Raw genomic sequence first — 54,972 nt, forward strand, 5'->3', positions numbered from 1 at the left:
GCTGCGAGGCCTGCCTGCGGCGCCTCGCAGCGCTCACCGCCGGCGGCGGGCCGGGCCTGCTGCTGGGCGCGCTCTGGCCAGAGAGGGGGCCGGACGGCGAGGCGGCGCGGGAGGGCGCGGTGCTGATCGATGGCGGCCGCATCCTGGCCCGGCGCGCCACCCACGCGCCGCCCGGCGCAACGCCGGATCCGCCCGTGCCAGCGCCAGGGCTGGCACCCGGTCCGGCGCCGGGGCCGATGGCCTTTCGCGGCCTTCGCCTCGGCGTCCTGACCGGCGCCGATGCCGAGGACCCTGCCGTGGCCGAGACCTTGGCGGAGACCGGCGCCGAACTCCTGCTCCACCTGCGGGCGCGGCCCTTCGACGGCGCGCCACCGGACGGCGCCATCGATCGTGCCGTGGCGCGGGTGGTGGAGACTGGCCTGCCCTGGCTGTCGCTCGGCCTGCTGGGCTCGGCCGAGGGGCTGGTCTTTCCCGGCGGCGCCTTCGCGCTGAACGCCGATCGGCGTCTGGCGGCGCGCCTGCCGGACTTCACGCCGGAGGCCCTGCCGGTCACGCTGGAGACGGAAGCCGGCGGCTGGCGGGCCGGGATGGCGCCGCTGCCGCCGGAGGAGACGGCGATGGACCGGCTCTGGCGGGCGCTGTGCTGCGGCCTGCGGGCGGAGATCCTGGCCGGCGGCCATGACGGCATCACCGTGGCGACGGAGGGCGAGGCCGCCCCGCTGCTGGCCGCCCTGGCGGCGGCCTGCGCTCCGGGCCGGCCAGGGCCGCGCCACCCTGGGCCGCGCTGGCCGCTGCGGCTCCACGGCCTCGACAAGACCGCCATGGCCCTGGAGCTCCGGGCTGTGGGCGGATCAGGGGCGGGGGCGGGGGAGGGCTTCGCGCCCCTGCGGGATCTGTGGCGCGGCGAATGGGCGGCGCTGGCCCGGGCGCGCGGCCTGCCGGCACCGCCCGCCGATGCGGCCCTGGAGGCGGTCCTCGAGGCCCTGCTGCGGGGCGAGAAGGGTGTGGACGCCATCGCCGCCGGGGGATACGACCCCGCCGGGGTGCGGTCGCTGTGGCGGCGGATGCTGGCGGCCGAGGCCGCGCGGCGCCGGGCGCCGCCGGGGCTGCGGCTGAGCGGGCGGGCCTTCGGCCATGACCGGCGGTATCCGCCGGCGCTGCCCGGCCCCGATGAACCGGATGAATGGGCGTGACGGCATGAGCGGCGATTTCGACACCACACTCTTCGCGCCGCAGGGCGGGTTCAGCGTGCATATCCGCGACCTCTCCGGGGCCAATGGCGCCGAGCCGCTGGAGACGGTGCGCGGCTTCCCGAGCCTGGCCCAGGCCAATGCCTTCGCCCGGCGCTATGTGCGCGACAGCATCGAGCGCTGCCGCGCCCCTGACCTGACGCCGGAGGAGGTGCTGGCCGCGTGGTTCGCCTTCGGCGAGGATGCCGAGGTGGTCGGGGCCGGGGACAGCCAGGGCTGGCAGAGCGGCGGCGAGATCCGCGGCTTCGCCGCCGAGCCCTGCCGCGACGCGGAGGAGCGCAACTGGCGCGTGCTCGACCCCCGCCGCCAGGAGGATGAGGACGGCGAGGCGGGAGAGGAGGCGTGAGGCTCCGATTCGCTCCGAGCCCCACGGGCTATCTCCACGTCGGCAATGCCCGCGTCGCGGTGGCCAACTGGCTGCTGGCGCGGCGGCATGGCGGCCGCTTCATCCTGCGCCTTGATGACACCGACATCGGGCGCAGCAAGCCGGAATACGCCACGGCCATCGAGGAGGACCTGCGCTGGCTCGGCCTCGACTGGGACGAGAGCTTCCGCCAGACCGACCGGCTGGAGCGGTACGCGGCGGCGGCCGAGCGGCTGAAGGCGAGCGGCCACCTCTACCCCTGCCTCGAGAGCGAGGAGGAGCTGCGCTTCAAGCGCGAGCAGCGCCAGCGCCAGGGCCGGCCCCCGGTCTACGACCGCGCCGCCCTGAAGATGACGCCGGAGCAGCTGCAGCGCGCCCTCGACAACGGCAAGCAGCCCTACTGGCGCTTCCGGCTGTCGCTCCGCACGGTGGAATGGCAGGACGGGGTGCTGGGCCGGCGGCAGGTCAAGCTGCCCGCCATCTCCGACCCGGTGCTGATCCGCGCCGACGGCTCCTTCCTCTACACCTTCACCTCGGTGGTCGACGATCTGGAGACCGGCATCACAGATATCCTGCGCGGCGAGGACCATGTCACCAACACCGGCGTGCAGATCGATATCCTGGAGGCGCTGGGCGGCCGGGCGCAGGGCAGGCCGGGCGCCCTCCGCTTCGCCCATCTGCCGCTGCTGACCGATGCCGAGGGCGGCCAGCTCTCGAAGCGGCTCGGCTCCATGGGCCTGCGCCAGTTGCGGCGGGACGGCATCGAGCCCGCCGCGCTGGTGGGCTATCTGGCGAGCCTCGGCTCCTCACGCGATCCGGTCGCCGCCGCGCCGGCGGAACTGGCGGGCGACTTCGATCTGAGCCGCTTCTCGCGCAGCGCCGCCCGCTTCGATCCCGCCCAGCTCCTGGCGCTGAACCGCCGCCACCTGCACGGGCTGGACTTCGCCGCGGTGCGCGACCGCCTGCCCGAGGGCGCCGACGAGGCCTTCTGGCTGGCGGTGCGCGGCAATCTCGACCTGCTGGCCGAGGCGCGCGACTGGTGGGCCGTGGCGCGCGAGCCGATCGAGGTGCCGGCGCAGCCGGAGGAGGCGGAGTTCCTGCGCGCCGCCCTGGCCTGCATGCCCCCCGGTCCCTGGGACGAGACGAGCTGGGGCCACTGGACCCGTGCCCTGGGCGCCGCGACGGGCCGCAAGGGCAAGGCACTGTTCCTGCCGCTGCGCCGGGCCCTGACCGGCGAGGAGCACGGGCCGGAGCTGCGGCTCTTCCTGCCGGTGATCGGGCCGGAGCGCGCGGCCGAGCGGCTCCGGGCGGCCGCGTGATCGCCGTCATCGGCGCCTCCGGCCGCTCGGGGGCCGCGCTCTGCAAGGCGCTGGCGGCGCGCGGGCTGGAGTATGTTCCGGTGGTGCGCGATCCGGCGCGCTGGGCGGCGCTGGGCCTGGGCGGGACGCCGCGCGTCGCCCGGCTGGAGGATGCCGGCGCGCTGCGCGCCGCGCTGGCTGGTGTCGGGCGGGTGGCGAGCTGCGCGCATGCGCGCTGGACCCCGGCCATCCTGGCGGCGGCGCCGCCCGCGGCGCAGCTCGTGCTGATGGGCTCCACCCGCCGCTTCTCGCGCTGGCCGGACGCACATGGGGACGGCGTGCGGGCCGGCGAGGCCGCCTTTCTGGCCGGGGCGCATCGCGGCGTGATGCTGCACCCGACGATGATCTACGGCGCCCAGGGCGAGAACAACGTGCAGCGGCTGGCCGCGCTGCTGCGCCGCCTGCCGGTGGCGCCCCTGCCGGGGGGTGGCCGCGCCCTGGTGCAGCCGATCCATCAGGGCGATGTCACCGCCAGCCTGCTCGCCGCCCTGCTGCGCGACTGGCAGGGGCGGCAGGCCCTGGTCGTGGCCGGGCCGGAGCCGCTGGCCTATCGCGACTTCCTGGCCGCGGTGGCGGCGGCCGCCGGGCTGCGCATGCGGCCGGTCCTGCCGGTGCCGGCGGCGCCGCTGCGCCTCCTGGCGCGCCTGAGCGCGCGGCTGCCCGGCCTGCCGGAGATCGGCCCCGACGAGATCCGCCGGCTGACCGAGGACAAGGCCTTCGACATCGGCCCGATGCGGCGGGAGCTTGGCGTCTCGCCGCGGTCCCTGACGGCCGGCCTGTCCGAGACCTTCGGGGCGGCCTGACCGGACTGCTTTTCTAGCCGGGCGCCGCGTCCCGCCAGCGGGCGGCGGCGGCGTCGTCGCCGGCACGGGCCTCGACCCAGCGTTCCCGGCCATCGGCGAATTCCTCGCGCTTCCAGAAGGGGGCGCGGGTCTTCAGCCAGTCGATGAGGAAGGCGCAGGCCTCCAGCGCGGCGGCGCGATGCGCGCTGGCCGCCAGCACCAGCACGATCGGCTCGCCCGGCAGGATGCGCCCGACGCGGTGCACCACCGTGCAGCCGGTCAGTGGCCAGCGTGCCTCGGCCTCGGCGGCGATGGCGGCGAGCGCCCGCTCGGTCATGCCGGGATAGTGCTCCAGCACCAGCGCGGCGATGCCGTCATCGGCGCGGCAGAGGCCGAGGAAGCTCGCGATGCCGCCGACGTCCGCCCGGCCGGCCGAGAGGGCGGCGCTCTCCCGGCCCAGGTCGATCGCCGCCTCCTGCACGCGGATTGTCGGCATGGCTCAGCCGCCCGTCACGGGGGGGAAGAAGGCGACCTCGTCCCCCGCCGCGACCGGCTGCCCCCGCCCGCAGAACTCCTGGTTCACCGCCGCGCGGATCTGATCCGCCTGCGCGAAGGCGGCGGCGTGACCGGGGCTGCGCCCGGCGAGCCAGCGCATGAGCCCCTCCACGTCCCGCACCTCGGCCGGGGGCTCCAGCCGCTCCTCGGCCAGGCCGACCTTCTGCCGCACCCAGGCGAAATACAGGATCTGCATGGTCAGCGCGGCGTCGGAACCTGGGTGATGCTGCCATCGGCGCCGAGCAGGGTGGTGGTGCCGCCCTGCTGAGTCGCGATCCCCGAGCCGCCGCCAGGCAGGTTGTAGGTACGGTAGGCCGGCCCGCCGCCGCTGGTCACGGCCGGGCCGTTCGGCGTCTGGATCACCTGCCCGTCATAACGCGGCACGGGCGCGGCGGCGGGCGGCGGGGGCGGCGCCATCAGCGTCATCGGTGCCTGCTGGTCCACCATGCGGCGGCCCACCGTGGTGCCGGGCTCCAGCAGCGCGGGGGGCGTGGAGGAGCCCCGGCGCGGCGGCGCGGCCCGCGGCACCGTCGCGGAATCGGCCGCGTCGGGCCGGAAGGGGGTGTCGGGCGTCGCCAGCGTGGTGCGCTCCGGCTCGCCCTCCGGCCAGACATTTCCGGCCACCGGCAGCAGCGGGTCCATCGCGACATCGACGCCGAGGATGCGCTGCGCCGTCAGGCTGTCCGAAGGCACCACCACCTGCTCGCCGGTCAGGATCTGGGCGCAGCCGCCCAGGCCGAGCAGCAGGGCCAGTCCGAGGGGGCGCACCCTTCCGGAACTCCCCGCCGCGATGCGTGTCGGCTGGCTCATGACGGCTGCTCCTGGCTCGTTCTCATGCTGACGAAGATGCGGTGGCGGGCGCCCTGGCTCAAGGCCGGGAGAGTTCCTTCGTGCCCGCGACCGGCTGGTCCGGGCGGGTGAGCCGGGCCGTGTCCTGCGCCTCCGCATGGCGCAGCCCGGCGCGCAGGTAGTCCCAGCCGGTCACCAGGGTCAGGATCGCCGCCAGCCAGAGCAGCGCCTCGCCGATGGCGCTCACCGGAAGGAGGCCCAGGCCGATCACCGAGGCACCCGTATCGCCGGCCAGCAGCACGCCCAGGGCGGTCATCTGCACGCCGGTCTTCCACTTGGCCAGGCGCGTCACCGGCAGGCCGACGGCCAGGCCGGCGAGATACTCCCGCAGGCCCGAGACCAGGATCTCGCGCAGCATGATGACGATGGCCGGCAGCAGCCCGAGCAGCGACAGGCGCGACAGGCCGGCCAGCAGCATCAGGGCGGCAGCGACCAGGAGCTTGTCGGCGATCGGGTCCAGCATGCGGCCGAAGGCCGAGATCAGCTGCCGCTCGCGCGCGATCTTGCCGTCGAAATAATCGGTGATGGCGGCGATGGAGAAGACGGCGCAGGCGCCGAGATCCGCCCAGGGCGCCTGGAGCGCGGCCAGCAGCACCAGCAGCGGCACCGCGGCGATGCGGGAGAGTGTCAGCAGGTTGGGCAGGTCGGTCGGCAATTCAGTGTCTTCCCGGTGGGGCCGCGCGGGGCTTTCCCAAACTAGCCGTCATGGCGCCAGGGTGGAAATGCTCATGGATGCGGGCGGCCATGGCCGGGCCGACGCCCGGGCAGTTGCGCAGGTCCTCAAGACCCGCCTGGCGCACGCCGCGGGCCGAGCCGAAATGGTTCAGCAGGCGCCGCTTCAGGGCGGTCCCGATGCCGGGGATCTCGTCCAGCTCGCTGCGGCTGATCGCCTTGGAGCGGCCGGCGCGGTGGGTGGTGATGGCGAAGCGGTGCGCCTCGTCGCGCAGCCTCTGCAGGTAGTAGAGCACCGGATCGCGCGGCGGCAGCTGCAGGGGCGCCGCGCCGGCCCGGTGGAACCATTCCCGCCCGGCGTCCCGGTCCGGCCCCTTGGCCACGGCCACCAGCGGCAGGTCGCCCAGGCCGAGCTCGGCCATCACCTCGCTGGCCGCCGAGAGCTGCCCGGCGCCGCCATCGATCAGCACCAGGTCCGGCCAGCCTTCCCCCGTCCGCTCCGGATCCTCCTTCAGGGCGCGGCCGAATCGGCGCTCGAAGACCTCCCGCATCATGGCGAAGTCGTCGCCGCCGCCACTGGCCATCCGGTCGCCGCCGCCGGCGGCGCGGGTCTCGGCCGCCGCGCCCGGCACCTCGGCCAGGATCGGCGGCGGAATGCGCGGCCGGGCCGTGCCCTGGATGGCGTACTTGCGGTACGCGCTCTTCAGGAAGCCCTCGGGCCCGGCCACCACCATCACGCCATAGGCATGGCTGCCCTGGATATGGCTGTTGTCGTAGATCTCGATGCGGCGGGGCGTCTCCGGCAGGTCGAAGAGGCGGGCCACGCCCTCCAGCAGGGCGGCCTGGGCGGTGCCTTCCGCCAGGCGGCGCTCGAGCGCCTCGCGCGCGTTGGTCGCGGCATGCTCGACCGCGGCGCGCTTCTCGCCCCGCTGCGGCCGGTGCAGCTCGACCTTCCGCCCGGCCTTCAGGCTCAGCGCCTCGGCGATCAGCGCCGCATCGGCCACCTCGTGCGAGAGCAGCACCAGCGGCGGCGGCGGCAGGTCGTCATAGAGCTGGGCGAGGAAGGCCGAGAGCACCTCGGCCCCCTCGGCATCGTCCCGGGCATGGGCGGGGAAGAAGGCGCGGTTGCCGTTGTTGCGGCCGCCCCGGAAGAAGAACACCTGGACGCAGGACTGGCCAGCGATCTGGTGCAGCGCCACCACATCGGCATCGCCGACGCCCTCCAGGTTGATGCTGTTCTGCCCCTGCACATGGGTGAGGCCGCGGATCCGGTCGCGAATCGCCGCGGCGCGCTCGAACTCCAGGGCTTCCGCGGCCTGCTCCATCTCGGCGGCCAGCCGCTTCTGGATCGACGGCGTCTCGCCGGAGAGGAACTTGCGGGCATCGCGCACCAGGCCGGCATAGTCCTCGGCCCCGATGCGCCCGGTGCAGGGCGCGGAGCAGCGCTTGATCTGGTAGAGCAGGCAAGGCCGGTCGCGGCTCTCGAACACCGTGTCGCGGCAGGAGCGCAGGAGGAACACCTTCTCCAGCGCGGTGATGGTCTGGTTCACCGCCCAGGCGCTGGCGAAGGGCCCCCAGTAGCTGGCGCCCTTGCGCTTCTCGCCGCGATGCTTGGCGATCTGCGGAAACGGGTGGTCCTCGGTCAGCACCAGCCAGGGATAGGACTTGTCGTCCCGCAGGACGATATTGAAGCGCGGCCTCAGCCGCTTGATCAGGTTGGCTTCCAGCAGCAGCGCCTCGGCCTCGCTGCCCGTGGTGATGATCTCCATCCGCCGCGTGGCATGCACCATGCGGCGCAGCCGCTCCGGCAGCCGGGCAATCTGCGTATAGGCGGTGACGCGCTTCCTCAGGCTGCGCGCCTTGCCCACATAAAGGGCATCTCCCTTGCCATCGAGCATGCGGTAGACGCCCGGGACGAGCGGCATGGTGGCCAGGGCGGCCTCGATCACCGCCAGCCCCTCCATCACCGGCCCCTCGGCGGACAGGCCGGCGGACGGGGAGGGATCGGGCACGGCCTCGGGCGCGGCGGGCGGGTCGCTCGGCTGCTGCATCGGTGGGGTCAAGCACGCCGCAGGATGCGGCTCAAGGGGTGGGGGCGGCGGGGCAGTTTCCCACAAATCCTGTGGATAACCTTGTGGATGGCTGGTGGGTGACCATAGCTAAATGGCTGTCATCTGCGGGTCACATGACGTTGCCTAAGCTTTGGGCAAAAAGATAAGTCGCTGTTTTTTCTTGGCAAGAGGGAAAATTTATCGTTTAGGCCCGGTCAAGCATATTCTTGCTGTTGACGGCACGAGGAGGGTGGACTGTGGCTTCGGCGCGGTGGACGAAATTTTGTCCGCGCTCACGCCCGAGGCAAAAAACGATCCTTTTCGCGAGCTTCGGCGGTGACGTTGCGGCGGATGGGGAGCGGTTTGTCCACCGCTCCTGGGGAAAAGCCTGTGGACGATGGGGTGCCAAACGAAAACTTCGCTGACCGTCACACCGTTCTTCCCGATTGCCGCGCCGATGGGCAGGTGGCCGGCCGGGCCTTGCGGGGGTCAGCGCCGCAGCCGCTCCACCGTCACGCCCACGCCGCCGACATCGGCGATGATGTCCGGCTTCTCCACCGTCACCCGGACGGCCCGCACCCGCTCCACCTCCAGCACCGCCAGGGCGATCCGCTCGGCCAGGGTTTCCGCCAGCCGGACATGGCCGGAGAGCGCGATGCGGCGCGCGGTATTGGCCACCGCCTCGTAGTCGACCACGCGCTCCAGCCGGTCGGCGCCCTGGCCATGCGGCGCGGCGTCGTCCTCCGCCAGCAGTTCGATGTCGATCAGCACCCGCTGCGGCTCGCGCTCCTCCGGATGGATGCCGAGCCGGGCCGCGACGGCGAGGCGCCGGACGAAGACACGGCGCAGCCCGCGCGCGGCGTCGGGGTGGTAGCTCATTCGGACTGCCCCGCGCCGCGGGCGGGCGACCATTGCAGGTGCTGCCCGCCATCGAGGGCGATCATCTGCCCGGTCATGGCCGGCAGGGCGAGGATGGCGAGCACGGCGCGCGCCACCTCCTCTGGCCCGGTACCACGGCCGAGCGGCGTGCTGGCGCATTGCGCCGCGAACTGCTCCGGGCTCTGGCGCGGGCTGGGCAGGGCCGGGCCGGGGCCGATGCCGTTCACCCGGAGGCGCGGCGCCAGCGCCAGCGCCAGGCTTTGCGTCAGCGCCCAGAGCCCCGCCTTGGACAGGCTGTAGCTGACGAAATGCGGCGTCAGGGACCAGACCCGCTGGTCCAGCAGGTTGATCGCGACCCCCTCGGCCGTGTCGGGGAGGGCGCGGGCCAGGGCCTGGATCAGCACGAAGGGCGCGCGCAGATTGGGCTCCAGGTGGCGGTCCCAGCTCTCCCGCGTGGCGTCGTGCCATTCGTCGCGCTCGAAGACCGAGGCGTTGTTGACCAGCACGCCGACCGGGCCGAGCGCGGCGGCGGCGGCCGGCAGCAGCGCCGCCACCTCCGCCTCGCGCGACAGTTCCGCGGTCAGGACCACGGCGCAGCGGCCCAGCGCCCGCACCGCCTCGGCCACCGCCTCGGCCTCCGGTGCAGGGGCACGGGTCTGCAACGCGACATCGAAGCCGGCGCCGGCGAGCGCCAGGACGATGCCCCGACCGATCCGGCGCGCGCCGCCGGTGACCAGGGCCACCCGCGGGATGCTCTCTGGAATCTGCATGAGGCACAGATGGCGGGGACAGCGGGCGGCGTCCAGCCTATATCCTGCTGTCGTCGCTCCGGACTGGACGGCAGCAGGAGTTCCGCATGCCCGCACCCCTCATCGCCCGCTGGACGGACTGGCACGGCCAGGGTGTGGAGCATCTGGTGCTGCGGCAGAGCTCGGGCCTGCGCCTGGTGCAGTCGGTGGTGATCGGGCCCGGCACGGCGGCCTGGCAATACGCCCTGGTCTGCGACCTCGGCTGGCGGACGTGCTCCGCCCGGCTGCACCGCATCGGGCAGGATCTGGCGGTCGAACTGCGCGCCGACGGGCTGGGCCGCTGGACGGACGGTGTCGGCCGGCCCCTGCCCGAACTGCAGGGCGTGCTCGACCTCGAGATCGGCGTAACACCCTTCACCACCACGCTCGCGCTCCATCGGCTGGGCCTGCGGAGCGGCGAGACGGCGAGCCTGGCCATGGTGCAGCTCGACGCGGACCGCCTGGTCTTCCGCCGCGTGGAACGCCGCCTGGCCTGCCTCGACCGCGGACGTCGCTACCGCCTCGACACGCCGGAGGAGACGGAGTTCGAGGTGGAAGACAATCTGCTGGTGACCGCCTGGCCGGGGCGCTTCCGGCGCCTGGTGCCGCAGCCGGCCTGACCCGCTCGGCCTGCCGGGGTGGCCGCCGGCGAGAATTGCCATCTCCTCCCGCCGCCCCATCTCTGCGTCATGGAACGTCCCTGCATCAAGGTTTGTGATTTCGACGAGCAGAGCGGTTGGTGCCGCGGCTGCGGCATGACCAAGCCGGAGCGCAAGGCGTGGAAGCGGGTTCCCGCCTATCGCGAGGCGATCCTGACCGGCCTCCCGGCCCGGCTGTCGGCCATGGAGATGGCCGGACATGTCGTCGGAGAGGCCGCGAAACGGAGGAAATCGGATAAGGCTTAGAGGGGCGGGGCCGGGCCGGATTCGCTCAGGTCTTTCGAAGCCGTCAGGGAAGAGGGAAGCCAGGGTGTCGCCAGGACAAGATCACCTTTCCTTCCTCCAGGGTGGCGGCGAGATGGGCGGGCGCATCCGCGCGAAGGACTGGACCGCCACGCCGCTGGGCCCGCCCGAGGCCTGGCCGCCGACACTCCGCACCCTGCTGGTCGTGATGCTCGGCACGCCGCAGCCGATGTTCGTGTCCTGGGGGCCGGATCGCATCATCATCTACAATGACGGCTATGCGCCGATGCTCGGCCTGAAGCAGGGCTGGGCGCTCGGGCGGCGGTTCGAGGAGGTCTGGCACGACATCATCGCCGATGTCGGCCCGATCATGGACCGCGCCTATGCGGGGGAGGCCAGCTACGCCGACGATCTGCGGCTGACGATGCACCGCAACGGCTTTCCCGAGGAAGCCTACTTCGTCTTCTCCTACATCCCCATCCGCGACGATTCCGGTCAGGTCGCGGGGATGCTCTGCACCTGCCTCGAAACCACGCGGCGCGTGATGGCGGAGCGCCGCCAGGCCTTTCTCTCGGAGCTGAGCAACCGCCTGCAGCAGGACCAGGATGTCGAGGTCGTCATTTTCGGCCTGGCGGAGAGGATGGGACAGGCCCTCTCGGCCGACAGGATCGGCGCCGCGAGCCTCGACCGTGATGGCTGGATCCGTATCGAGCGCGAATGGAGCGCCCACCGGTCCAGCGGGCTGGGGGAGCACCGCATCGGCACGGGTGGCACCCGCCTGCTGGAGACGCTGCGGGGCCAGGACATGCTGGCGGTCGGGGAGGTGGAGACGGACGCCCTCATGGCCGAGGTCGCTCCGCAACTGCTGCGGAACGGCGTGCGCGCGGCCCTGTTCTTCCTCCTGGCCCCCGAGGGGCGCCCGCCGGCCATCCTCTATGCCGCCAGCGGGCGCGCGCGCCGTTGGGAGGAGGCCGACCTGGCCCTGTTCCGCGAGGTCGGCCGGCGGGTGCGGGGCGTCGAGGAGCGCCGGCAGGCGGCGGCCCGCCTGCGCGAGAGCGAGGAGCGGTTCCGGGAGGTGGCGGACAGCGCGCCGGTGCTGATCTGGGCGATGGACGCCGGCGGCGGCATGACCTTCCTCAACCGCCGCTTCGAGATCACCTTCGGCCTGCCGGTCGCCGAGCTGCGGGAGCAGGACTGGCTGGCGCGGCTCCATCCGGAGGACCGGGAGCGCGTGCGGAAGAGTTTCGGGCGGGCATGGCAGGCGCGCCGGCATTACCGCCAGGAAGTCCGCGTGACGGATGGCGCCGGGCGGGTCCGCTGGTTCGATTGCCAGGCGCTGCCCCGCCACCAGGGCGAGGCCTTTCTCGGCTACCTCGGCACGGCGGCGGACATCACCGAGGCACGCCTCGCCGCGGACGAGCTGGAGCGGCGCATCGCCGATCGCACCGCCGAGCTGCGCCGCGCGGAGGAGGCTCTGCGGCAGTCCCAGAAGATGGAGGCGATCGGTCAGCTCACCGGCGGTATCGCCCATGATTTCAACAATCTGTTGCAGGGTATTCAGGGATCGCTTGAGCTAGCGCAGCGGCAGCTCCGCAGCGACCGCCATGTGGAGCGTTTCCTGGAAGGGGCGATCGCCTCGGCGCGGCGGGCCTCCTCCCTCACGCACCGGCTGCTGGCCTTCGCCCGCCGGCAGCCCATCGATCCCCGGCCGGTCCAGGCCAATGACCTCCTGGCCTCCATGGCGGACATGCTGCGCCGGACCATCGGAGAGGGCATCCGGCTGGAGCTCGACCTGGCGCCGGACCTCTGGCTCACGCGGTGCGACGTGAACCAGCTTGAGAACGCCATCCTCAACCTGGCGATCAACGCGCGGGACGCCATGCCGGACGGGGGCGTGCTGCGCCTGGCGACGCGATGCCGGCCGGGCGGCGGGACGCACGGCGAGAGCATCGTCATCGGTGTCTCCGACACCGGCCGCGGCATGCCGCCCGAGGTGCTGGAGCACGCTTTCGAACCCTTCTTCACCACCAAGGAGCCCGGCCGTGGCACCGGCCTCGGCCTGTCGATGATCTACGGCTTCGCCCGCCAGTCGGGCGGCGCCGCCCACATCGAATCGAGCCCCGGCCAGGGCACCACGGTCCATCTCCTGCTGCCCCGCCATCACGGCGTGCTGCCGCCGGCGGCGGCCGAGGCGGAGGCCGTGCCCGGCGGCAGGGGCGAGGTGGTCGCCGTGGTGGAGGACGAGCCGGTGGTGCGGGCGCTGGTGCTCGAGGTGCTGGCCGATCTGGGCTACGAGGCCCGGGTGGCGGAGGATGGCCCCGGCGGGCTGCGGCTTCTGCGCGAGGCGAGGAGGATCGACCTCCTGATCACCGATATCGGCCTGCCGGGCCTCCAGGGCCGGCGGCTCGCCGCGGAGGCGCGGCGCCAGCGCCCGGGCCTGCCCGTCCTGCTGATGACCGGCTATGCCGAGGTCGCCGCCAGCGCCGACGGCTTCCTCGAGCCGGGCATGGAGATGCTCACCAAGCCCTTCGCCATCGCCGCGCTGGCGCGCCGCGTGCAGGCCATGCTGGCGGGCGGCCGCCCCGATCGGCCGCCACCGGAGGGCCCGCGCCCGCTCAGCCCAGCGCCGCCTTTCGCACCTCCTCCCGGATCTCCCCCATCAGCCGGGCCTTGAGCGCGCCGAATTCCGGTGCCGTCTTCACCGTCCAGTCGCGGGGATAGGGCAGGGGGACCGCCACCTCCGCCTTCACCCGGCCCGGCCGGGCCGACATCACCAGGACGCGGTTGGCGAGGAAGATGGCCTCGTCGATGTCATGCGTCACGAACAGCACGGTCTTGCGGGCCTCGGGCCGGTCGCTGCCCCAGACCTCCAGCAGAAGCTCCTGCATCAACTCGCGCGTCTGGTGATCGAGCGCGCCGAAGGGCTCGTCGAGCAGCAGGATCTCGGGATCGTTGGCCAGCGCCCGCGCCAGGGCGGTGCGCTGCTGCATGCCGCCGGAGAGCTGGCGTGGCCAGTGGTTCTCGAAGCCCCGCAGGCCGGTCCGGGCGATGAAGCGGGCGGCGGTCTCGCGCATCTCGGCCTCGGGCAGCTTCCGCTCGCGCAGGCCGAAGCGGATGTTCTGCTCCACCGTCAACCAGGGGAAGAGCGTGTAGGACTGGAAGACCATGCCGCGGTCGGGCCCTGGCCCGCTGACCCTGCGGCCATTGAGCGTGACGCTGCCCCCCGTCGGCCGGTCGAGCCCGGCCACGATCCGCAGCAGGGTGGACTTGCCGCAGCCCGAGGGCCCCAGGATGGAGACGAACTCGCCGGGCGCGACGTCGAGGTCGGTCGGCTGCAGAGCCAGGGTCGGCGCGTTGCCGCCCTGGCCGGGAAAGGTGCGGGTCAGGCCGCGGACCGAGAGCGCCATCACAGCGCCGCCCAGCGGAACAGGCGCCGGTTCAGCGCCTTGAAGAGGAAGTCGGTGACCAGCCCGATCAGGCCGATGACGACGATGCCGAAGATCATCTGGCCGGTATCGAGCAGGCGTTGGCTGTCCATGATCATGTGGCCGATGCCGCTCTGCGCCCCGATCAGCTCGGCGACGATGACATAGGTCCAGGCCCAGCCGAGCACCAGGCGGAGCGCCTCCATGACCTGCGGGGCGGCGGCGGGGATGATGACCCGGCGCAGGATGCCGCTGCCCTTCGTGCCGAGGGTATAGGCCGCCTCCACCAGGTCGCGCCGCGTGCCGCCGGCGATGACGGCCACCATGATGACGATCTGGAAGACGCTGCCGAGGAAGATGACCGAGAGCTTCTGCGCCTCGCCCACCCCGGCCCAGAGGATGAGGAGCGGGATGAAGGCCGAGGCCGGAAGGTAGCGGGCGAAGGAGATGAAGGGCTCGAAGAAGGCCTCGACCGGCTTGTAGGCGCCCATCAGCAGCCCGAGCGGCACCGCGAGCAGGGCCGCGAGCAGAAAGCCCCCCACCACGCGCCAGACGGTCATGCCGATGTCGCCGGCGAAGTTGTACTCGGTGAACAGCGTCCAGCCGGCGGCCAGCGCCTGCCCGGGCGAGGCCAGGAAGAGCGGCTGCACATAGCCGCCATAGGTGACGAGGCCCCAGAGGCCGAGGAACAGGAGGAAGAAGCCCAGGCCCAGCGCGGCGCGCAGGGGGGCGGAGACGGGTTTGAGCGGTTCCAAGCGGCCTCGCGGAGGATGGGGTCGGGCGGGACGGGGAGGGGGGCCGGCCGGCGGCCCCGCCATGGCCTCAGCCGAGGAAGCGCGTGTCGAGCAGCTTCGCCAGGTCCGGCGACTGGCGCACCACGCCCGCCTCCTTCTGCACCTCCAGCGCCTTGGTCATGAACTTCGGCAACTCGTCGGCGACATAGGCGCGGTTCTTCGCCGCGTCCTGCCATTCGATGAACTGCGCGCTGGCCCTGAAGGCCTCGGCGCTCTGGTTCACGCGCTTGCCCATGATCTCGTGCGATGTCGCGGGTTCGCGCGCGATCATCGCCAGCGCGTCGTACCAGCTCTTGATCACCGCCTTCACCGCCGGCTCGTTCTTCGCCACGAAGTCGGGCGTGAAGGCGAGGGTATCGACGACGCAGGGATAGTCGTTCGTGGTGGCAAGGATGCGGCCCTTGTCCTCGCCCATGCCGCGAACCTGCGAAAGGTAGGGCTCATAGGTCGAACAGGCGTCGAACTGCCCGGCGACGAAGGCCTGCGCGGCCGGCTGCGGCGCCAGCGTCGCGGCCTGCACCTCCTTCACCGACATGCCGTTCTCGCGCAGCATATAGGCGAGCACGAAATAGGGCGTGGTGCCGGGGCCATCGACCGCGACGGTCCTGCCCTTGAGCCCCGCCCAGCCGCCGATGGAGGGCCGCACCGCGATGCCGTCGCCCCCTCTCGACCGGTCGAGCACCAGCACCTGCACCAGCGGCATGGTGCTGCCCCAGAGGATCATGGTGTCGACCGTGGTGACGACGCAGTTCAGCGCGCCGGCGGCCAGGGCCAGGTTGCGCTCGCGCTGCGGCACGAAGCGGGTCTCCACCTCGACGCCATTCGCCCGGAACAGCCCGGCCTGCTCGGCGAGGGTCAGCGGCGCGAAGCCGGTCCAGCCCGACATGCCGATGGTGATCCTGGGCATGGCCTGCGCACGCAGGACAGCGGGAAGGGCGAGCGCGCCGGCGGCGGCGCCCAGGAACAGGCGGCGTTGCATGGATCTTTTCTCCTCAGGGCCTGGCGGCCTCTCCCGGGTGGCAGCCTAGAGCAGATCCCGCCCGGATGGAATCGCCGGCTCAGGCGGGGGCGTTCGCCGGGCCAATGCGCTGGAGAAGAGGCCGGAAGGCGCCGCGCCGCCCAGTAGCGCGAGCCTCCGGAAAATCTTCCGGCTGTCAGCGATTCCTTCATGGGTGAGGAACAGAATAGGCACATCCAGAATGGAGCGCTCAGCCATGGTTCAGAATGAACCCCGCATCACCCGCCTCACCGTCCTCGATCCGCGCCAGGCCGGATGGTCCCAGGCGGTGATCGCCGCCGCCGCCGACACCATGGTGCAGGTGCTGGACAGCCGGCGCGACGGCCTGCGCCAGGTCCTGGAGCTGGCGGCGGAGCTGGCGCCGCTCGAGATCATCGACCTGCCCGAGCATGGCGGCGCCGGCCGCATCGTCCTGGGCACCTCCATCCTGGACGCCCAGAGCCTCGGCGGCCAGGAGGACCTTCTGGAAGAGCTGGGCCGCTGCCTGACGCCGGACGGCACGCTGCGGATCGGCGGCAGCAACGCCGGCGGCAGCGTCGGCGCGCGGCTGATGGCGATGCTCGCCCGTGCCCTGGGCCGCGATGTGCGCGCGCCCGGAGCGCGCCGCGCCCAACCGGGCATGCCCATCGCCTGGGCCGGGCCCGGCCTGCCCGGCAGCCCGCGTGCCCTCCTGCATTGAAGAAATGTCCACGGCTCCGGCGTCGGAAGTCCTGGGACGCCTGCGCGAAGCGTTGTCCTCCGGGGGATGGGGCGGATGCCGCTGACCCCCTCCGACGCGGTGCTGTGTCTGCTGGCCGGCAGCCCCTCGCCCTCCTAGGGGCGGCCCAGCCCGCAGGAGACGTGGCCGCGCACGCGTAACCCGTGTCCCCGCGCCTGGGCCGCCACCGGCCCGAGGCGCCGCAGGATCTTCTCGACCGAGCAGTTGATGTTCCCCTGCGAGAGGCCTTCTGGCGCCGGACCGGCAGCCGAGCCGGCGGCATCCATCAGGGCGACACGAAGCCGCCCGTCTCGATGCCCGTCGGCCCGACCTCCACCACGCCCACCGGCGGGGGCCCGCTCACGAGGCCGCCTCCGCGGCGAAGGTCACCAGCTCGGTCCCTTCCTCCACCATCTCCTCGGCCTGATGGCGCACGCTTTCCACGCAGCCATCCATGGGCGCGCGCAGCGTCAGCTCCATCTTCATGGCCTCGATCACCACCAGAGGCGCGTTCTTCGCCACGACGTCGCCGGGCCGCACCAGCACGCGGGCAATACGCCCAGGCACGGGAGCCCGGACCCGGTCGTTGCCCGCCGTCTCCGTTCGTGGCGGCGCCAGCGGGTCCACAACCTCCAGCACATGGTTGCGACCCTTCAGCACCACCGTCAGCGTTGCGCCCTGCCGCACCACCCGCAGGCGGCGCGCCACGCCATCCAGCAGCAGAACCGATTCGCCTTGCTCCTCCGCGAGCTCGGCTGTCACCGGCCCGCCGGGCAGATCCAGCCGATAGCGCCCCGCGGCCATGGGGCGGGCGCGGATGGCAACCCGCTCGTCGTCAGCCTGCCGGATGTGCAGGTCCTGGTAGCCCTCCCCGTTCATCCGCCACGCATCGGCCTGCGCCCAGGGGGACCACGGGTCGCCGTCGCCGGCCCGCGACGCTGCCTGCTGATCCTTCAATGCCGTGAGAGCCGCGGCCGCCCAGACGATGGCATCGTCAGTCCGGGCCGCCGCCACGGGCATGAGCGCGGCCGCGTGGCGCGCGATGAAGCCGGTGTCCAGTTCCGCGGCCGCGAATGCCCCATGCCCGGCGATGGCGCGGAGCAGTTCCAGGTTCGTCTGCAGGCCGACCACCTCGTACTCCGCCAGCGCGGCGGCCAGACGCCGGACGGCGGCGGGGCGGTCCTCGCCCCGGACCACCAGCTTGGCGATCATGGGATCGTAGTTGGGCGTGATGCTGTCACCCTGGCGCACGCCGGTGTCCACCCGGACCTCGCCCGGCACTTCCGTGGGCTGACGCAGGTGGGCCAGGGTGCCCACGGCGGGCATGAAGTCCCGCGCGGGGTCCTCGGCGTAGACGCGCGCCTCGATCGCGTGCCCGTGCAGCCGGAGACCGTCCTCCCGCACCGGCAGGGGCTCGCCGCACGCCACGCGGAGCTGCCATTCCACCAGGTCCAGCCCGGTCACCATCTCCGTCACCGGATGCTCGACCTGCAGCCGGGTGTTCATCTCCATGAAGAAGAAGGCGTCGCCCTCGGCGATGAACTCCACCGTGCCCGCGCCGACATAGCCGACGGCCCGTGCCGCGGCGACGGCGGCCTCGCCCATCGCCCGGCGCCGCATCGGGTCCATGCCGGGGGCGGGGGCCTCCTCGATCACCTTCTGGTGCCGCCGCTGGATGGAGCAGTCCCGCTCGAACAGCGAGAGCGTGTTGCCCTGCGTGTCGGCGAAGACCTGGATCTCGATGTGCCTGGGACGCGTCAGGTACTTCTCGATCAGCACGCGGTCGTCGCCGAAGGAGGCCAGCGCCTCGCGCTTCGCGCCCTCGATGGCGGCCTCCAGCTCGCCTGCCGCCGGGACAATCCGCATGCCCTTGCCGCCGCCCCCCGCTGAAGCCTTGATCAGCACAGGATAGCCGATCCGCGCCGCCTCCCGCGCCAGCAGCGGCAGATCCTGCGCCTCCCCATGATAGCCCGGCACCAGCGGCACGCCGGAGCGCTCCATGAGCGCCTTGGATTCCGCCTTCGAGCCCATGGCGCGGATGGCCGATGCGGGCGGGCCGATGAACACCACGCCCGCCTCGCCGCAGGCCGCCGCGAAGTCGGCATTCTCCGACAGGAAGCCGTAGCCCGGGTGGATCGCCTCGGCGCCCGATCGGCGCGCGACCTCCAGGATGTGCTCGCCCACCAGGTAGCTCTGGCGCGCGGGCGCGGGTCCGATGGGCCAGGCTTCGTCGGCCAGCCGGACGTGCCGGGCCCCGGCATCGGCCTCGGAATAGACCGCCACGGTCGCCACGCCGAGGCGCCGGGCCGTGGCGATCACCCGGCAGGCGATCTCGCCGCGGTTGGCGATCAGGATCTTGCGGAACATGGGCTTTCCCTCCCTCAGCCCTGCCGCCAGGCGGGCGGGCGCTTGCCAAGAAAGGCGGCAATGCCTTCCCGCCCCTCGGCGGAGGCCCGGCGCGAGGCGATGCGCCGGCCTGTTTCCTCCCCCAGCGCCGCATCCACCGGCCGTCCCCCGCACAGGAAGACGAGGTCCTTGGCGTCGGCCTGCGCGCCCGGGGCGCCCTGGAGCAGGACGATGCTGCTCATCGGCCCGCCCTCACATCCGGAACACGCCGAAGCGCGTCGGCTCGATCGGCGCATTCAGGCTGGCGGAGAGGCCGAGCGCGAGGACACGCCGCGTGTCCGCCGGGTCGATCACCCCGTCATCCCAGAGGCGGGCGCTGGCATAGTAGGGGTGCCCCTGCCGCTCGTACTGCTCGCGGATCGGCGCCTTGAAGGCTTCCTCCTCCTCGGCCGACCAGGTGCCGCCGCGGCCCTCGATGCCGTCGCGACGCACGGTGGCCAGCACGGCGGCGGCCTGCTCGCCACCCATCACGCCGATGCGGGCGTTGGGCCACATCCACAGGAAGCGCGGCGAATAGGCACGGCCGCACATGCCGTAGTTCCCGGCGCCGAAGGAGCCGCCGATGATGATCGTGAACTTCGGCACGGCGGAGGTGGCCACCGCCGTCACCATCTTGGCGCCGTCCTTGGCGATGCCGCCCGCCTCGTACTTCCGGCCCACCATGAAGCCGGTGATGTTCTGCAGGAACACCAGCGGGATGCCGCGCTGGGAACACAGCTCGATGAAATGCGCGCCCTTCTGCGCGGATTCCGAGAACAGGATGCCGTTGTTGGCGACAATGCCGACAGGATAGCCCCAGATGTGGGCGAAGCCGCAGACCAGCGTCGGGCCGTAGAGCCGCTTGAACTCGTCGAACGCGCTGCCGTCCACCAGGCGGGCGATCACCTCTCTGACATCATAGGGTGTGCGCGCGTTGGCGGGCACGACGGAATACAGCTCCTCGGGCGCGTAGCGTGGCGGCTCGGGCTGGCGCAGCGTCAACGCGGGACGCTTCACCGTGTTCAGCCCCGCCACCACCCGCCGCGCGATGCCGAGCGCGTGCGCGTCGTTCTCCGCGAAATGGTCGGTGACGCCGGAGATGCGGCTGTGCACCTCGGCGCCGCCCAGTTCCTCGGCGCTCACCACCTCGCCCGTGGCCGCCTTCACCAGGGGCGGCCCGGCCAGGAAGATGGTGCCCTGGTTGCGCACGATGATGCTCTCGTCGCACATCGCGGGCACGTAGGCGCCGCCCGCGGTGCAGGAGCCCATCACCACCGCCACCTGCGCGATGCCCTGCGCCGACATATTGGCCTGGTTGAAGAAGATGCGCCCGAAATGGTCGCGGCCGGGGAACACCTCGTCCTGGTTCGGCAGGTTGGCGCCGCCGCTGTCCACCAGGTAGATGCAGGGCAGCCGGTTCTGCTGCGCGATCTCCTGCGCCCGCAGGTGCTTCTGCACCGTCAGCGGGAAATAGGTGCCGCCCTTCACCGTGGCGTCGTTGGCCACGATCATGCATTCCCGCCCCGCCACGCGGCCGATGCCGGTGATGATCCCGGCCGACGGCACCTCGCCGCCATACATCCCGTGCGCGGCGAACTGCCCGACTTCCAGGAACGGCGAGAGGGGATCGATCAGCGCGCGGATACGGTCCCGTGGCAGCAGCTTGCCGCGCGATACGTGCCGTTCACGCGACACCTGCCCGCCGCCGAGGCGAACCCGCTCCGCCTGCGCGCGAAGGTCCTCCACCAGCGAGCGCATGTGGCGCGCGTTCGCGGCGCATTCCGGCGAGCGCGCGTCCAGCTCCGTCTGCAGCACCGCCATCAGCTCCTCCCCGCCGTCATCGGCACCGTGAGCGGCCCTGTTCTTCCATGCCGCCTTCGTCGCGCGCTGCCCTGTGCGGTCACTTCCCGGTCCCCCTGTCGATGGCGCCCCGTTCGCGCAGCGCCCGGATTGCCTCCTCAGAGTAGTTCAACTCGTGCTGGAGGATGTCCGCCATGTGCTGGCCCAGCAGCGGCGGCGCGGCCAGCGGCGCCTGCGGGCTGCCGGGGAACTTGATGGACGTCATGCGCCTCCAGGATGGCCTGCCATTCCGCGACCCTGCGCGTGCGGGTGCGGGCGCCGAGGCCGAGGCGCTCCATCACGCCCGGGCGGAAGTTCTCGATCAGCAGTCAGGTCCAGCACCCGAAGCCCCGCGAGCGGGCCTCCCCATGCGACGGCCTCGTCCCCGGCCGTGGCGCCCTGCTGCATCGGTTGATCCACGACGGCTCCCTCCCACACCGGCCTACTGCGCGGTCAGCCCCAGATTCCGCACGATCGGCTCCCAGATGGCATAGTCCCGCCGCATCAGCGCCACCAGGCCGGCGGGTGTCCGGCGCGGCCGGCGCTCCGCCTCGCCAGGTTCCACCAAGCCAACTCCCATCGGGACTGTCACTGGAGTGTAGGCTTCGGCCGCGCATGATCTGCCGGAAGAATCGCCGAGGGCCCACCCATGGACACATCTGCTCGCTCCACCACCGGACCCGACGGGGAGGGAGAAGCTACGGCGCGGAGCTCCTTTCTCGAGATCCTGCTGGTCTTTCTTCGTCTCGGGCTGACCTCGTTCGGCGGGCCGATCGCCCACATCGGGTACTTCCGCGAGGAGTTCGTCACCCGGCGCCGCTGGATCGACGAGACGGGGTATGCCGATCTCGTGGCCCTTGGACAGTTCCTGCCCGGCCCGGCCAGCAGCCAGGTCGGCTTCGCGCTCGGTGTGCTGCGCGGCGGCCTGCCGGGAGGCGCGGCGGCATGGCTCGGCTTCACCATGCCCTCCGCGCTCGTGATGCTGCTGGCCGCCTACGGTGTCGATGCCCTGACCGGCGGCGCGGGCGCGGGCGTCGTGCATGGCCTGAAGCTGGTGGCCGTCGCCGTGGTGGCGCAGGCGGTCTGGGGCATGGCAAGTGGCCTCTGCCCGGACCGACCCCGCGCCACCCTGGCCATCCTGGCCACCATCGCCCTGCTTCTCCTTCCTTCGGCAGTGACCCAGCTGGGCGTCCTCCTGGTCGGTGCCGTCATCGGCCTGGCCTTGTACCGCCACGTGGCGGCGGCGGGATCCGACGTCAACCTGCCCTTCCGGGTGCCGCGCGCCGCCGCGCTTTCCGCCCTTGCGCTGTTCCCTGTTCTGCTGGTCGGCCTGCCGCTTCTGGCGGTGGCAACCGGGTCGCATGCCGTGGCGACGGTGGACGCCTTCTATCGTGCCGGCTCCCTGGTCTTCGGGGGTGGCCATGTGGTGTTGCCGCTGCTGGAGCGGGCCATGGTGCCGGCCGGCTGGATCTCGGCGGATGGCTTCCTGGCAGGCTACGGCGTCACCCAGGCCGTGCCCGGCCCGCTCTTCACCTTTGCGGCTTTCCTCGGCGCGGCGCAGGCCCTTTGGCCCAATGGCGTGCCGGGCAGCCTCCTTGCGCTCCTGGCGGTGTTCCTGCCCGGGATCCTGCTGATGTACGGCATGCTGCCCTTCTGGGATGCCCTGCGGGGGCGCCCGGGCGCGCGCGCCGCCCTGATGGGCGTGAACGCCGCCGTGGTCGGCATCCTGGCGGCAGCGCTGTTCGACCCGATCTGGACGTCGACCGTTCGGACTCCGGCGGACTTCGCGGTCGCGCTGACGGCTTTCGCCGCGCTGGTCCTTTGGCAGGTTCCGGCGTGGCTGGTGGTGGTGATGACCGGTATCGCGGGCTGGGCGGTATCCACCCTGCTCGGCGGCGCGTGAGGAGGCTCACCCCGCTGTCGGCAGGCGATCGCAGGCCTTCCGCCGGCTTCTTCGGCCCCGCTGTCTGCCCTCAACCCGCCGCGTCATGCCCGGGAGTGAGATACTCCGTCACCATGGCCACTTCCGCGGCACAGCCCGTGATGACCGCGACGCGCTGGTGCAGGCTCGTCGGCACGATGTCGAGGATGCGGCCGGTGCCGTCGATGGCCGCGCCGCCCGCCTGCTCGATGATCATGCCCAGCGGGTTGGCCTCGTACATCAGCCGCAGCTTGCCCGAACGGCCCGGCTCCCGCGCGTCCCAGGGATAGAGGAAGATGCCGCCGCGGGTCAGGATGCGCTGCACGTCGGCCACCATGGACCCGGTCCAGCGCATATTGAAATCCACGCCGCGCGGCCCGTCCTTCCCGGCGAGGCAATCCGCGACGTAGCGCTGCACGCCCGGCGCCCAGTGCCGCTGGTTGGACATGTTGACGGCGAACTCCCGGTACCCGGCGGGGATGGTGATGTTCGGCTGCGTCAGCACCCAGGAGCCGACCTCGCGGTCTAGGGTGAAGCCGAACACGCCCTTGCCGAAGGTCAGCACCAGCGTGGTCTGCGGGCCGTAGATGGCATAGCCCGCCGCCGCCTGCTGCCGCCCCGCCTGGAGAAAGTCGGCCTCCGTGACGGCACGCCCGGATGCCTCCTCCGGCGCCTTCAGCACCGAGAAGATGGTGCCGACGCTCAGATTGACGTCGATGTTGCTGGAGCCGTCGATCGGGTCATAGACCAGCAGGTACTCGCCCTTGGGGTAGCGGTGCGGGATGGGGTGGATGGCCTCCATCTCCTCGGAGGCCAGGGCGGCCAGGTTGCCGCCCCACTCGTTGGCGTCCAGCAGGATGTCGTTGGCGATGACGTCCAGCTTCTTCTGCACCTCGCCCTGGACGTTCTCCTGGCCGAGGCTGCCGAGCACGCCGCCGAGCTCGCCCTTGTTGATGGTGTGGCTGATCGCCTTGCAGGCGCGGGCGACCACCTCGATCAGCAGGCGAAGCTGCGGCGGCAGGTCGCCGCCCTCCCGTTGCTGCTCGATCAGGAAGCGGGAGAGGGTGACGCGCTGCATCCGGTCGGTTCCTTCAGGCATTGGCGTAGCGACGGCCCTGGGCCGCAAGGGCGAGCACCACCGCGCCCAGGACACCGGACAGGACCGACCCGGCGATGACGCCGATCTTCACGGCGTCCTGCATCCCGGGTTGGTCCGGGAAGGCCAGCAGGCCGATGAACAGGCTCATGGTGAAGCCTATGCCGCAAAGCAGCGCCGTGCCGTAGAGTTGCAGCATCGTCGCGCCCGCCGGGGCCGCGGCCAGCCCGGCGCGCAGGGCCAGCCAGGTGCCGCCGAAGACGCCGAGCTGCTTGCCCAGGAACAGACCGGCGGCCACGCCGATGGACACCGACCCCATCGCCACCTCCGGCGCCACGCCGCCGAAGGACACGCCCGCATTGGCGAAGCCGAAGATGGGCAGGACGATGAAGGCCACCGGCAGGTGCAGTGCGTGCTCCAGCCGGTGCAGCGGCGAGATGGTCGTGTCGTCCGGCATGCCCTTGCGGTTCCGCAGCGGGATGACCAGCGCCAGCACCACGCCCGCCAGGGTGGCATGCACGCCCGACTTCAGCACCAGCATCCAGAGCAAGACGCCGAGCGCCAGGTAGGGCCAGAGGCGCGTCACCCCCGCCCGGTTCAGGCCGATGAGCAGGGCCACCACCCCGGCCGAGCCGCCCAGCATCGGGAGCGACAGCTCGGCGGTGTAGAACACGGCGATGATCAGGACGGCGCAGAGGTCGTCGAGGATGGCCAGCGCGGCCAGGAACACCTTGAGGGAGGCGGGCACGCGCGGCCCCAGCAGGGACAGCACGCCAAGCGCGAAGGCGATGTCCGTGGCCGCGGGCACGGCCCAGCCCCGCAGGGCTTCGGCATTGCCGAGGTTGAAGGCGACGTAGACCAGCGCCGGGACCGCCATGCCGCCGAGCGCCGCGATGCCGGGCAGGATACGGCGGCCCCAGGTGGCCAGCTGGCCGTCCAGCATCTCGCGCTTGATCTCCAGCCCGACCATCAGGAAGAACAGCACCATCAAGGCGTCGTTGATCCAGTGCAGCAGGCTGAGCGGGCCGATATAGGCGCGCAGGGCAGCCTGGTAGCCCGGCGCCGCACCGGAATTGGCAACCAGCAGGGCGAGGGCCGAGGCGAACATCAGCACCAGCCCACCGGAGGCGCTGTGGTCGAGGAAGGAGCGGAACAGGGAGGGCTTGCGCCCCGTTGCCTGAATGGTGTCGGCTTCTGGCACGGTGGGGACCTCGTGGTGCTCGGCGAAGGCGAATAGCCACACCCGATCCCTGGGAAGAAATCGGAAGTTCTGCCTTCCCTTATAGAAATTCTCTATAAGTCGGCCATGCCCCGCATCCAGCAGCTCCGCTACCTCGTGGCCATCGCCGACACCCTGAGCTTCAGCCGGGCCGCCGAAGCCTGCCACGTCACCCAGCCGACGCTGAGCATGCAGGTGAAGGAAATGGAGGACCGGCTGGGCGCCCGGCTGATCGAGCGCACACGCGCCCGCGTCATCCTGACGCCGGCCGGCGCCGAGATCGCCCGGCGGGCCAGGACGATCCTGGCGGAAGTGGAGGACATCCGGGAGATCGCGCGGCGGGACGATCCCGAGGCGCTCCAGGGCACCCTGCTGTTCGGGGTCGTCCAGACCGTCGGCGCCTATGTTCTCTCGGTCGCGATGCCCACCCTCAAGGCCGGGTTCCCGAACCTGCGCATCGGAGTCCGCGAGGACCGCATGGAGAACCTGCCCGAGAAGCTCTCCGACGGCACCTTCGAGGCCCTGCTCATGGCGGACGAACCTGGCCACGCCGATTTCACCTCGGTGCGGCTCCTGCGGGAACCGCTGCACGTCGTGCTGCCATCGGATCACCGGCTGGCCGGATGCGAGATGATCGACCCGGAGGACCTCGCGGGAGAGACCATCCTGACGATGGAGCGCGGGCATCGCATCCACGACCCCATCGCGGCGCTCTGCGAAAGGGTGGGCGCGATCCATGCGCGCGACTACGCCGGCACGACGCTGGACACGCTGCGCCTGATGGTGGCGACCGGCATGGGCATCACCCTGCTGCCAGCGCTCTACGTCCGGTCCGACGTTCTGCGGGAGAAGCTCGTCGTCGCCCGCCCGCTGTCGTCCGGGGCACCGGTCAGGAACCTCACCATGTCCTGGCGCAGCACCTCTCCCCGGCACAGGACCTACGCCCTGCTGGCCGCCAGCATCAGGGAGTGCATCGCGCCGTGGGGGTTGGAGAAGCAAGGCAACCCGGTCTCGTAGTGTGTCGGCTGGCCACGACAGGCCGCCCTAGCGCGGCTCCTGTCCATGCGGGCCGGGCAATCCGTCCCCCGGCAACTGCTCGGCGGCGGGCGCGGATCCGTCGCCATCGCCGAGCGCCTTCTGCATCAGCACAGTGTCGAGCCAGCGTCCATGCTTCCGCCCCACTGACCGCAACGTGCCGGTCAACTCGAAGCCGAACGCCCTGTGGAGGCGAATTGACGCCTCGTTCGCGCTGTCGCCGATGACGGCCACCATCTGCCGATAGCCGAGCACGGTGCATTCCTCGATCAACGCTCGAAGCAGGCGGCGGCCGATACCGCGGCCCCGGGCCTCCTCCTTGATGTAGACCGAGTTCTCCAGCGTATTCCGGTAGGCCGGCCGAGGTCGGTAGGCGCCTGCATAGGCATAGCCGATCACGCTGCCGTCGGCGCCTTCGGCGACAAGATAGGGAAGGCCGCGCCCCAGGATGGCGGTCCGGCGCTGCCGCATGTCCTCAGCCGACGGTGCCTCCGTCTCGAACGTGGCGGTGCCATGGAGCACGTGGTGCCGGTAGATGGCGGCGATTGCGTCCATGTCGGCCTCCGTGGCGGGCCGGATGGTTACCGCGGCGGGCTGGCCGGCAGGAGCGGCTGTGTTCGGAGCGGTCACGAAAGCCTCATCCTTGTTCGGGGTGGCGATCAACAGCGTCGAAGCGCATGGGGCAACAGTACCAGCACCATCAGGATGTTCAGCCCGGCAGCCGCGCACAGCACGGCCAGCGTGGTGGAGGCGCCGAAGCCGTCCAGCAGCCAGGCTCCCAGAAAGGGCGAGGCGGCCTGCGCGACCAGGGTCGGCATGGCGATGCGTCCCATCAGCACGGCGTAACCTTCCTGGCCGAACAGGGCCAGCGGCACGGTGCCGCGGGCGATGGAGCGGATGCCGCTGCCCATGCCGTACAGGACGATGCCCGCCGCCGCGACCCCCGGCGCGCCGGCCAGCATGCCGAGCCCGACCGCCACCAGCACCGCGGAGACGAGCAGGCTCCAGATCGGGTGCGCCTTCCTGCCGAAGAGCATCTCCAGCAGGCGGGCGCTGACCTGGGCCGGGCCGATCAGCGTGCCCAGGGCAACGGCGGTCCCCAGCGCCAGTCCTTGCGACTGCAGCAGCGTCAGCAGGTGGACGGACAGCACGGTCATGATGACCGCCGCCAGGGTGAACCCCGCCGCCAGCATGAGGAAGGCGTAGCGCTGGCCCGCCCGCACATGGCCCGCCGCCGAGGCGGCCCTGGCGGCCGTGGGTGCCGTGGGTGCCGTGGCGGGCTTGGCGGCTTCGCGCGGCACGCCGAGCAGGTAGAGCGGCAGCACGACCGCGAGGTGGAGGGCGGCATAGGTCAGGCAGGCGCCGCGCCAGCCCAACTGGTCCACCAGCAGGGCGCTGAGCGGCCAGCAGACCGTGCTGGCGAAGCCGCCAAACAGGGTGAGGTGGGTGATGGCCGAGCGCGCCTGCTCGCCGTAAAGCCGCCCCAGCGTCGAGAAGGCCGGGTCGTAGAGCCCGGCGCCCATGCCCAGGCCAAGGACCACCCAGGCCAGCACGAAAACGGGCAGGCCGGGCGCCAGTCCGAGCAGGAGCAGGCCGCCGGAGAGCAGGGCGGCGCTGGCCGCGAGCACAGGGCGGCCGCCGCGCCGGTCGATGAAATGGCCGATGCGCGGCGACACCAGGCCGGACACCAGCATCCCGACCGAGAGGGCGCCCATGATCCAGGTCAGCGGCCAGCCGGTGTCGGCGGCGATCGGCCCCGCCAGCACCGCCAGCAGGTAGTAGGAGGACCCCCAGGCCAGGATCTGGCCGACACCAATGGCCGAGACGACCGCCAGCCGGTTCCGGCGCGCCGCCGCAGGGGAAGGGGAAGCGTCTTCCGGCATCGTCGCCTGGCTCATCCGGCTGCGCCGGCCGGCGTGGTCAGCGGCGCAGCCGCGGCGGAACAGCGGGAAGTCATCTGGCGGTCTCCGCGGGGCTGCCCCGGCGGGCGATGCAGGAAGTCGCGGCGAGGCTCAGCATCGGCAGGTCCCCTTGGCCCGGTCCGTGAAGTCCGGGGAAGGGCGGGCGGCGCGGAGGGCAGGTTCCCTGGACATGGAAGCAGGCTATGCCTTGGGGGCCAGGTATCAAGGCGGCTTTACGCCGAAGCGTTCCCGCCCTGTGCCTTCTCCGGAAAGGGAATGGAGACGATCATATAACGGCGCGCACTTAGATGGACTGCGCACGCCGTAACCCTTTGATCTGCGGCGTGCGCCTCTGCACGTTCCACGGACAGGCGCACGGCTTTCTTCAGACTCGGAGCCACCGAGTGCGCCAATCCCGAGACCAGAAAATCTGCCAACAATGTCAGGGTGTTAATGGCTTGGCGATGGTGAGTTCTTCGAAGCCTGCCGCGCGCGGCAAGTTGTGGTGCCGGACGAGGTAGGAACGCGAGCAGCTGAAGCCGAAGCATCCACTATGCGGCTAGATACGGGAGTTACCCCGCCTCGCCGGAGGCCGCGATGGCGTGCCGCGAGCAACCTGAGTCTCGGTGTCTGAGTGCCTTATCCAAGCTAAGGCTCAAGGGCTCCGCGCGTCCAACTCTCGCGCCGCGCGCCTGTAGTCCTTCACTGCCTGCTTGATCGCCCACCCGCCACCGTTGGGCAGCGGCGTCGCCCAGCGCACGATGCCCTTGGTCACCTTTTGCGTCGCCGTGGTGACGTCCGTGAGATGGAGCCTCCGCATGTTGTCGAGTTCGGCGTGAAATCCCGCGGGCCAGTTCCGGACCGCTGCCAAAGAGCGGGCCAGCGCCTCATGCGGCGGCACCTCGACGTCGCCCATGTTCTCGAAGCCGAAGAAATACCGCCGCGGGCGCGTCGCGGCCGCGTCGAGCCCAAGGCGGACCAGGAACTCGATAACTTGGGCGTGCGCCATGTTACGGAACGGCGGCAGGGCCAGGACGCCGGTCCCCTCCTCGGTGAACTGAGGATCGCCCAACAATCCCTGGACGCAGGCCGTGGCGTTCGCCTGCTCAGGCGTGACCGGCGCCGCCGGGGCTTTCGTCAGGTCGCCGCCCTTTCGGCAGCCACACCATGCTAAACCGTTGCCTTTCCACTTGATCGGGTTCTCGCACGCATGACACTTGTCCACGAGGGCTTTGCGGTGGACGGGGCATGATGAGATAAAGGACAGGTCCCAGACGGCTAGGTGCCGTCCGCGTTCAGCCAGACACTCGGGGCACACCTTGCGCCCCTCTTGCAACCCGAAGTCCAAAGCGCTGCCGGGAAGCTCGTGGTTCCAGAACAGGACAAAGGGGGAGTGCGGGTCGCCGCGCCAGAGCGGCAGCAAGGATTCAAAGGGAACCGACGCCTCCAAGGCAAGCCTCTCGACAGAGTTGAGAGACGCACGTGACGCGAGTCCCTTGAAGCCCAATCGCTCACCCAGGGCTTTCGGCGTCTCTGTCCGCCGCCGATTGGCGAGACGGAAGATGTAGCTTTGGAGGCTTTCGTCCGCGGACGGTGTCAGGCCAAGGCTGTGTGGACGTGGCGCACCCTCTGGCGACAGGTAGCCTGGCGGGAGGCGCGGCTGTGGCGGTAGCGGCATGGCGCCGCACACTACAAGGACAGCACGCCTACAGTCGATCGGCAGGCGAGGGCGAACAGTCCCCTAATCCTACCGCCACACGCTCGACGTCGCCCAACGTAGCCCGACGCAAGCCTTAGGCGACGCAATTCCGATTAGGAAACAAGGATAGGTTTTGGCGTCATTTCGGCTGCTGGCGGCCCATCCCGGGCGCGGTCGCGCGCGGGGTCATCGATGGCTGAGCTGAAGATTGGCGACAGGCTGACGTTGCCCCACCAGTACGCCCTGGACGAGCAGGTCGCCGGGAACCCCATCCGCCAGCTGCTGCACCTGGCCCGGACCGCCACGGTTGCTGCCCGCCGCCTGAACGCCCGGGGTGCGCCAGACGGCTTCACCCTCGACATCGAGGGGGGCGGGTCCACCCTGCTGCTGGACCGGAAGCCCAGGGGTGACGAAGGATTCGAGCAAGCTCTGGTCTGCAGGCCCGGGCGCCTGCCTGCCGACCCGGCGGCGCAGTCCGCGGAGCTCGGCGCAGTTTGGACCAAGGTTAGCAAGGGTGCCTCCGAGTGGCAGGCACCGGGAGCGGCGGCGGAAGCCGCGAGGGTGTCGTGGGCGGATCCTGCAGGGTTTGAGCTGGGACGCCGCCGTCTGGTTCTGCCCTGGTTTCATTGACGATCACGAGGGCCGCAAGCGGAAGTCAGCCTAAGCAGTCGCAGCCTGGTCACGTCGACAGGTATGCCTTCCCTTGATAATGCTTCGCCTCTCCATCGAAGGGGAACTGAGTTGGCGAGTAACGAAGATCCGCGAGCGCGTGGCACAAAGCAAGCGGCGGATGAGGACGGTTCGGCGACGGGCAAGTCTGGCAACGGTGGTTCTGGCGGAGAGGCCGAAAGCGGATCCGGATCTGGATCCGGTGCTGCCTCCGGTCACCTCAATGCAATGGAGCGTTCGAAACTTCGGCGCCAGGTCAGGGAAGCTATTCTTAAAGATCTGCAGGCGATGAAATCGCAGGGCACTGGCGATGACACCCGTAACGCAAAACTGAGCAGCGTTCAGAAGCAGACCTTGCTCAACAGCTCGCGGTGGCCATTCCTCGTTTATCGCCTTGAGCCTCCTGTTCCCTCGGCCTTTGTATTGTTCCTGTACATTCCTGGGGGCGCTCCGCAGCGGATTGGATACTACGCCACGGACAAGGAAGTCGATGCGGCCATCGAGCGGCAATTATCCGAGACATCATCCGAGCCGGAGCACCGTCCCTTCGGTCGATGATCGCCACCATCTGATCGCAGCCGCTCCGTGAAGGCCATCAGTCGCCTCTGAGTGTCACGGGCGAGCGCACTGTGCGCCAACTGCCTGAGGCCTTCGGGCGTCTCGTACCAACTCAGGGCGCCGCGAAGATTGTCCATGGTCCAGAACGGATGCGGTGTTGGCTGATCCTTCGGCAGGAGCTGCCCAGAAGCCTTTGCCGCTTCCAACGCGGCGATGATGTTCTCAAGCCGCTCCTTCGCCTTTGGCGCCCGGATTCTTTTCAGAATCTCCGCGCGGCTCGGATCTGCCAGACCTTCGGCGATGAGCCAGAAGCTACCGCTCTGCACAGCGCCCTCGTAGGCATTGAGAAGGCGAGCTGCGTCGGACGCCCATCTCTGTCGCGGTGCCATCTTCGTGCCTCCAGCTGCATCCATTCGCCTCCCATGATAAGGGAGAGAGGCAGTAAGGGGAGCCCTTTCACCCGCGCCATGGACCTAAATGGCTACTAATCGGCCCTACCGCTCCCATGTCCGAGGGTGGGAAGCCGGGGACGGGGCTGAAGGGCTTCGGGAGCTACGCTGCAATCGTTGCGGCGCATATCGGGCCGGGTTGTGTCGCCTCAAGCACGCCTCCGGCAGGGGGCGACGACTCCAGATCCGCCGATTTCGAATTCCGGTTCGGGGCAAACGGCGTCCGCTACTTCCCCGCAGGCGGCCCACCGGCCTACATCAACATCGGCGGCAGGCGTACGCCGCTCGGCGACTGGCTGGCAGACAATCCCCCCTGGGTCCATTTCGCGAACGGCGCCGTGCTGCTCGATAATGAGCTGTTCTTCCCGCAAGGCATGACGGGGCGCATCCCGTACCCCCGCGAGCGCATCGCCGCCTGGGATTGGACGGGCACCGCCATCCGCAAGGAGTCGCAGAAGGCGCAGAAGCGCCCCGACGCGGTGCAGCACAAGGTGATCCGGCACCTGCTCGCGCAGACGGGGAACGAGGCGTTCGACATCGTCTTCGATGACGACGACGCGGGCGAGGCCGCCGACGTGGTCGCCATCAGGGCCACGCCCGACTGCATCGTCGTGCACCTCTACCACTGCAAGTACTCCGAAGGGGCGAAGCCGGGCGCGAGGCTGGACGACCTCTACGTGGTCTGCGGCCAGGCGCAGAAGTGCGTCCGCTGGCGGGACGACGCCGAGGCACTGTTCCGCCACCTTCTGTCACGCGAGGGCAAGCGCCTGGCGTGGGCGGCCCCGAGCCGGTTCGAGCGGGGCAACTTGGTCGCCCTGCGAAAGCTAGAGAGCATGATCCGCAGCGCCGAGCGGGAGTTCGCCGTCTTCATCGTGCAGCCGGGCCTGTCGCGTGCAGAGGCCGGGGGCGAGCACCTGGAGCTCCTGGCGGCGACGGAGACCTATTTGATGGAGACGTCAGGGATGTTGCTGGGCGTCATAGCCAGTCAGTAGTGCACCAGGCGCCTTGTCTCAGATGGAACCGAGGTGATCCCGGAGTGCCGTGGAGAGTTTCGCCATCCCGAACTTGGGCCCCGCAAGATAATTGACATACTCCGTGGCATTCATGGGTGTCCTCTTGAGGCTGGCACGGTGTGCCCGGAGGCCCGCGAGGGCCTCCGCCTGCTGACTGGCGAGTAGACCGGCGCAGAATGGATCCGGCCTGTGCTTCGCCAGGCGGTAGTGCGCGAGCACGGTTCCATGAAAGTCTTTGATGTTGTGGGTCACGATGCTGCCCGCTTCTGCGTTGACTGCGCTGGCGACGACGTGGGCATCCTTGCGCTGCGCGGCGGTTTTGCACATCGCCTGGATCATAGCCGTCAGGGAAGCGCTGCCTGGTACATTGGCGGCCGGAAAGGCCCTCTCCATCTCCGCGTGCCGATAATCAATCTTGTCCATCGGGATGCTCATGCTCAGGGCCAAGTTCCTCTTCCATTCGAGATGAATTTCGTCGGACCAAACCGGCTCGAACGCTTTTGCCTCGGCGAGGCAGAGCAGGAGATCGGTCAGCTTGCCTTGGAACAGGATGCAGGCATCTAAGACGGCGACTTCCATCTAGCTTCGGACTACCCTCGTTCAGAAGTCGTACTCATCCGTCAGTTGAGCGATGCTGTCGAGTGCTTCCCTCTGAGTTTTAGTGTGGGCCCGTTGGTAAGCCAGCACCTCGGTGCGGGATAGCTTGTTCCGGCTGTGAACCTTGCGCGGATGCAGCAATCCCTTCTCAATCAGCCTCATGACGGAGGGGCGGGACATCTGCAGGATAGCGGCAGCCTCCTGCGGGCTGATTTCATCGGGGAGGGGTGCCTGCTGCTCCGCCTTCGGGAGCCTGGACGCCACTGCACCGGCTCCCGCCGGACCCTTGAAGGTCATGCCCTCTAAGACCTTGAGCAGGACGCGCAGGGTGCCGGAATTCACCTCCACCTTCGCGTTCCCCCGCGCTCGCGCCACGGTCGACCGCAGCGCCCTCACCTCCCGCCTGACGCGGTCAAGTTCCTCCGCACTGGCCTGCATCTCAACCTGGGTCGCCATGGCTACCTCCAATTTCGGCTCCAATCTGGAGGTTATCTGCATTAATTGCAAGGTTTGCAGTAAATGAATGACCGAACGCCTGAGGCGCTAGGCGGGACCAAGGCGGACTGGACCTTGGAACAGGTGTCCTGAGACGCACCCACTCAGGCATCGTACACAGCCCTCCTCCTGAAGAACGCCTGCCGCCCGCCGTCCACGCGACCTCTCCATTGCCACGACACGCCGTAACCTGAAGCCCCGCAGGCGAAAGGGTATGGACATGCCGAGGGTGCTGCTGATCGAGGTTTCCTCGACCGAAGCGTTGCCGCTCGAAGAGTGCTGCGAGGCGGTTCAACTCCCTGCGGACATGGATGATGTCATGGCGGCCGCCCGCAACATGCTCTTGCTGGATGCCTCGCTGCGTCTCGAGCATCCCAAGCGGGTGAGCGATGGCTACGAAGTTCCGCTTGGTGCCCCCGGATGCACCGCTTGGATTGCCGAGGTCGACGGCAGGACCGCAAGGTCGTGGCGCAAATTTTGGGACAGTATTGGGAAACAGCGCCCAGAGACGGGGGGCATCGCGCTCCGCCCAGATGACGAGCGCCAGTCGGAAGCGCTGAGCGAGTTAATGTCTGAAGTCTCGCCTGAGGAAATGCGTTCGTCCCTCCTGGGCTCCTTTTCCCACGCTTCTGGCGGATGATCGTGTTGAGGGAGAGACGCAATGCATGACATCGAGATAGTCACCGTGCGCGCGGAAACCCACCGCGGGCCCCTCGACTTGGCCGTCCGTCGGGTTCGGCAGTCCTTGGGAGATGCGGGCAAACTGGGCTTGATTGAACGCGCGCTTGAGGTCGGCGACTCTGACCTTGCCGTTCGGTACCTGAGGGATTGGGCCACTGTGCTCGAGGCTAGTCCGGATAACAGTATCATGGACCGCGTCCGGCTGGCCTCGATGAAACTACAAAAGCTCCTGACGCACGAGGTCGTCCATGGTCGTTTCAGCCTGCTCGACCGCACCGCCCCGGAAATCGTGAGGTATGAACAGGAAATGCGTTGGAGAGGATTGCAGTCACGGTACAGCCCTCACCTGGAATGCATGCGGGGGGAACCGCGTGCAATTTGTTCAAAGGCCGATGAATAGTTGGCGGCCGCATCTCGAAAGAGAATGCGGCCTTCTTCAGGCTTGCTAACATCGACAATGATGCACGGTTCGTTGGGTGCACCGGCTCCCAGCGAGTAGATTTCCACATCGTAAGGCACGTCCGTTGGATCGATAGCAACTTCGACCGCGAGGTTCTCGGACTGATAGATTTCAAGCGTGGCCTGCTTTTCATCCGCTTAGGAGTCCTGGCCGCCCGCACGGAGGTCCGCAATCTCATCCACCTTCGCGTGGATGTCGGTCTCGAACTGGAATACCGCTTCGTGCGCCTCGTCAAGGGTGCCGCACTTACGTGCCAGAGGGCGGCCAAAGGCAAACGGGATGTATCGCCATCGACCCGAGATCCAGATTACCTGTGCCGAGGCATCCTCGGGAGGTACATTGTCATAGTCGAGCCACCACGGTAGCTGCCGAGAGGCCATGTTCTTCCCCAAGTCGAGCGCGCTTTCTTAATCCTCGGTGTCCGGTGCGACAACAGGCTGCTTTAATCCGGTTCCGGACCCATCCTCCACGAGTCCTTTCCTGAAAAACGCTTGCCGCCCGCCGTCCACCCCCGGCCCCGTCACCGGCAGCACCCCCACAGCCCGCAGGTCTGCCGCCAGCTTCCGCGGCGACGTGCCCCGCTCGCGCGCCAGTTCCGCGCCGGAGACGTACTCCGCCCGGAAGCGGTCGAGCTCGGTGGCCGTGACGGCGCCGCCCTCGCTCCTGAGCAGGCCGCGCCGGATCAGGTGCGCCACCACCTCGCGCTTGAGGCCGAGCAATGCGGCGGTGGCGTAGGCGCTGAACGGACCCCGCTCGAGTGGGGACGCCACCCTGCGCACGTCGGCCCGGTCGAACCGCAGGCGTTTGAACCCTATGGCGGCCTGGTCGTAGGCGGCCACCGGAAGGTGCCCCGCGAGCACCATGCCCACGAACTCGGGCAGCTCGACGCCGCGCCGCTTCAACGCACCAGCCGCCTCCTCGAAGCCGAGGAGTCCTGGCTCGAGGCCGGTGTCAGCCGGGGCGCCCTCCGCCATCCTTCCCGGCAGCCCCTCGATGCTGGCGCGCCGGAACGCCCAGCGGCCCCAGCCATCGGCCGCTGCCCGGTGAACCGCCTCAAGAACGTCTGCCTGCGCCAGCCGCCGCACCCGTGCCCTGGACACCCCTAGGGCGGCGGAGGCTTCGTCCAGTGTCAGCGCGTCGCGCAGGTCGGCCGCCAATCCTTCCACCTTCGCTCGGTCAATCACCGCCGGGATGCCGCGCCCCGTGCCGTCAGGCGTCGGCAGCAGGCCAGCCTCCGCGAGCCGCTTGGTCGTGGGCAAGGATCTGCCCACCATGCGCGCGACCTCCTTCAAGGCGACGCCGTCACCCTGGACGCCCAGCAGCAGCGAGCGGTGCATCCGGCGGCCCAGCACTGGGTCGGCGGCAAGGAATTGGCGGGTCGCCTCGGCCAGGGCGTCGCGGAACGGCCCGGCCTCCAGCATCGACAGCCAGCCGTAGTAGGCGCCCATGGTTTTGGTGGCGCCGAAGCATCCGGCACGGGCGGCCTCCACGGCCCGCGTCGCCGCAAGGAATCCGTGAAGGGGAACAGGCCATTCCTCGACCGCGGCAAGGCCAGCGCCGACGACGCGGGCCACGGCGTCCGGCCCGGACGCGACGAGGGTCTCGATGCGTCTTTCCTTGCGCCAAGCGGTCAGGAACATGCCGGTGACCATGACCAGGCGCACGAGGTCGGCCGGTCCGACGGCCAACAGGGCATGGGGCAACCACGGGATCGTCTCGCCCGTGGCCAGCGCCAGCACGCGGGCGCTTGCCTCTGCCTCGTCGGAGGGGACCGGCATTCCGGCGAGCGCCCGAAGGTCGGTTCCGCAGGCGCAGCGGGTGACGTCGGCCACATTCCACCCCAGCCCCCGACAGCGAGGTCTGTGGCACCTGTCCACGAAGCGCAGGGCGTGGTGGGAGCAGGCGGTCACCAGGGCGCAGTCCCAGGCGGCACGCTGGATGGGCGCCGCGACGAGACAGGCTGGGCAGGCGCGCCGCCGTGAGATGTCGATGAACTCGCGGTGGAGCTCACCGCCAAGGAAACGGTGGTGGGCGAGGCGACCTGTGGGGCGGTAGGTGGCGGCTTCGAGAGCGGCGGGATCGGCGCCGGACAGGGTCGCGAGGCCGCGTATGTCATCCCCAGAGGTGGCGGAGCCAGGCTGGCGCAGGCCGACATGGATGGCGAGGCGGTCGGCGCCGGGGAAGCGGGCGCGGCCCGCGAAGCGCATCATGAAACCAGGGATGCTCTCGCCCGGCACGATGCCCATGCCGAGCGAGAGTGGCTGTATGCCCATGTGCTCAGGGCCGGAAGTTATGGTGGCGGTCGCTGCGGCGGGTACGGCCGCGCAGGCGGGTCTTTTCGGGTCCCGTGTCGATGGTAGGCCCGACTGCCTCGGGGAAGGCGGGGCGCTCCGCCGTCCACACTGCCGACTTGCCGTATGCTTTCACCAGGTGGGCGTAGGTCAGCCTGTCCGCCTTCCCGGCCGCGACGTCGTAGACGGCCTCCGCAGCGGCGGTCTCGATGAGGGTCGCCATGTCGCCAAGATATCCCGATGCGGCACGGCACAGCGGATAGGCCATCTTGGCTCCTGCGAGGCCGGACAGCACGCCGAAGACGTTGTCCCGGAGGAACTCATCCCATTCCATCAACACGTCCTGCAGGAATTCGCGGCTTTCGGCGATGTCCCAGTCCAGCGGCAGGAGTTCGTGCCGGATGCTCGCCCGCCTTCGGAATTCCGCGTCGGCCTCCCTGAGCAGTAGGACGGATGCCGTACCGGCGATGATGAGGGACGGTCCGCCCTTGGCGTTCACGATGTACCGGCAGAGACTCGCGATGCGCTTGATGGCAGCGGTGTCCTTGCCTTCGAGGCACTGGCTGAACTCGTCAGCGACGACGAGCCTGTTCCCCACGTCCCGGCCCACCGCAACGATGTCCTCCTGGATGACGAGGCGCTTCCGGCCCCGACCTACGACGTGATCGATGCTCTGGCCGGTCAGCGCGGCGAACCAGACCTCGGCGACGTCCTTCTCGCTTCCGTTCGGCGCTTTGAAGTACAACACGTCTTTGCGGTCAGCGAATGCGCCATCCGGGCCAGCGATGGCTCGGGGTTGGTCGGGGAACTGGCTGGTGTAGTCCAGGACGAGCTTTGACTTACCGCTGCCTGACCCCCCGACAAGGAGAAGGATGCCAGCCTCGCCAGACGACCCATGGTCGCGGTGGTGGAGGCGACGAATATCTCGCTGGATTTCGTCCGACTTGTCAGTCGGCAGGTAGAGCTCGCGGAACCTGCCCGAGAGCCTGACGAGACGGTCGATTTCGTTCTGGTCCATGGTACTCATTGCCCTTCGTCGCCGCGCATGCGCTTCGCCTGCCGCCGCGGACGTGCCGCGCGGCCCTCGTCGCTTGTGTTCTCCGACTTCTCGGGCGCCGCCTGCGGCTCACTGGCGTCCGGTTGCGGCTGCACGTCGCCGGTGTCGTCGCCGGACGGCTGGTTGCTGTTCATCATCAGGAAGCGGACCAGGGCATTCCGCTTGAGCTTGGACAGCGATTTGCCGCTGGCCAGCAGCCGCGTGGCGTCCTCGAGCAGGGCGGCCTTGAGGGCCCGCAATTCGTCGGTGTCGTAGGTCCGCTCCAGGCGCCTATTGAATTTGAGAGTGATGTCGTGCTGGTGGAGGGTGAGACCGACCATCAGGCGACGATTGAAGGGTTCGACCTTTGCGATCGCACCCGTGAACGGGTTGACGACCCAGGCTTGCGACACATCGTGCTCGTCGAAGAGGACCTGGATTTTCGTGCCTTTGCGGTAGTTCGGGTTGGCGACGATCTGCCGGATGGCCTCGCCGTGCCACGTGAGACCTTGGGTGGTGACCCTTCCGCGCAGCGGCAGGCACATGTGCCGGTGGGTGAGCAGCACAGTCAGGTCGTGCTCGCTGCGGAGTGCCCGGGGCGGGTGCCTGTCCGTGTGCTCCTGCCAGCGGCGAAGGGGCACGTCGTCGATCCCGGTGTGCCACGACTTGGCGTAGACCATGGCGACCCAGGTCCAGAGGCGACGCACGAGGTCGGAGTACCGGATGATGGCATCCGGCTTCTCGGGGTCGTTATCCTCGCGGTGGCTGGGCGGGTTGGGTCCCGCAAGCGGCCGCTCCGCCTGTTCGCGGAAGTTCCGGATGAAGCGCTCGATGCACGCCTTGAGCTGCGGGTTCTCGCCCTCGGCGTAGTCCATGATCATGTCCAGGACCAGGGACGCGTTGCGCACGTGGTCATTATTCGTCGCCGCGGCCTGGTCGAAGAAGAACGACATCGGAACGCCGGTCGGGAACTCGTAGTCGAGGTTCGGTACGAGCTTCTTGAGGAAGCCCTTGGGCGTCATCGTCATCCGCAGGACGCTGAACCCGATGCCGAGGGTCTCGCCCGCGAAATGGACGATCAGCGCGAGCGGCATGCGGGTGAAGTGGTCGTAGGCGATGGAGACCCAGGCGCCGCCCATGTCCAGGCCGCTCCGGTCGTCCAGCACCCTGATCCGCCGCAGGCGGAAGTGATCGACCTCGACACGCTCCAGCGGGAAGGTCGTGACCACACCGTTGCCGATGGTGCGGACCTTGTCGAACTCCTTCTTGCCCTTGCGACGGCGGACGGCGACGTGCTGGTCAACTTCCTCGCGGATATAGCGGGCCACCTGGCTTTCGCTCGGACACCAGAGCTGGTTGTCCGGGTTCGCCGTGTTCCAGTTCGTCACCCGGTCGTTGAGCGCGCTCCAGACCTTCGACTTGCGGTTTTCCTGCCGCGTGAGCCAGACTAGTGTGATGGTCTCGATCAGCCACTGCTCGACCATAGCGGGCATCTTGCGCCCCCGCGGTCCCTGCCTGTCGAAGCGGGGCGCGAGGGCGCGGATGTCCCCGCCTGCCTGCTTCAACGTGTTGAGCCAGCCGTAGAACGTGCTGACGCCCGGGGCTTTCTGCCCGGTCGCCTTCGCGACCTGTTTCAGGAAGGCGAGGAGGGTCGCCTTGGAGACGCGGCCGCTGAGGTCGATGCGCTCGGCGACGGGGAGGTCCGGCATCCTCTCGCGGTAGAAGCGCTCCGGGTCACGGTACGCCTCCACGAAAACGGCGCTCCACTGCACCTTGGCTTTCATCGAGCTCGGCAAGCCGTCGAGCGGGACGCGGAGCACTTCCCGGATGCGCTCCGGCAGGTCCGCGTCAGGTGAATCGACGACCCAGCTCTCGCCGCGCCAGCACTCCTCCTGCCAGGCGATGTTGTTGACGACGGCGGTCTCGTCGGTCTTGACGTTCTCCAGGTGGATCAGGCCGCTCTTGAACAGCTTCACGCGCCAGACGCTGCCCTGGCGGTGGATGTAGGTGCCGCGGACGAGGCGCCGCCGGTCCAGCGGCTCCGGGACGGTCGGCTGGCGCAGGCTGCCGTTCTGCCAGTGCAGGATCCAGGAGGCGAGGCCCCAGGTCAGGACCTCGCCGGTCATCCGGTTGCGCAGGTCGAGGCCGTCGTTGTCGAGGCGCTCCACCATCCACGGGTGGCCGTCCCAACGGACGATCTGGCCCAGTCGGGGCAGGTATCGGTTGCTCATGTGCGCCACCCCTTAGTCCGCCAGGCCAACACGGGGGTGTCCGGTCCGAGCCCGGCCGAGATGTCGGCAACCACGAACCCGTTCGCGACCATGGACAGCAGCTGATGCCAGGTGGCGAGGCCATCCAGCAGCCGGTGCAACTCCCCAAGGGTGGCAGGGGCGTGACGCTCGGCCACGGTCGACACCGAGAAGGGCAGGGAGTCCGGCCACTGCCAGTAGCGGTAATAGAATAGGTCCTTGGCACCGGGCAGCGCGACGTCCTCGGTGACCTCGTCGCGGTTCGAGTGAACGAAGCCAAGACCCTGGCGCTCGCAGGCCGCGCGCATGGCGGCGAGGCGCTTCTTGCGGCGCGTGTCCGGCTTGGCCAGCGGGTGCAGGATTGTCAGCGCGTAGGAGCGCGTCTCCTCATGCACGATGAAGTCGGGGACGAATTTGAAGTCCTTGCCTTCCCAGTGGACTTCGATGGCCTCGGCTGTGGAGGTCCAGCCCAGCACCTCGTGCCGGGCGTCCAAGAGGAACGCGGCGTCGCGATGGTGATAACTCCGCAGGTGCTCGTAACGCCGCTTGCCCTTGGCTGGCGGGTAGTAAGTCGGGACCTGTGTCCGAGCCTTCGGTTGGTCCTGCTCTTCTTCCTCGGGTTCCTCGCCCCCGGCTTCTTTGCTGACAATCTTGCCTTTGGCCTTCCCCTTGGGGGGCTTGGCCGGGAATTTGGGGTTCCAGTTGCCGCGCGTCGGCACTGCCCCCAATGCGAATCGGCGCATCGTGGCTTCCAATCGTTTGAGCGTTCGGGATGCCGCCGGTGGGCGGCGTCAGACGGCGCGAGAACGACGTATCAGGGTGGGGAGCCGGAACTTGGCCCGGAAGCCTGGAAGGAAACCGCGCGCGCCACGCGGCGGCGTGCGCCGCGCCGTCGTCGGCGCAAAGGATTTGTGGTGGTGCATGATGTCCTCAGCGGTGAGGCCAGGAAAGCTGCAGGCGGGCACAGCGACGTGGGTGCCGTGCCGCAAATCCTCAGTCCGTGGCTATTCGCTTCGTGGAGATCATGGCTGCAGAGACGGCTGGCGCCTGGATTGGTTTCGCGCCCCCCTGCCATTTTCATGGACAGCTCTGGCGAGGCGTCCGGGTCGGGGCCGGTCATGGCCGCACCCTCCGGGGGCGGCGACCGGCGCATGGCGGTCGGCAATCCTTCGCGGCCGCCCCGGACGCCGCGACCAGGGCCTCGATCTCGGCGCCCGGCACCGTCTCCTTGGCGACCAGCATGTCCGCCAGACGGCAGATGGCCAGGCCGTGGTGCCGGACCACCGACCGCGTCTCGGCGTAGGCCGCGTCCAGCATCTCGCCGACCCGGCGCGCGACGTCGGGCCGCGCCGCCAGCAGCGCGGGGACACCGGCCGCCTCCGGCAAGCCGCGCCAGACCAGGGCGCCACCGCCCTTGTCGAGGCCGAGCGCGGTCACCGCCGCCGTCGCGAGGCGCGTCGCCGTGGCGAGGTCGCTCTCGGCGCCGCCGCCGCTCCCGGCCGATGCCTCGCCGAGCAGCTCCTCCTCAGCCGCCCGGCCCGCCAGCGCCTCGCGCAGCAATGTTGACAGCGCCGCCCGCGTGACCGTGGTCTGACCATCGGCGGGCTCCGTCCAGAGCACCCGGCCCGCGCGGTCGCCCTGCGCCACGACGGTGGCCGAGATCAGGGCACCCGGCCGTCCCAGCGCCGCCACCACGGCGTGCCCGGCCTCGTGGATGGCCACGCGGCGCAGCACCTCCGGGGCCGGGCGGGGCCCGCCGCCGCGCAACTCCGCCTCCAGGTCCGCCAGGGTCGCCTCCCGCCGGTCGTGCCGCGCCCGCCGCCGCATGCCGCGGACCCAGCGCTCGGCCTCGGCGCCGGTGGACCCGAAGCCCAGCAGCGCGAGGCGCGATAGGTCGGCGCCGGGCAGATCGGTGCCGAGGTGGTGGCGCAGGATGGCGGCCAGCGCCGCCTGGTCCGGCAGCGGCACCCGGATCAGGCGCTCCAGGCGACCCGGACGCAGGATGGCCGGGTCGATGCGGCTGGCGTCGTTGCAGCAGCCCAGGACGACCACGCCCTCGCGTCCGGCGGCGCCGTCCAGTTCCTCGAGGAAGGCGTTGACCACCTGGACCGAGTAGTCGCGGTCGTGGTGGCGGAAGGTGGTGCGGTTGCCGAAGCTGTCGATCTCGTCCACGAGCAGGATGCAGGGCGCCGCCTTGCGCGCGGCCTCGAAGGTCCCGCGCATGGCGCCGAGGGTCGTGCCGAGGTGGCCGTCCTTGGCGCCCTGCCACTGGCCCAGCGAGCCGGTCACCAGCGGCACCCCGCATTGCGCCGCCAGCGCCCTGGCGAAGGTCGTCTTGCCGGTGCCGGTGGGACCGACCAGCACGGCGCCGCGGTCCACGTCGCGCCACGGCAACGCGCCGCGGGCGTAGTCGGTGAGATCGCGCGCGACGTCCTTGCCCCACCGCGCGGCCTCGTCCATCCCGTGCAGGCCGTCGAGCGTCAGCGGGCGGACGGAGAGCCGCTGCGACGCCAGCTCCGCCAGCCGCCGGAGGTAGTCGTCGGCATCCTGGTGGGGCAGCCGGGCCAGCCACAGGTCACCGACGGTGACCAGCCGCGCCACCTCCGGCGGTACGGACGCGGTGACCGGCGCGGCGCCCGTCAACATGGTCGCCGCCTCGGCCAGCGCGGCCGGATCCAGCGGGCCGACGGTCACCGTCGCCGTGGCGGCCCGCAGCAGATCGGATGGCAGGCAGCGGGCGGGCGCCGGGCTGAAGCCGTAGACCGGGCGCCCGCTGGCGACCATGGTGCGGACGGCGCCGTTGCCGTCCTCGGGGCGGTGCCAGCGGTCGGAGCCGTCGCGGCGGAACTCGGCCCAGCTCGGCTCAATCTTGCTGATCCGCCGGTATGGCCGGTCCTGGGCGTCGTCGCCGTCGAACGGTACCTCGTCCGTGCCCTGGATCAGCATGCGCCAGGTCTCGGCGACGGGGACGACCCACTCGGCGTCCGGCACCTCGACCACGAGGACCGCGCCCGGCTCCCGCGCCCTGCCGTGCAGGGTCGGATCGGCCTCGAGCAGGCGCCGGAGCATGGCGTGGGCTGCGGCCTCGGCAGGGTCTTCCAGGCGCACGCGCGATGGCTGGTGGACGGGCGGGGGCGTTGGCTTCCGCGCCTGCGGCGGAACGGGACCGAGGTGGAACGGCTCGTGGCCGATCTCCTCCTCGACGGCTTCGGCCAGCCCTTCGATAGCGAGGTCCAGCGCGTCGCCGGTCAGGGCGGCGGCGCCACCCATGCTGCCGGGCGGCAGGGCAGGTGAGGGGGCGGATGCGGAGGTGCTGGGGATGGGGTTTGGCATGGTGTCACCGCAGGCCCAGGGAGCAGGTCCGGTCGGCGGGCGGCGGCACGACCGGCATGGGCGCGCGCGGGGCGCCGAGGCGATAGAGGCGGTTCAACGTTCGCGCCCAGCCCACGGTCGGCGCGAAGGCCCAAAGGTCTGAGGTCCGGCAGTAGGGGCCGTCCAGCAGCGGATGGCCGGTGACGGCGCCGACAAGGCACATGACCGGGCGCGAGGTCACGGCCCATCCCTCCAGCAGCGGCGCCTCCGACAGCTCCGCCGCCGACGGCATCCCGGCCGCCGCGAGCCGCCGCAGGTCCGCCGCCAGTGCCTCCAGCCTGCTGGCTTCCGCCTCGACGTCGCCGCGCACGGTTCCTCGTTCACCGATGATGAGCATGGTGCCTCCTGTCTCTGATGGGTGGTTGTCGGTGTGTTGGTGGCGGCCCGCGGGAGGGGCCGCCGGGCGCCCTATGCGGGCGCGGGGATGACGACCCAGTGCCCGTTTTCGCGCCCGCCGACGTACCCCGCCGGGCCAGGGGGACCCGGTTCAGTCGCCTCAGGGAAGGGAAGGGCGGTCGTCATACCCAGAACAAAAGCGGAACATCTCGCCCGGCGCAATAGGCATGCGTCGGTGTGATTTGCCAGCAAAGGAGGCATCACCAGCTGCCTTGAGACCGGGTGACAATCCCTCCCGCAAGCCGATCTATCGCCCTGAATCCTTGTGGTTTTCCTTGCAACATTCATGGCGTCGCGGGCCGACACGACGCGTTCGGTGTCGCTGGCTACCGACGGCCATGCCCGAAATCTCGTAGGATCAGATGCCTAGCAGTGGGCGCCGAGTACGCCATTCCAGAGACTGTGCGCCGACCACCGGCCGGGGCGCAGACTCTCAAAACGGCACCAAAAGGCATGTACCTGGGCGCCCATCGTCATTCGGATGCGGCATGTCGCTCCGCGGATCGTGAACAGCGGCTCATCCAGCGAAAACCGCGGTGCGGCAAAACTCCGATCCGGTGGCGCCCCGCGCCTGTGGGCAGCAAGGTTGCACATGGGCTGCCACATGGCCTTCTCATGGCGTCGCCGCAGGGTGCCGCCTCAACCACCCTGTCGGCGCAGGTTCGCGTCCAGCTGAGTGTACCGGGGATCCGTGCTCAGATCCGGATTGGCGTCCAAGACGCGTCTCAGCAGGCGGCGTAGCCCCAGCCCATCCCAGGAGTTCCCCAAGCCATCTGTAATCGCGTCGAGTAGCTTCAGAACGTCATTTGGGAACCGCTCGGGGAGGTCGTTCTCGGCCAAGTTGTGGACAAGGCGGAAGTGCTGGTTGCACCGGACCACCGTGCCCGCGATCAGGTCCACGGCCAGCGGGAAAGCCTCCCCGCTAGCGGCTGCCGCCAGTGCAAGGTTTTCGGAACTGCCCGCGTCGCGCAGGCCGACATCCTTGGGCCAGGCTTCGTCGATCCAGGGGCCAAGTCGGGCTTCCCAGAAAGCCGCTGCCTTCGCCGCGTCATCCGGCATCATGCGGTACAACTGGAACGCGGCGTGGCGGCGTGCCTCCGGATCTGCCGACCGGAGCAGGGATTGGGCTTCCTTTGCCTCGATGAGACCGGGAACCTCGATGCACGCCATCACCAAAAGCGACCAGAGCTGCTCCTTCGAGCGGTGCACCTCGCTGTCGTGATGGCGCAGCGTATCCAGGAGATCGTCCTTGAGCGCCGACAAGACCTTGGGGTGAATGGAACCCCCGGCGATGAAGCCCTTCCACAGGGCCGCGGCCTCGCGGGGTACCGTCCAGCTGAACTTCGGGACCAAGTGCTGCTGCGCCCAGTCCTGCTGTGTCATGAACAGGGCAGTCAGGTGGCGCGCCAGGATCACGCGTCCAAGCAGAAAGCCGTCCCCGCCGCCGGACGTCACCTGACGCAGGCGTAGTTCCGCCTCCGCCGGAATGCCCTGGCCCACTTTCGGTTGGTAGGCAAAGAAGCGGTGCAGGAGCGCCTCGGTCAGGCGCCCCGGCGGCTCGTTGATCGCGGCGTCCAGGGGGCTGGTATCCGGGCCGAGAGAGACAGGTAGCGCGAAGAAGATCGGAGCCAGCCGGTCCCAGAGCTGCCAGAAAAGGTCGGCCGGATCCGCTGCGGTTACTCGCGTGGCTCCCGGAAGCCAGTACCCGATGGCCCAGGCGACTTCCCGGTTCTGGAGGAACGAGTCCGGCGCCTGGAGCAGGAGGGGAGCCATTCGGCGGAACAGGGCGGCCTTGGCACAACCCCGCTTCATCCCGCTGAAGGCAACCAGCGTGGCCTGCCAGGTGTCACCCGGCCAAATCCCCCGGGCCGCGAGCTGCTCGAGCACCCTCGCAGCCGCCTTTGGCCGTGACGGAACCACCTCGCCCCAGAGCGCCATCAGGGATTTTCGCGTGTCGTCGAAGGCGCGGTGCTGGCGGACGGCGGGCTCTTGCAGGAGCGAGACGAGCTCCTCCAGCTTCAGCGCGCGCATCTCCCTCTCCGACACGCCCGCGCGATCAGGCACGCCCAGGCGTTCGAACTCGAACCCGAGCCTCACCGACGACGGCGCTTCCACGGGGCCGTGCGCCGCCTCGTAGGCCGCAAGGAGAGCGGATGCTTCGGGCGGCAGCGGTCTGTCGCCCGCGTCGCGCATCTCGGCCAGCCTCGAGGCGAGCTGCCACGCCCGCCGGTCGGCATCCTCGACATCTGGTGGACCGGCGACAGCCCTCCCGGCCAGCCGGGCGGCGCTTTCCTCGGGCAGTTCCCGCCAGAGCCGCCCCAGGAGGCGCATGCTTTCCGGTTCGTGACGCCTTGACCACAGGATGTCGCCGGACAGCAGGTAGTCGAGACCTGCCGCCAAGCGCGCTTCAGACTGCGTAGGCATCGAGAGCCATCCTCTGAAACAGGACGTAAGGGAGCGCCCGCCAGCGGAGCAGAAGGGCATCCGCCGCCTGGGCGTTCGTTTCCCTCAACGCCTCCATCGAATCCCGCGTCACGTCGATCAACCGCGTCCAGTCCTCGTAACCGCGGGCCTCGGGGCCGGGTCGGACCGGGCGGTACATGACAGGGAGCGGATCGCTGGTTTCGCCCGCCTGCCCCACCAGGGCAAACAGGTCGAGCGCGCGCTTCAGCTGGCTGATCAGGTCATCCGCCACCGCCGCGAGAAAGGCCGTCCGGCCCCGGACTGCCTCGAGCAGGGATTCGAGCATGTCGCCGCAGGCCAGCTCGATGTCGATGGCGACGTGGTCTCCAGCCGTTGGCAGACGGAAGGAGGCGGTTCCTCCAGGAGGCGGCGCACTCGGCTCGAAAAACGGATGGGTGCGCTTGATCCGTGGGATAGGGGCCATCATCCGCGTGAAGTCCTGCCGGGTGACATGGTCGTCCGCCCCGCCCTTGAGGCGCGTCCAGCACGCGTGAACGTCCGCGAGGTCCGCCATGGGCGCGCGGGCCATAGGATGCGCGACCAGGCGCCAGGCCGCCTCCAACCCGGTGTCGAGATGAGGTTTCTCGTTCGGCTTCGCGACGGCACCCGGCGCGGCGGCGGGTTCATCCAAGCGGTCCAAGATCGCCGTCTGCAGGGCGGGGTGAGGGCTGCCACCTTTCAGCACCCAGTCGAGCAGCTCCGGCTTGTCCAGGTGCCGCGTCAGCCAGACCATCAGCTGGAAGTGGGTTGGCGAGACCCAGCGTGCCGCCACGTCCTGGGGGGTCTGGGACACCGACGCACCCGTCGCGGGGAGGCTTGCGCGCACGCCGAGGAGTTGCCACTCCTCGAGCACCGGCAGCCATTGGATCGGGGCAGGCACCTCGGCCTTGGCGAAGCTGAGAACGGCAGCCGGTTCCTCCAGCGCCCAGCGCACCGCCTCCACCTCGTGATCGACGGAGTAGGGGGGGACCGGGATGATGTCGGAGGCCCGCTCGGCCGCACGGATGCGTGCCGTGAGCCCGAACTTCTTCCGCTGCCCCCACTCGGCGAGGGTGTCGTAGAGCAGCGAGTGGTCGTGATTGGGCGCCGCGTACGGGATGGGCTCGACGCCCTTCGCGCGCCACGCCTCCTCCTCCTGGGCCATGGCCGTCGGATCCTGGTAGGGCGCGAATGCCCAGGCTCGTGGCGACGGTTTGGCTGATGACCCAGCAAGCTGACGCTCGGCGGCGAAGGCGTCCATCAGGTAGCGCATCACCGGGTCGTCGACGCTGTATCCCACGAACAGCACCGGGTACTTGGTGAACAGGTCGGTGACGAACCGACTGGCCCAGCGCTCGGTGAGGTATGCCAGCCCGAAGTCGCCGGTGGTGTAGACCAGTGACTGCACCGACGTGTGCTCGCCCGTGGCGCCGGGTGCGATCTTGCCGTGAAGGTAGGCGACGCTGCGCCAACGGTGCTGCTTCGGCACGGGCAGCATGGGCGCGACGTCGTTGGTGACCTCGTAGCCCAGGGCCTTGGCAGCATGGTCGAACTGCGGGTCGAAGTTGGTGGTCACCATGCGGAAGCCGCCGTCCCGCAGCCGGGCCAACTCGAGCACCGCCTTGTGGCGTTCGAACGGCGCCGTGACCGTCAGCACGTCGACAACCGCCTGCCGCACCCGGTTTCGGCCCAGGCGCTGCTCCAGCAGGTGTAGGGCGCGATCGTACTGGTACCCCGTGAGGGCAGCCTGCTCCTGGTCATTTAGGACCTGCCGCAGCGCCCCCGTGACGCTGTTCACCAGTTGGCTGAAGGAAGGCATTCCGGCGACGCCGGGCCCGGTGGACATGGACACACCTGCTCCGCAGAACAGGACCAGTTCCTCGTCCTCCAGGGCGCGCCGGACGGCGTCGGGGATGTCAGGGCCGTCGGCCACGAAGCGCATGGTTACATCCGGTCCCGCCGCGCGCGGGCCTGCCCACCGGCGGGCAGCGGCGCCCGGCGGCGTGCTCCGTCAACAATACAACAAGGATTCAAACCCGGGAGCCCCCACCATCACGACGTGCGTCGTGGCGGGCGTGGCGCCTTGCTGATCCCGCTGACGAGCCTTCTGAAACGTGAAACACCGGCTGGATCGCAGCCGAGAAACGAGGCAGATTCCATGGCAGCGCAGTTGCGGCTTCCAGTCGCCGGACGCTGCCGCCGGAGCTCGCCCATGATCGTCTTCCCCGACACCAACTTCTTCCTGCACCACCAAGATCCGGCAGCTATCCCGTGGGCGCAGATCACTGGGGACGACCACATCAGATTGGTGATCTGCCGCAACACCGCTCGGGAACTTGACAAGAAGAAGTTCGAGCTACAGGGGCGCCCGCAGAAGAGGGCGCGCAAGTACGCGGCTGTCATCGCCGAGGTGGTGGAGACGAAGCAGCCGGTGGAGCTGCGGGCCGCCGATCCAAGGGTGACCCTTGAGATGGCGCCACCGCGCCCTGGGGCTTGGGCAGTGCCGCCTGACCTGGAGGCTCCCTTCATCCTTGGGGATGATGCCTTCGTCGCCGATGTCTTGCACTTCCGCGACGTGATCGGCGAGGACTGCACCGTCCTCACCGCCGACAGCGGGCCTCTCGAAAAGGCGGCGGGCCACGGTCTGCCGGTGGTGCGTACCACGCGACCGGGCTGGCAACTGCCCGACGAGCCGGACACGCGCGACAAGCGGATCAAGGAGCTGGAAAGGCGCCTGGAGGAGATGGAGGGCGATGGTCCAGCCATCGCGGTCGAGGTGCGCCTGCAAGATGCCCCAGCTAGGGTCGTTCCGCTTGATGTGGTGCGATACCCGGTCCTGGCCGAGGAACGGGTAGAGGCTCTGCTGGCGGAACTCCAGGCTCGACACCCGCGGGTGGTCGAGTTCCCCAGGCCAACCGAGGCGGACGAAAAGGATCCGTTCACACCTGCCGCAGGCCAGCCCTTCGACCTCGCGGAACTCGAGGGACCGTTCGACTGGGTTGGGCCGACGGAGAAGCAGCTCGCCACCTACAACACCGCGTACGACACCTGGCTTGAAGAGGCACGCGCCCTCATCGACAACCTGCCGAAGCAGCGGCAGCGGCCGGAGTTCGACGCATCATTCAAATTCTGCCTGGAGAACGTCGGTGTCGCTGCCGCAGAAGGTGTTCGGGTATCCCTGGAGGCAACAGCCGGACTGCTTCTCAAGGATCTCGATGATGGTCCCAAGAAGAAGGCGGCGGGGAAGGCAAATGCTGTTGCGCAGCCTGTTCCGACGTCGCTCCGGCCGCCGCCCAAAGCCCCCGGCTGGCGTAAAATCTACCGAGAGGTGGCCCAGCCGACCCCGGACACTGTGAAGCCGAACAGGACGATGTCAGTTCTCGAGGCCATGCGCATTGCCGAGGCGGGCGGCGCATACGGATCCGCTTTGGCGGAGCACGAACGCATGCAGAAGATCATGCGGGATGCCGGTCTTGGGCCCCTGCCGGGAATGCCTGGCTTGCACGGTAGCGAGATGCTCAGCGGCTTGGGCTACCGCAGTCCAATGGAGGAGTTGCGAGTTCCCGTGGATTCCTTGTTCCCGCGCCAACCCAAACCGCGGGATCCGGAGGATTTCTACTGGCGAGGTGGAGCGCCTGTACGCCTGCAGGCGCGATGGGATCTCGAATGCGAGCTTCTCCGCCATCACGTCCAACCGAGGGTATGGACGCAGGCCGTGGTGGCGCGGCTCGACCGCCTCCCCGGAAACGGCGGCTCGATCCGGGTTGAGGTGCATGCACGGAACCTGAAGCGGCCATTTACGAGGGACGTGCCGGTGCGCATCTCAGTGCGCGATGAGGACACCGAGGCTCTGGTACGCGCAGCGCTTTTCGGCCCTTCAACTGGGTGAAGGGGCGGCTTCCCTAGAGGTGCCGCTTCCTAGCCTCCAATCACCAACCGCGTTCGTAGCGCGGGCCATAACCTTGCTGGTGCCGCCACGCCCGGCGTTGCTCGCGTTCCTGCTCGATGCGCCAGGCTTCGCGCCGCGCGGCCTCGGCGATGAGGGCCTCGTCCCGCTCCCGGCGCCACTCCCGCCACTGCTGGCGCCGCTCCCAGTTGCCGTCGTACGGCCGCTGGTCCCAGTACTGCACGGTCTGGGCAGCGGCTGGCGGGGCAGCCAGGATGCTGGCGGCAGGGGCCGCGGACGCGTTGTGCGCCGCCAGCGTGAGCAGACTCGCTGTCATTGCGGCTGCTGCCGCCACTACGATCCGACGCATCTGAACCTCCACGGTGGGATGCCGAGGCTGGCAAAGTCGCAGGACAGCTTGTCGGCTGTTGGGCTGAACGATGGCCTCCGCGGGGCAGCCAAAGCCATCGCGGGGGCCGACCTGCTCGTCCGGCGGGGCTCCGAACCAGCGAGTTGATGCTATGCTGCCGCCTCCCCGAAGCTCACCGGCGCCATGGACGGACCAACCAGCTGCCAGCCTCCCGCGATGCATGACTTGGACAGGGACGGCACCCGGCTCCCCTACGGCTTGGCCGAGGATGGCCGCCTGGCCCACGTGTCGGAGGTGGCCTCGGGGCTGGCGTGCCGGTGCCGCTGCCCAGGCTGCGGCGAGCGGCTGGTGGCCCGCAAGGGTGCCATCAAGGTCCACCACTTCGCCCACCACGTGGACCGCGCTTGCGTCGGCGCATGGGAAACCACCCTGCACCGGCTGGCCAAGGAGATCGTGCTGGAAGCCCGCGACATCCTCCTGCCGGACGCGGTGGCCGAGGTCGACGGCCTGCGCCAGGACGTCGCCTTCGCCACCGTCTTCCCCTACGAGGCGGCGGAGGCCGAGGTCGACATGGGTGGCCTGCGGCCCGATGCCGTCATCCGCGGCCGGGGCAGGGAGCTGCTCCTCGAGTTCCACGTCCGCCATCCCTGCGGCCCCGAGAAGCTGGCCCTCCTGCGGGAGCGGAACCTGCCCGCGGTCGAGATAGACCTCTCCCGTGTTCCCCGGCACGCCTCCCGTGCCGAGCACGCCGAGCATGTCCTGCGCGCGGCGCCCCGCCACTGGCTGCACAACGCCAAGGTCGCCGTTGAGGAGGAGCGCCTGCGGCGCATCGCGGCGGAGCGGGCGGCAGTCGAGAAGCGGCGCTTGCAGCGGCTCCATGGCCGGATCGCCGACGAGATCGCGGGCGCCTGGGTTGAGCCGGTGAGCCCTGGCCACTCCAGCTGGCGCATCAGGGCCGTGGACGCTGGCTTCGGCGGGTTCGTCGGCCGGGCCGTCCCCGGTGACGGATGCTTCGCGGTAGTCGCCGAGACGTGGCAGGCGGCGTTCCTGGACCATGTCGCCATTGGCGCCGCTGGCCACTGGGTGACGGGCGACGCCGCGCTCAGGACCCTCCAGAAGCGGCAGATGCTCAAGGCGCCGTTCCAGATCCGGCGGAACTGGGAGCCGGAGCTGGTCGCGCACATCCAGGAGCGCGTGCCGGGCTTCCGCCCGCCCCACGAGGTCATCGCCGACTACGCCGACTGGCTGGCGGAGCGCGGCCTGCTGATGCGCGTCCGCCAGGGCTGGGTGGCCGCCCAGACCGTCGGGTGGGAAGCCAGGCAGCGGATGGAGGCGGCGAGTGAGGCGAGGCGCCGCCAAGGTGAACTCCAGGACAAGCTGGGCACCATGCTGAAGGCGGCTGGGCTGCCCTGGGCGGACACGGCAGGCTGGCTGGAGAGGGCTGTCCCCGAGTTCGGTGCGGTGCCTCGTGTGCTGGCCGAGGAGGGCGGCGAGGGCTTCGGGCGCCTCATGCGAAGGCTCGATGAGCTCGAGAGGATGGTCCAGCCGCAAGCCAGTCCGTACGAGGGCGGCTTGCTGGGCCTGCCGCTGGATGCGGTGCGGCTGAGGCGCCGGGACGAGGCGCGTGCCCGGCAGGAGGCCGCACGCCTCGAGCGCGAGGAGTTCGCGCGGCAGGCTGCGGAACGCCGCCGCCAAGAGTCAGGGGACTTCGTGGGCACCCTGATGACACGAGCCGTCGCCTTGATGGGTCAACATGCGGGCACGACCTGGGTCTGTGATGCGGTCAGCGCCGCAACCGGGCTGCCCCTCGACGAGGGGCAGTTCGCCCTGGACTGGCAGGCGAGGAACCGCATCAGCGAGGCGATGGCGGGCGAGCGGGACCGCATCATGGCGACCCGGGAAGCCGAGAGGCGCCGCCTCGACAAGGAGGCGGAGGCTGCCGCCGTTGTGGCAGGCTGCCGGAGCAGGCTGGAGGCGGAGGTGATGGCCCGCTTCCCCGGTCAGCCGGACTGGGCGCACATGTGGCTACGCGGCAAGCACCCCGCATTGGGCCGGTCGCCCTGGGAACAGTGCGTCGACGAACGGACGCTCGAACGCTGCAGGAGCCTGCTCGATGCGGCGCGGCCTAAGGGCAGGCGGCGGTAAGGTGATCGGCACGGGCCGATAGCTTGGAGGGCTCCATTTCCAGCCCCCATGACCGAACATGGGGCACGCTGCTCCGTTGTGGCAGGTCAGGAGGACAACCGATGATCGATCCCACATCCGAGATGGCTCGCCTCGTGGAGAGGGCGAGGCCGTACGTTCCGCAGAGGATTACGCTGGGAACTATCGTGCTTGAGGGTGCCGCACCTCGCCTCGCTTGCGTCTCAGTCGAGCAGCATCCCGATCAGGACGGGGACCACGTGCGGCGGCAAGATGATGTCGAAGGTGCCGCCTTCATGAAGCCGTCCAGAGACGAGGACGAGATCGTTTGAAGTCGGCGAGGCGCTCACCTCGGCGACCATCGACCGGGTCGCGTAGTCATTGATGTTCCCGGCATTGGCGGCCGATCCCATGCCGCTGGACGCCTGCTGGAATGCAGCCATCCCCGCATCGAAAGCGGCCATGTCCGAGCCCGCCACCCGGGTCACCAGGTGCCCGACAGGTGCGGAGCCGAGCGCATCGATGAGCTGATCGCGTCCCCTCGATGTGAACGCGAGCGTCCTGTCCGAGAGGGGAGGATGCCGGAAGGTGATGGCGTAGCAGGGCTCTCGAGCAGTCTCCGTGATGTGCGCGAGGGCGACCCTTGCGCCGATCACGACGCCGGGCCGGTAGGTTCCAGGCTTTGCCGGGGTTTCAATGCTGTCGTCGGCCATGGATGCCATCCGCGAATTCCCGGCAGCCTATAGTCGCTTGGCTCGGGCGGCGACAGGCGAATGTCACAGAGGGTTATGCCGATTTGGCTGTGGCCCGCCGCGTCTCGACGCGACCGCCTATCGGCTCTCATGATCCGATGATGCCAAGGATTCCTGCGCCCAGCTTCCCGGCGTCCTCCTCGCGCAGAACGACGGTGACCGGCTGGAGCACATGACCGGCCGGATGCCGCAGCACCGCTTGGCCGGTCACGCGGACGATGCCGCCGACCCGCTCGTAGGCGAAAGCGAACGCGCCCTCGGGGCCCCGCGACAGCTCCAGCATCCAGGACCCGTCGGCGCCCTGCACCACCGGCGGCTGTCCCTCCGGGCGTGCCAGCGGGGCAGGGGTGTGGCCGATGAACGTCGTGTCCTTGCCGGGCATGCGCATTCCTTCTGCTTCCGCGCACGCCGTCCTTGGTGACCAACGACCAAGCCTTGCTGGCGTGCGGCGGCGAAGGTGGCGCCGACGCGATCGCCGGTCCAATCACAGGAACGGCGCCGCGCGGCGGGACGGAGGCGACGGCCGCGCGACGGCCCGCATGACCGGGCGTCAATCCTTCGCGGACGCCTTGCCGCCGGACGCCTCCATGACGACACGGACCATCATCTCGACGGCCGCCGACCGGCTGCCCAGCCCGTTGTAACTGGCCAGCGTGTCCAGCCATCCGGCAGTCTCGGCGTCTATTCGGATGGTGCGGAAATCCTCTGCCCGGCGCACCTCGTCACGCAGCTTCGCCAGCAGCCGCGCCCGCGTGGCCACGGCGAACTTCTCGGTCACCAGCAAGTCGGGCGAGTGCGGATTCAGCACGTGCCGGGTCAGCCAATCCGCCTGCGCGGCGCCACGTGCTGCGCGCCACGCCGTGCGGCGCACCGGGAATGAATCTGCGAGCGCGTTGTGCTCTTCGTCGGTCGCCTCGGGCGGGAAGGCCAGGATGGGTTCCGGCCCCCCAGCCTCCCGGTACTGCCCGACGCGCCTCAGCACGCCCGGGTGCCGCATCGCCACGCCAGCTTTGGCCAGCCACGCGAAGCAATCGTCGCCGACCTCCTGCTGGAGCAGCATGGCGGCCATCCTCTCACGCCTCGGCGTCGTGCGGCGGCCCATGGTGGTTGTCCTTTCCCCGACGGCGTGGCGGCGGGCAGCCCCGGTTACCCGGCGCCCGACCCATCCCGTTTTCCTTCTGATGACCTCAGGTGCGTGGTCGCGACCCGGGCCATCGCCTTCACCGTCTCCGAGCGGCTCGTGCACCCGAACAGCCTGCGGCCGATCTCGTCCAGCCCGAGGGCCGTCTCCTCGGAAACGCGGACCGTCAGGACAGGGCCACGGGCGATCCGCGCCCGGTCGCGGAGCTTGGCCAGCAGCCGGGCGCGCAGCGCTTTCGCCCGGTCCGGAGGAAGCAGGCAGTCAGGGGAAACCGGGTCCAGCACGTGGCGCAGCAGCCAATCGTCCTCGTGGCGCTGGCGCGACCGGAGAAATCTTTGCCTGGCGGCCTCGCCTATCGGCTCCGACCCGCCGCTGGCCGCGACGGGGCCGCGCGAGTACGCGTGCAGGACGCTCCTGAGAGCGTCCGAGTACAGCTTGGCGCCGTGCGCCCGCAGCCAGCCTTCGAGGTCGAACCCGAACTCGGACCGCAGCAG

At 69.9% G+C, this 54,972-nt stretch carries 53 protein-coding genes (1 of these 53 only partly in view); 17 read left to right on the forward strand and 36 right to left on the reverse strand.

All coding sequences use genetic code 11. The features are described from left to right. The 4 genes from ACVMLK_RS00005 to ACVMLK_RS00020 all read left to right on the forward strand — a co-directional run. Positions 1 to 1,193, forward strand: a 1,193-nt coding sequence (locus ACVMLK_RS00005) for a hypothetical protein (RefSeq protein ID WP_457485268.1), incomplete at its 5' end; no start/stop codon positions are given. Beyond that, the gene (locus ACVMLK_RS00010) at positions 1,171 to 1,596 is read left to right on the forward strand and encodes a hypothetical protein (RefSeq protein WP_457485269.1); all 426 of its coding nucleotides are present in this window, start codon (positions 1,171 to 1,173) and stop codon (positions 1,594 to 1,596) included. The genes ACVMLK_RS00005 and ACVMLK_RS00010, both read left to right, overlap by 23 nt. Then, on the forward strand, positions 1,593 to 2,933 hold the full coding sequence (gltX, locus tag ACVMLK_RS00015; protein ID WP_198367858.1) for a glutamate--tRNA ligase: 1,341 nt from the start codon (positions 1,593 to 1,595) through the stop codon (positions 2,931 to 2,933). The genes ACVMLK_RS00010 and gltX overlap by 4 nt, the downstream gene beginning before the upstream one ends. Continuing rightward, positions 2,930 to 3,775, forward strand: coding sequence for an SDR family oxidoreductase (locus ACVMLK_RS00020; RefSeq protein ID WP_198367857.1), 846 nt, complete (start codon positions 2,930 to 2,932; stop codon positions 3,773 to 3,775). The genes gltX and ACVMLK_RS00020 overlap by 4 nt, the downstream gene beginning before the upstream one ends. A gap of 13 nt (positions 3,776 to 3,788) precedes the next feature. Here the strand turns inward: ACVMLK_RS00020 and ACVMLK_RS00025 are convergent, their stop codons facing one another. From ACVMLK_RS00025 to ACVMLK_RS00055, 7 genes are all read right to left on the reverse strand, one after another. After that, the gene (locus ACVMLK_RS00025) at positions 3,789 to 4,250 is read right to left on the reverse strand and encodes a molybdenum cofactor biosynthesis protein MoaE (protein ID WP_422923706.1); all 462 of its coding nucleotides are present in this window, start codon (positions 4,248 to 4,250) and stop codon (positions 3,789 to 3,791) included. A gap of 3 nt (positions 4,251 to 4,253) precedes the next feature. Further along, entirely contained in the window at positions 4,254 to 4,505 is a 252-nt protein-coding gene (gene moaD / locus ACVMLK_RS00030) for a molybdopterin converting factor subunit 1 (RefSeq protein ID WP_198367935.1), read from the reverse strand. Positions 4,506 to 4,507: 2 nt separating this feature from the next. Then, a complete protein-coding gene (locus ACVMLK_RS00035) occupies positions 4,508 to 5,119 on the reverse strand; it encodes a hypothetical protein (RefSeq protein ID WP_198367855.1) in 612 nt (203 codons plus the stop codon). A 58-nt stretch (positions 5,120 to 5,177) separates the two neighbouring features. Further along, a complete protein-coding gene (pgsA, locus tag ACVMLK_RS00040; RefSeq protein ID WP_198367854.1) occupies positions 5,178 to 5,813 on the reverse strand; it encodes a CDP-diacylglycerol--glycerol-3-phosphate 3-phosphatidyltransferase in 636 nt (211 codons plus the stop codon). Position 5,814: 1 nt separating this feature from the next. Further along, positions 5,815 to 7,881, reverse strand: a complete 2,067-nt coding sequence (gene uvrC / locus ACVMLK_RS00045) for an excinuclease ABC subunit UvrC (RefSeq protein WP_370592076.1) — start codon at positions 7,879 to 7,881, stop codon at positions 5,815 to 5,817. 489 nt (positions 7,882 to 8,370) lie between these two features. Beyond that, entirely contained in the window at positions 8,371 to 8,760 is a 390-nt protein-coding gene (locus tag ACVMLK_RS00050) for a dihydroneopterin aldolase (RefSeq protein WP_232477401.1), read from the reverse strand. Then, the gene (locus ACVMLK_RS00055) at positions 8,757 to 9,530 is read right to left on the reverse strand and encodes an SDR family oxidoreductase (protein WP_457485270.1); all 774 of its coding nucleotides are present in this window, start codon (positions 9,528 to 9,530) and stop codon (positions 8,757 to 8,759) included. The genes ACVMLK_RS00050 and ACVMLK_RS00055 overlap by 4 nt, the downstream gene beginning before the upstream one ends. 86 nt (positions 9,531 to 9,616) lie before the next feature. Between ACVMLK_RS00055 and ACVMLK_RS00060 the strand changes: the two genes are divergently transcribed. The 3 genes from ACVMLK_RS00060 (at position 9,617) to ACVMLK_RS00070 (ending at position 13,124) form a co-directional block, all read left to right on the forward strand. Next, positions 9,617 to 10,168 (forward strand): putative glycolipid-binding domain-containing protein, encoded by a 552-nt coding sequence (locus tag ACVMLK_RS00060; protein ID WP_457485271.1) that lies wholly within the window; start codon positions 9,617 to 9,619, stop codon positions 10,166 to 10,168. A 69-nt stretch (positions 10,169 to 10,237) separates the two neighbouring features. Then, positions 10,238 to 10,453: a DUF1289 domain-containing protein gene (locus ACVMLK_RS00065; protein ID WP_255528794.1), complete on the forward strand. Its 216-nt coding sequence runs from the start codon at positions 10,238 to 10,240 to the stop codon at positions 10,451 to 10,453. A gap of 64 nt (positions 10,454 to 10,517) precedes the next feature. Continuing rightward, positions 10,518 to 13,124 (forward strand): PAS domain S-box protein, encoded by a 2,607-nt coding sequence (locus tag ACVMLK_RS00070; protein WP_422923714.1) that lies wholly within the window; start codon positions 10,518 to 10,520, stop codon positions 13,122 to 13,124. Here the strand turns inward: ACVMLK_RS00070 and ACVMLK_RS00075 are convergent. The 3 genes from ACVMLK_RS00075 to ACVMLK_RS00085 form a co-directional block, all read right to left on the reverse strand. Next, on the reverse strand, positions 13,066 to 13,857 hold the full coding sequence (locus tag ACVMLK_RS00075; RefSeq protein ID WP_198367848.1) for an ABC transporter ATP-binding protein: 792 nt from the start codon (positions 13,855 to 13,857) through the stop codon (positions 13,066 to 13,068). The genes ACVMLK_RS00070 and ACVMLK_RS00075 overlap by 59 nt on opposite strands. Continuing rightward, positions 13,857 to 14,630 (reverse strand): ABC transporter permease, encoded by a 774-nt coding sequence (locus ACVMLK_RS00080; RefSeq protein WP_232477398.1) that lies wholly within the window; start codon positions 14,628 to 14,630, stop codon positions 13,857 to 13,859. The genes ACVMLK_RS00075 and ACVMLK_RS00080 overlap by 1 nt, the downstream gene beginning before the upstream one ends. Positions 14,631 to 14,697: 67 nt before the next feature. Then, entirely contained in the window at positions 14,698 to 15,648 is a 951-nt protein-coding gene (locus ACVMLK_RS00085) for an ABC transporter substrate-binding protein (RefSeq protein WP_198367846.1), read from the reverse strand. A 235-nt stretch (positions 15,649 to 15,883) separates the two neighbouring features. Between ACVMLK_RS00085 and ACVMLK_RS00090 the strand changes: the two genes are divergently transcribed. Beyond that, entirely contained in the window at positions 15,884 to 16,366 is a 483-nt protein-coding gene (locus ACVMLK_RS00090) for a DUF4347 domain-containing protein (protein WP_457485272.1), read from the forward strand. A 378-nt stretch (positions 16,367 to 16,744) separates the two neighbouring features. Here the strand turns inward: ACVMLK_RS00090 and ACVMLK_RS00095 are convergent, their stop codons facing one another. The 5 genes from ACVMLK_RS00095 to ACVMLK_RS00115 form a co-directional block, all read right to left on the reverse strand. Beyond that, positions 16,745 to 18,751 carry an acetyl/propionyl/methylcrotonyl-CoA carboxylase subunit alpha gene (locus tag ACVMLK_RS00095; RefSeq protein WP_457485273.1) on the reverse strand — a complete coding sequence of 669 codons (2,007 nt, stop codon included), beginning with the start codon at positions 18,749 to 18,751 and terminating at the stop codon, positions 16,745 to 16,747. A 14-nt stretch (positions 18,752 to 18,765) separates the two neighbouring features. Continuing rightward, positions 18,766 to 18,972, reverse strand: coding sequence for a Clp protease/crotonase-like domain-containing protein (locus ACVMLK_RS00100; RefSeq protein ID WP_232477397.1), 207 nt, complete (start codon positions 18,970 to 18,972; stop codon positions 18,766 to 18,768). A gap of 10 nt (positions 18,973 to 18,982) precedes the next feature. Next, positions 18,983 to 20,590, reverse strand: a complete 1,608-nt coding sequence (locus tag ACVMLK_RS00105; protein WP_457485274.1) for a carboxyl transferase domain-containing protein — start codon at positions 20,588 to 20,590, stop codon at positions 18,983 to 18,985. A gap of 79 nt (positions 20,591 to 20,669) precedes the next feature. Beyond that, the gene (locus tag ACVMLK_RS00110) at positions 20,670 to 20,834 is read right to left on the reverse strand and encodes a hypothetical protein (protein WP_457485275.1); all 165 of its coding nucleotides are present in this window, start codon (positions 20,832 to 20,834) and stop codon (positions 20,670 to 20,672) included. A 216-nt stretch (positions 20,835 to 21,050) separates the two neighbouring features. Further along, positions 21,051 to 21,173, reverse strand: coding sequence for a hypothetical protein (locus tag ACVMLK_RS00115; RefSeq protein ID WP_457485276.1), 123 nt, complete (start codon positions 21,171 to 21,173; stop codon positions 21,051 to 21,053). Between the two features lie 84 nt (positions 21,174 to 21,257). Here ACVMLK_RS00115 and chrA point away from each other — a divergent pair, with 84 nt between their 5' ends. Continuing rightward, on the forward strand, positions 21,258 to 22,511 hold the full coding sequence (gene chrA, locus ACVMLK_RS00120) for a chromate efflux transporter (protein ID WP_457485277.1): 1,254 nt from the start codon (positions 21,258 to 21,260) through the stop codon (positions 22,509 to 22,511). 70 nt (positions 22,512 to 22,581) lie between these two features. Here chrA and ACVMLK_RS00125 read toward each other — a convergent pair whose 3' ends face one another. Further along, the gene (locus ACVMLK_RS00125) at positions 22,582 to 23,607 is read right to left on the reverse strand and encodes a class 1 fructose-bisphosphatase (RefSeq protein WP_198367840.1); all 1,026 of its coding nucleotides are present in this window, start codon (positions 23,605 to 23,607) and stop codon (positions 22,582 to 22,584) included. A gap of 13 nt (positions 23,608 to 23,620) precedes the next feature. Beyond that, positions 23,621 to 24,868, reverse strand: coding sequence for a Na+/H+ antiporter NhaA (gene nhaA / locus ACVMLK_RS00130; RefSeq protein ID WP_457485278.1), 1,248 nt, complete (start codon positions 24,866 to 24,868; stop codon positions 23,621 to 23,623). A 63-nt stretch (positions 24,869 to 24,931) separates the two neighbouring features. On the opposite strand from nhaA, the gene ACVMLK_RS00135 reads away from it, so the two are divergent. After that, entirely contained in the window at positions 24,932 to 25,861 is a 930-nt protein-coding gene (locus tag ACVMLK_RS00135; protein ID WP_457485279.1) for a LysR substrate-binding domain-containing protein, read from the forward strand. Between the two features lie 27 nt (positions 25,862 to 25,888). On the opposite strand, the gene ACVMLK_RS00140 is transcribed toward ACVMLK_RS00135, so the two are convergent. The 3 genes from ACVMLK_RS00140 to ACVMLK_RS00150 form a co-directional block, all read right to left on the reverse strand. After that, entirely contained in the window at positions 25,889 to 26,542 is a 654-nt protein-coding gene (locus tag ACVMLK_RS00140) for an N-acetyltransferase family protein (RefSeq protein ID WP_457485280.1), read from the reverse strand. Further along, on the reverse strand, positions 26,539 to 27,777 hold the full coding sequence (locus ACVMLK_RS00145) for an MFS transporter (protein ID WP_457485281.1): 1,239 nt from the start codon (positions 27,775 to 27,777) through the stop codon (positions 26,539 to 26,541). Before ACVMLK_RS00145 ends, ACVMLK_RS00140 begins: the two co-directional genes overlap by 4 nt. 658 nt (positions 27,778 to 28,435) lie before the next feature. After that, positions 28,436 to 29,458, reverse strand: a complete 1,023-nt coding sequence (locus tag ACVMLK_RS00150) for a TniQ family protein (protein WP_457485282.1) — start codon at positions 29,456 to 29,458, stop codon at positions 28,436 to 28,438. A 213-nt stretch (positions 29,459 to 29,671) separates the two neighbouring features. On the opposite strand from ACVMLK_RS00150, the gene ACVMLK_RS00155 reads away from it, so the two are divergent. Further along, complete coding sequence (locus ACVMLK_RS00155) at positions 29,672 to 30,109, forward strand: hypothetical protein (protein ID WP_099097328.1); 438 nt, start codon at positions 29,672 to 29,674, stop codon at positions 30,107 to 30,109. A gap of 506 nt (positions 30,110 to 30,615) precedes the next feature. Here the strand turns inward: ACVMLK_RS00155 and ACVMLK_RS00160 are convergent. Continuing rightward, the gene (locus ACVMLK_RS00160; protein WP_198368135.1) at positions 30,616 to 31,095 is read right to left on the reverse strand and encodes a hypothetical protein; all 480 of its coding nucleotides are present in this window, start codon (positions 31,093 to 31,095) and stop codon (positions 30,616 to 30,618) included. A 116-nt stretch (positions 31,096 to 31,211) separates the two neighbouring features. On the opposite strand from ACVMLK_RS00160, the gene ACVMLK_RS00165 reads away from it, so the two are divergent. Then, entirely contained in the window at positions 31,212 to 32,147 is a 936-nt protein-coding gene (locus tag ACVMLK_RS00165; RefSeq protein ID WP_109517846.1) for a hypothetical protein, read from the forward strand. 18 nt (positions 32,148 to 32,165) lie between these two features. Here ACVMLK_RS00165 and ACVMLK_RS00170 read toward each other — a convergent pair whose 3' ends face one another. Both ACVMLK_RS00170 and ACVMLK_RS00175 read right to left on the reverse strand, forming a co-directional pair. Beyond that, positions 32,166 to 32,747, reverse strand: a complete 582-nt coding sequence (locus ACVMLK_RS00170; RefSeq protein WP_457485283.1) for a PIN domain-containing protein — start codon at positions 32,745 to 32,747, stop codon at positions 32,166 to 32,168. Between the two features lie 21 nt (positions 32,748 to 32,768). Beyond that, positions 32,769 to 33,221, reverse strand: a complete 453-nt coding sequence (locus tag ACVMLK_RS00175) for a helix-turn-helix domain-containing protein (protein ID WP_181378189.1) — start codon at positions 33,219 to 33,221, stop codon at positions 32,769 to 32,771. 268 nt (positions 33,222 to 33,489) lie between these two features. On the opposite strand from ACVMLK_RS00175, the gene ACVMLK_RS00180 reads away from it, so the two are divergent. Both ACVMLK_RS00180 and ACVMLK_RS00185 read left to right on the forward strand, forming a co-directional pair. After that, the gene (locus ACVMLK_RS00180; protein ID WP_146201915.1) at positions 33,490 to 33,900 is read left to right on the forward strand and encodes a hypothetical protein; all 411 of its coding nucleotides are present in this window, start codon (positions 33,490 to 33,492) and stop codon (positions 33,898 to 33,900) included. A 21-nt stretch (positions 33,901 to 33,921) separates the two neighbouring features. Continuing rightward, positions 33,922 to 34,341 carry a hypothetical protein gene (locus ACVMLK_RS00185; RefSeq protein WP_109517850.1) on the forward strand — a complete coding sequence of 140 codons (420 nt, stop codon included), beginning with the start codon at positions 33,922 to 33,924 and terminating at the stop codon, positions 34,339 to 34,341. A gap of 467 nt (positions 34,342 to 34,808) precedes the next feature. Here ACVMLK_RS00185 and ACVMLK_RS00190 read toward each other — a convergent pair whose 3' ends face one another. The 5 genes from ACVMLK_RS00190 to ACVMLK_RS00210 all read right to left on the reverse strand — a co-directional run bounded on the left by ACVMLK_RS00190 (position 34,809) and on the right by ACVMLK_RS00210 (position 43,046). Then, positions 34,809 to 36,647, reverse strand: coding sequence for a TniQ family protein (locus ACVMLK_RS00190; RefSeq protein WP_457485284.1), 1,839 nt, complete (start codon positions 36,645 to 36,647; stop codon positions 34,809 to 34,811). 31 nt (positions 36,648 to 36,678) lie between these two features. Beyond that, positions 36,679 to 37,710, reverse strand: a complete 1,032-nt coding sequence (locus tag ACVMLK_RS00195) for a TniB family NTP-binding protein (protein WP_176559964.1) — start codon at positions 37,708 to 37,710, stop codon at positions 36,679 to 36,681. Between the two features lie 5 nt (positions 37,711 to 37,715). Beyond that, on the reverse strand, positions 37,716 to 39,959 hold the full coding sequence (locus ACVMLK_RS00200) for a hypothetical protein (RefSeq protein WP_141563268.1): 2,244 nt from the start codon (positions 39,957 to 39,959) through the stop codon (positions 37,716 to 37,718). Beyond that, positions 39,956 to 40,720 (reverse strand): hypothetical protein, encoded by a 765-nt coding sequence (locus ACVMLK_RS00205; RefSeq protein ID WP_141563269.1) that lies wholly within the window; start codon positions 40,718 to 40,720, stop codon positions 39,956 to 39,958. Before ACVMLK_RS00205 ends, ACVMLK_RS00200 begins: the two co-directional genes overlap by 4 nt. Before the next feature lie 373 nt (positions 40,721 to 41,093). Beyond that, positions 41,094 to 43,046 carry an AAA family ATPase gene (locus ACVMLK_RS00210; RefSeq protein ID WP_099097335.1) on the reverse strand — a complete coding sequence of 651 codons (1,953 nt, stop codon included), beginning with the start codon at positions 43,044 to 43,046 and terminating at the stop codon, positions 41,094 to 41,096. A gap of 102 nt (positions 43,047 to 43,148) precedes the next feature. Here ACVMLK_RS00210 and ACVMLK_RS00215 point away from each other — a divergent pair, with 102 nt between their 5' ends. Further along, positions 43,149 to 43,271 (forward strand): hypothetical protein, encoded by a 123-nt coding sequence (locus tag ACVMLK_RS00215; RefSeq protein WP_457485285.1) that lies wholly within the window; start codon positions 43,149 to 43,151, stop codon positions 43,269 to 43,271. Positions 43,272 to 43,314: 43 nt separating this feature from the next. On the opposite strand, the gene ACVMLK_RS00220 is transcribed toward ACVMLK_RS00215, so the two are convergent. The 3 genes from ACVMLK_RS00220 to ACVMLK_RS00230 all read right to left on the reverse strand — a co-directional run bounded on the left by ACVMLK_RS00220 (position 43,315) and on the right by ACVMLK_RS00230 (position 48,129). After that, positions 43,315 to 43,686 carry a DUF6634 family protein gene (locus ACVMLK_RS00220; RefSeq protein ID WP_099097337.1) on the reverse strand — a complete coding sequence of 124 codons (372 nt, stop codon included), beginning with the start codon at positions 43,684 to 43,686 and terminating at the stop codon, positions 43,315 to 43,317. Between the two features lie 698 nt (positions 43,687 to 44,384). Then, complete coding sequence (locus ACVMLK_RS00225; RefSeq protein ID WP_457485286.1) at positions 44,385 to 46,145, reverse strand: hypothetical protein; 1,761 nt, start codon at positions 46,143 to 46,145, stop codon at positions 44,385 to 44,387. A 7-nt stretch (positions 46,146 to 46,152) separates the two neighbouring features. Beyond that, on the reverse strand, positions 46,153 to 48,129 hold the full coding sequence (locus tag ACVMLK_RS00230; protein ID WP_457485287.1) for an SIR2 family protein: 1,977 nt from the start codon (positions 48,127 to 48,129) through the stop codon (positions 46,153 to 46,155). 270 nt (positions 48,130 to 48,399) lie between these two features. On the opposite strand from ACVMLK_RS00230, the gene ACVMLK_RS00235 reads away from it, so the two are divergent. Further along, positions 48,400 to 50,076 carry a hypothetical protein gene (locus tag ACVMLK_RS00235; RefSeq protein ID WP_099095870.1) on the forward strand — a complete coding sequence of 559 codons (1,677 nt, stop codon included), beginning with the start codon at positions 48,400 to 48,402 and terminating at the stop codon, positions 50,074 to 50,076. A 40-nt stretch (positions 50,077 to 50,116) separates the two neighbouring features. Here ACVMLK_RS00235 and ACVMLK_RS00240 read toward each other — a convergent pair whose 3' ends face one another. After that, on the reverse strand, positions 50,117 to 50,410 hold the full coding sequence (locus ACVMLK_RS00240; protein ID WP_099095871.1) for a hypothetical protein: 294 nt from the start codon (positions 50,408 to 50,410) through the stop codon (positions 50,117 to 50,119). A 249-nt stretch (positions 50,411 to 50,659) separates the two neighbouring features. Between ACVMLK_RS00240 and ACVMLK_RS00245 the strand changes: the two genes are divergently transcribed. Further along, positions 50,660 to 52,588, forward strand: coding sequence for a competence protein CoiA family protein (locus ACVMLK_RS00245; protein WP_099095872.1), 1,929 nt, complete (start codon positions 50,660 to 50,662; stop codon positions 52,586 to 52,588). A gap of 221 nt (positions 52,589 to 52,809) precedes the next feature. On the opposite strand, the gene ACVMLK_RS00250 is transcribed toward ACVMLK_RS00245, so the two are convergent. From ACVMLK_RS00250 to ACVMLK_RS00265, 4 genes are all read right to left on the reverse strand, one after another. Further along, a complete protein-coding gene (locus tag ACVMLK_RS00250) occupies positions 52,810 to 53,298 on the reverse strand; it encodes a hypothetical protein (protein ID WP_099095873.1) in 489 nt (162 codons plus the stop codon). A 127-nt stretch (positions 53,299 to 53,425) separates the two neighbouring features. Further along, positions 53,426 to 53,719 (reverse strand): hypothetical protein, encoded by a 294-nt coding sequence (locus tag ACVMLK_RS00255; RefSeq protein ID WP_141563145.1) that lies wholly within the window; start codon positions 53,717 to 53,719, stop codon positions 53,426 to 53,428. 168 nt (positions 53,720 to 53,887) lie between these two features. Further along, positions 53,888 to 54,397 (reverse strand): hypothetical protein, encoded by a 510-nt coding sequence (locus ACVMLK_RS00260; RefSeq protein ID WP_141563146.1) that lies wholly within the window; start codon positions 54,395 to 54,397, stop codon positions 53,888 to 53,890. An 86-nt stretch (positions 54,398 to 54,483) separates the two neighbouring features. Next, positions 54,484 to 54,972: the 3' portion of a hypothetical protein gene (locus ACVMLK_RS00265; protein ID WP_099095876.1), read on the reverse strand. The gene runs 45 nt beyond the window's last position; 489 of the gene's 534 nt are visible here — the last part of the coding sequence; its start codon lies beyond the right edge, outside the window; it ends in the stop codon at positions 54,484 to 54,486.

This window comes from Teichococcus aerofrigidensis (genome assembly GCF_054073225.1).

What these genes read in the sequence shown, in the direction of transcription:
- ACVMLK_RS00035 (WP_198367855.1), bottom strand. Translation starts at nt 5,119, where the DNA reads ATGAGCCAGCCGACACGCATCGCGGCGGGGAGTTCCGGAAGGGTGCGC.
- ACVMLK_RS00100 (WP_232477397.1), bottom strand. Translation starts at nt 18,972, where the DNA reads ATGAGCAGCATCGTCCTGCTCCAGGGCGCCCCGGGCGCGCAGGCCGAC.
- ACVMLK_RS00075 (WP_198367848.1), bottom strand. Translation starts at nt 13,857, where the DNA reads ATGGCGCTCTCGGTCCGCGGCCTGACCCGCACCTTTCCCGGCCAGGGC.
- ACVMLK_RS00250 (WP_099095873.1), bottom strand. Translation starts at nt 53,298, where the DNA reads ATGGCCGACGACAGCATTGAAACCCCGGCAAAGCCTGGAACCTACCGG.
- ACVMLK_RS00055 (WP_457485270.1), bottom strand. Translation starts at nt 9,530, where the DNA reads ATGCAGATTCCAGAGAGCATCCCGCGGGTGGCCCTGGTCACCGGCGGC.
- ACVMLK_RS00125 (WP_198367840.1), bottom strand. Translation starts at nt 23,607, where the DNA reads ATGCAGCGCGTCACCCTCTCCCGCTTCCTGATCGAGCAGCAACGGGAG.
- ACVMLK_RS00210 (WP_099097335.1), bottom strand. Translation starts at nt 43,046, where the DNA reads ATGCTCCGGCGCCTGCTCGAGGCCGATCCGACCCTGCACGGCAGGGCG.
- ACVMLK_RS00185 (WP_109517850.1), top strand. Translation starts at nt 33,922, where the DNA reads ATGCATGACATCGAGATAGTCACCGTGCGCGCGGAAACCCACCGCGGG.
- ACVMLK_RS00095 (WP_457485273.1), bottom strand. Translation starts at nt 18,751, where the DNA reads ATGTTCCGCAAGATCCTGATCGCCAACCGCGGCGAGATCGCCTGCCGG.
- ACVMLK_RS00240 (WP_099095871.1), bottom strand. Translation starts at nt 50,410, where the DNA reads ATGACAGCGAGTCTGCTCACGCTGGCGGCGCACAACGCGTCCGCGGCC.
- ACVMLK_RS00145 (WP_457485281.1), bottom strand. Translation starts at nt 27,777, where the DNA reads ATGAGCCAGGCGACGATGCCGGAAGACGCTTCCCCTTCCCCTGCGGCG.
- ACVMLK_RS00135 (WP_457485279.1), top strand. Translation starts at nt 24,932, where the DNA reads ATGCCCCGCATCCAGCAGCTCCGCTACCTCGTGGCCATCGCCGACACC.
- uvrC (WP_370592076.1), bottom strand. Translation starts at nt 7,881, where the DNA reads ATGCAGCAGCCGAGCGACCCGCCCGCCGCGCCCGAGGCCGTGCCCGAT.
- ACVMLK_RS00060 (WP_457485271.1), top strand. Translation starts at nt 9,617, where the DNA reads ATGCCCGCACCCCTCATCGCCCGCTGGACGGACTGGCACGGCCAGGGT.
- ACVMLK_RS00175 (WP_181378189.1), bottom strand. Translation starts at nt 33,221, where the DNA reads ATGGCGACCCAGGTTGAGATGCAGGCCAGTGCGGAGGAACTTGACCGC.
- ACVMLK_RS00085 (WP_198367846.1), bottom strand. Translation starts at nt 15,648, where the DNA reads ATGCAACGCCGCCTGTTCCTGGGCGCCGCCGCCGGCGCGCTCGCCCTT.
- ACVMLK_RS00195 (WP_176559964.1), bottom strand. Translation starts at nt 37,710, where the DNA reads ATGGACCAGAACGAAATCGACCGTCTCGTCAGGCTCTCGGGCAGGTTC.
- ACVMLK_RS00105 (WP_457485274.1), bottom strand. Translation starts at nt 20,590, where the DNA reads ATGGCGGTGCTGCAGACGGAGCTGGACGCGCGCTCGCCGGAATGCGCC.
- chrA (WP_457485277.1), top strand. Translation starts at nt 21,258, where the DNA reads ATGGACACATCTGCTCGCTCCACCACCGGACCCGACGGGGAGGGAGAA.
- ACVMLK_RS00205 (WP_141563269.1), bottom strand. Translation starts at nt 40,720, where the DNA reads ATGCGCCGATTCGCATTGGGGGCAGTGCCGACGCGCGGCAACTGGAAC.
- ACVMLK_RS00220 (WP_099097337.1), bottom strand. Translation starts at nt 43,686, where the DNA reads ATGCTCATCATCGGTGAACGAGGAACCGTGCGCGGCGACGTCGAGGCG.
- ACVMLK_RS00150 (WP_457485282.1), bottom strand. Translation starts at nt 29,458, where the DNA reads ATGCCGCTACCGCCACAGCCGCGCCTCCCGCCAGGCTACCTGTCGCCA.
- ACVMLK_RS00165 (WP_109517846.1), top strand. Translation starts at nt 31,212, where the DNA reads ATGTCCGAGGGTGGGAAGCCGGGGACGGGGCTGAAGGGCTTCGGGAGC.
- ACVMLK_RS00190 (WP_457485284.1), bottom strand. Translation starts at nt 36,647, where the DNA reads ATGGGCATCGTGCCGGGCGAGAGCATCCCTGGTTTCATGATGCGCTTC.
- ACVMLK_RS00065 (WP_255528794.1), top strand. Translation starts at nt 10,238, where the DNA reads ATGGAACGTCCCTGCATCAAGGTTTGTGATTTCGACGAGCAGAGCGGT.
- ACVMLK_RS00245 (WP_099095872.1), top strand. Translation starts at nt 50,660, where the DNA reads ATGCATGACTTGGACAGGGACGGCACCCGGCTCCCCTACGGCTTGGCC.
- ACVMLK_RS00170 (WP_457485283.1), bottom strand. Translation starts at nt 32,747, where the DNA reads ATGGAAGTCGCCGTCTTAGATGCCTGCATCCTGTTCCAAGGCAAGCTG.
- ACVMLK_RS00255 (WP_141563145.1), bottom strand. Translation starts at nt 53,719, where the DNA reads ATGCCCGGCAAGGACACGACGTTCATCGGCCACACCCCTGCCCCGCTG.
- ACVMLK_RS00050 (WP_232477401.1), bottom strand. Translation starts at nt 8,760, where the DNA reads ATGAGCTACCACCCCGACGCCGCGCGCGGGCTGCGCCGTGTCTTCGTC.
- ACVMLK_RS00155 (WP_099097328.1), top strand. Translation starts at nt 29,672, where the DNA reads ATGGCTGAGCTGAAGATTGGCGACAGGCTGACGTTGCCCCACCAGTAC.
- ACVMLK_RS00235 (WP_099095870.1), top strand. Translation starts at nt 48,400, where the DNA reads ATGATCGTCTTCCCCGACACCAACTTCTTCCTGCACCACCAAGATCCG.
- moaD (WP_198367935.1), bottom strand. Translation starts at nt 4,505, where the DNA reads ATGCAGATCCTGTATTTCGCCTGGGTGCGGCAGAAGGTCGGCCTGGCC.
- ACVMLK_RS00230 (WP_457485287.1), bottom strand. Translation starts at nt 48,129, where the DNA reads ATGCGCTTCGTGGCCGACGGCCCTGACATCCCCGACGCCGTCCGGCGC.
- ACVMLK_RS00260 (WP_141563146.1), bottom strand. Translation starts at nt 54,397, where the DNA reads ATGCTGCTCCAGCAGGAGGTCGGCGACGATTGCTTCGCGTGGCTGGCC.
- ACVMLK_RS00025 (WP_422923706.1), bottom strand. Translation starts at nt 4,250, where the DNA reads ATGCCGACAATCCGCGTGCAGGAGGCGGCGATCGACCTGGGCCGGGAG.
- ACVMLK_RS00010 (WP_457485269.1), top strand. Translation starts at nt 1,171, where the DNA reads ATGAACCGGATGAATGGGCGTGACGGCATGAGCGGCGATTTCGACACC.
- ACVMLK_RS00200 (WP_141563268.1), bottom strand. Translation starts at nt 39,959, where the DNA reads ATGAGCAACCGATACCTGCCCCGACTGGGCCAGATCGTCCGTTGGGAC.
- ACVMLK_RS00160 (WP_198368135.1), bottom strand. Translation starts at nt 31,095, where the DNA reads ATGGCACCGCGACAGAGATGGGCGTCCGACGCAGCTCGCCTTCTCAAT.
- ACVMLK_RS00090 (WP_457485272.1), top strand. Translation starts at nt 15,884, where the DNA reads ATGGTTCAGAATGAACCCCGCATCACCCGCCTCACCGTCCTCGATCCG.
- ACVMLK_RS00110 (WP_457485275.1), bottom strand. Translation starts at nt 20,834, where the DNA reads ATGACGTCCATCAAGTTCCCCGGCAGCCCGCAGGCGCCGCTGGCCGCG.